51 protein-coding genes (1 of these 51 only partly in view) are annotated in these 57,333 nt (G+C 67.9%); 17 read left to right on the forward strand and 34 right to left on the reverse strand.

Going from position 1 to position 57,333, the window contains the following annotated elements; translation table 11 throughout:
• From KA419_00005 to KA419_00035, 7 genes are all read left to right on the forward strand, one after another.
• A partial coding sequence (locus tag KA419_00005) for a hypothetical protein (protein MBP7864299.1) occupies positions 1–402 on the forward strand: 402 nt, incomplete at its 5' end.
• 187 nt (positions 403–589) lie between these two features.
• Positions 590–1,375, forward strand: coding sequence for a bifunctional hydroxymethylpyrimidine kinase/phosphomethylpyrimidine kinase (thiD, locus tag KA419_00010; protein ID MBP7864300.1), 786 nt, complete (start codon positions 590–592; stop codon positions 1,373–1,375).
• Between the two features lie 263 nt (positions 1,376–1,638).
• On the forward strand, positions 1,639–2,580 hold the full coding sequence (locus KA419_00015) for a MoxR family ATPase (protein ID MBP7864301.1): 942 nt from the start codon (positions 1,639–1,641) through the stop codon (positions 2,578–2,580).
• A 247-nt stretch (positions 2,581–2,827) separates the two neighbouring features.
• Positions 2,828–4,618 (forward strand): PAS domain S-box protein, encoded by a 1,791-nt coding sequence (locus KA419_00020; protein ID MBP7864302.1) that lies wholly within the window; start codon positions 2,828–2,830, stop codon positions 4,616–4,618.
• Positions 4,615–6,222: a protein kinase gene (locus tag KA419_00025; GenBank protein ID MBP7864303.1), complete on the forward strand. Its 1,608-nt coding sequence runs from the start codon at positions 4,615–4,617 to the stop codon at positions 6,220–6,222. Before KA419_00020 ends, KA419_00025 begins: the two co-directional genes overlap by 4 nt.
• A gap of 13 nt (positions 6,223–6,235) precedes the next feature.
• On the forward strand, positions 6,236–6,976 hold the full coding sequence (locus KA419_00030) for an OmpA family protein (protein ID MBP7864304.1): 741 nt from the start codon (positions 6,236–6,238) through the stop codon (positions 6,974–6,976).
• A gap of 210 nt (positions 6,977–7,186) precedes the next feature.
• Entirely contained in the window at positions 7,187–8,326 is a 1,140-nt protein-coding gene (locus KA419_00035; GenBank protein MBP7864305.1) for a hypothetical protein, read from the forward strand.
• Positions 8,327–8,638: 312 nt separating this feature from the next.
• On the opposite strand, the gene KA419_00040 is transcribed toward KA419_00035, so the two are convergent.
• The 5 genes from KA419_00040 to mscL form a co-directional block, all read right to left on the reverse strand.
• Positions 8,639–9,508: a L,D-transpeptidase family protein gene (locus KA419_00040; protein MBP7864306.1), complete on the reverse strand. Its 870-nt coding sequence runs from the start codon at positions 9,506–9,508 to the stop codon at positions 8,639–8,641.
• A 128-nt stretch (positions 9,509–9,636) separates the two neighbouring features.
• Positions 9,637–11,781 carry a protein kinase gene (locus KA419_00045; protein ID MBP7864307.1) on the reverse strand — a complete coding sequence of 715 codons (2,145 nt, stop codon included), beginning with the start codon at positions 11,779–11,781 and terminating at the stop codon, positions 9,637–9,639.
• A 21-nt stretch (positions 11,782–11,802) separates the two neighbouring features.
• On the reverse strand, positions 11,803–13,254 hold the full coding sequence (locus KA419_00050) for an MFS transporter (GenBank protein ID MBP7864308.1): 1,452 nt from the start codon (positions 13,252–13,254) through the stop codon (positions 11,803–11,805).
• Position 13,255: 1 nt separating this feature from the next.
• A complete protein-coding gene (locus KA419_00055; protein ID MBP7864309.1) occupies positions 13,256–14,218 on the reverse strand; it encodes an MBL fold metallo-hydrolase in 963 nt (320 codons plus the stop codon).
• A gap of 123 nt (positions 14,219–14,341) precedes the next feature.
• On the reverse strand, positions 14,342–14,776 hold the full coding sequence (gene mscL, locus KA419_00060) for a large conductance mechanosensitive channel protein MscL (GenBank protein ID MBP7864310.1): 435 nt from the start codon (positions 14,774–14,776) through the stop codon (positions 14,342–14,344).
• Between the two features lie 448 nt (positions 14,777–15,224).
• Between mscL and KA419_00065 the strand changes: the two genes are divergently transcribed.
• Complete coding sequence (locus KA419_00065; GenBank protein ID MBP7864311.1) at positions 15,225–16,910, forward strand: peptidase; 1,686 nt, start codon at positions 15,225–15,227, stop codon at positions 16,908–16,910.
• Positions 16,911–17,004: 94 nt separating this feature from the next.
• The gene (locus KA419_00070; GenBank protein ID MBP7864312.1) at positions 17,005–18,939 is read left to right on the forward strand and encodes a glycosyltransferase family 39 protein; all 1,935 of its coding nucleotides are present in this window, start codon (positions 17,005–17,007) and stop codon (positions 18,937–18,939) included.
• A gap of 231 nt (positions 18,940–19,170) precedes the next feature.
• On the opposite strand, the gene KA419_00075 is transcribed toward KA419_00070, so the two are convergent.
• Genes KA419_00075 through KA419_00085 form a run of 3 tightly spaced genes read right to left on the reverse strand, consistent with a single transcriptional unit; the run spans position 19,171 to position 22,181 of the window.
• Positions 19,171–20,622 (reverse strand): glycosyltransferase family 39 protein, encoded by a 1,452-nt coding sequence (locus KA419_00075; GenBank protein ID MBP7864313.1) that lies wholly within the window; start codon positions 20,620–20,622, stop codon positions 19,171–19,173.
• A 10-nt stretch (positions 20,623–20,632) separates the two neighbouring features.
• The gene (locus KA419_00080) at positions 20,633–21,481 is read right to left on the reverse strand and encodes a DUF72 domain-containing protein (protein ID MBP7864314.1); all 849 of its coding nucleotides are present in this window, start codon (positions 21,479–21,481) and stop codon (positions 20,633–20,635) included.
• On the reverse strand, positions 21,462–22,181 hold the full coding sequence (locus KA419_00085; protein MBP7864315.1) for a hypothetical protein: 720 nt from the start codon (positions 22,179–22,181) through the stop codon (positions 21,462–21,464). The genes KA419_00080 and KA419_00085 overlap by 20 nt, the downstream gene beginning before the upstream one ends.
• 308 nt (positions 22,182–22,489) lie before the next feature.
• Here KA419_00085 and dnaK point away from each other — a divergent pair, with 308 nt between their 5' ends.
• Positions 22,490–24,427, forward strand: coding sequence for a molecular chaperone DnaK (dnaK, locus tag KA419_00090; GenBank protein MBP7864316.1), 1,938 nt, complete (start codon positions 22,490–22,492; stop codon positions 24,425–24,427).
• Positions 24,428–24,663: 236 nt separating this feature from the next.
• Here dnaK and KA419_00095 read toward each other — a convergent pair whose 3' ends face one another.
• The 6 genes from KA419_00095 to KA419_00120 form a co-directional block, all read right to left on the reverse strand.
• Positions 24,664–25,080, reverse strand: a complete 417-nt coding sequence (locus tag KA419_00095) for a PIN domain-containing protein (GenBank protein MBP7864317.1) — start codon at positions 25,078–25,080, stop codon at positions 24,664–24,666.
• The gene (locus KA419_00100) at positions 25,077–25,322 is read right to left on the reverse strand and encodes a hypothetical protein (protein ID MBP7864318.1); all 246 of its coding nucleotides are present in this window, start codon (positions 25,320–25,322) and stop codon (positions 25,077–25,079) included. The genes KA419_00095 and KA419_00100 overlap by 4 nt, the downstream gene beginning before the upstream one ends.
• Before the next feature lie 263 nt (positions 25,323–25,585).
• The gene (locus KA419_00105; protein ID MBP7864319.1) at positions 25,586–25,759 is read right to left on the reverse strand and encodes a hypothetical protein; all 174 of its coding nucleotides are present in this window, start codon (positions 25,757–25,759) and stop codon (positions 25,586–25,588) included.
• A 141-nt stretch (positions 25,760–25,900) separates the two neighbouring features.
• Positions 25,901–27,250, reverse strand: coding sequence for an amidohydrolase (locus KA419_00110; GenBank protein MBP7864320.1), 1,350 nt, complete (start codon positions 27,248–27,250; stop codon positions 25,901–25,903).
• A gap of 62 nt (positions 27,251–27,312) precedes the next feature.
• A complete protein-coding gene (locus KA419_00115) occupies positions 27,313–27,645 on the reverse strand; it encodes a DUF469 family protein (GenBank protein ID MBP7864321.1) in 333 nt (110 codons plus the stop codon).
• Between the two features lie 3 nt (positions 27,646–27,648).
• Entirely contained in the window at positions 27,649–27,879 is a 231-nt protein-coding gene (locus KA419_00120) for a hypothetical protein (protein ID MBP7864322.1), read from the reverse strand.
• Between the two features lie 639 nt (positions 27,880–28,518).
• Here KA419_00120 and KA419_00125 point away from each other — a divergent pair.
• Positions 28,519–29,640 carry an ATP-binding protein gene (locus tag KA419_00125; GenBank protein MBP7864323.1) on the forward strand — a complete coding sequence of 374 codons (1,122 nt, stop codon included), beginning with the start codon at positions 28,519–28,521 and terminating at the stop codon, positions 29,638–29,640.
• Positions 29,641–29,706: 66 nt separating this feature from the next.
• Here the strand turns inward: KA419_00125 and KA419_00130 are convergent, their stop codons facing one another.
• From KA419_00130 to KA419_00165, 8 genes are all read right to left on the reverse strand, one after another.
• Positions 29,707–30,909: a hypothetical protein gene (locus tag KA419_00130; GenBank protein MBP7864324.1), complete on the reverse strand. Its 1,203-nt coding sequence runs from the start codon at positions 30,907–30,909 to the stop codon at positions 29,707–29,709.
• Positions 30,910–31,082: 173 nt separating this feature from the next.
• Positions 31,083–31,514, reverse strand: coding sequence for a type II toxin-antitoxin system VapC family toxin (locus tag KA419_00135; protein ID MBP7864325.1), 432 nt, complete (start codon positions 31,512–31,514; stop codon positions 31,083–31,085).
• The gene (locus tag KA419_00140; GenBank protein ID MBP7864326.1) at positions 31,511–31,798 is read right to left on the reverse strand and encodes a type II toxin-antitoxin system prevent-host-death family antitoxin; all 288 of its coding nucleotides are present in this window, start codon (positions 31,796–31,798) and stop codon (positions 31,511–31,513) included. Before KA419_00140 ends, KA419_00135 begins: the two co-directional genes overlap by 4 nt.
• A 1,021-nt stretch (positions 31,799–32,819) precedes the next feature.
• Positions 32,820–34,358, reverse strand: coding sequence for a B12-binding domain-containing radical SAM protein (locus KA419_00145; GenBank protein MBP7864327.1), 1,539 nt, complete (start codon positions 34,356–34,358; stop codon positions 32,820–32,822).
• A complete protein-coding gene (locus KA419_00150) occupies positions 34,355–35,386 on the reverse strand; it encodes a radical SAM protein (GenBank protein ID MBP7864328.1) in 1,032 nt (343 codons plus the stop codon). The genes KA419_00145 and KA419_00150 overlap by 4 nt, the downstream gene beginning before the upstream one ends.
• Before the next feature lie 154 nt (positions 35,387–35,540).
• The gene (locus tag KA419_00155; GenBank protein MBP7864329.1) at positions 35,541–35,906 is read right to left on the reverse strand and encodes a DUF5615 family PIN-like protein; all 366 of its coding nucleotides are present in this window, start codon (positions 35,904–35,906) and stop codon (positions 35,541–35,543) included.
• The gene (locus KA419_00160) at positions 35,903–36,148 is read right to left on the reverse strand and encodes a DUF433 domain-containing protein (protein ID MBP7864330.1); all 246 of its coding nucleotides are present in this window, start codon (positions 36,146–36,148) and stop codon (positions 35,903–35,905) included. Before KA419_00160 ends, KA419_00155 begins: the two co-directional genes overlap by 4 nt.
• Positions 36,149–36,182: 34 nt before the next feature.
• The gene (locus KA419_00165; GenBank protein ID MBP7864331.1) at positions 36,183–37,631 is read right to left on the reverse strand and encodes a DUF2029 domain-containing protein; all 1,449 of its coding nucleotides are present in this window, start codon (positions 37,629–37,631) and stop codon (positions 36,183–36,185) included.
• Between the two features lie 280 nt (positions 37,632–37,911).
• Between KA419_00165 and KA419_00170 the strand changes: the two genes are divergently transcribed.
• Both KA419_00170 and KA419_00175 read left to right on the forward strand, forming a co-directional pair.
• Complete coding sequence (locus tag KA419_00170) at positions 37,912–39,213, forward strand: ABC transporter permease (protein MBP7864332.1); 1,302 nt, start codon at positions 37,912–37,914, stop codon at positions 39,211–39,213.
• 13 nt (positions 39,214–39,226) lie between these two features.
• On the forward strand, positions 39,227–40,489 hold the full coding sequence (locus KA419_00175; GenBank protein MBP7864333.1) for an ABC transporter permease: 1,263 nt from the start codon (positions 39,227–39,229) through the stop codon (positions 40,487–40,489).
• A gap of 512 nt (positions 40,490–41,001) precedes the next feature.
• Here KA419_00175 and KA419_00180 read toward each other — a convergent pair.
• Both KA419_00180 and KA419_00185 read right to left on the reverse strand, forming a co-directional pair.
• Entirely contained in the window at positions 41,002–41,748 is a 747-nt protein-coding gene (locus KA419_00180) for an ankyrin repeat domain-containing protein (GenBank protein MBP7864334.1), read from the reverse strand.
• A 183-nt stretch (positions 41,749–41,931) separates the two neighbouring features.
• Positions 41,932–43,635 (reverse strand): TolC family protein, encoded by a 1,704-nt coding sequence (locus KA419_00185; GenBank protein ID MBP7864335.1) that lies wholly within the window; start codon positions 43,633–43,635, stop codon positions 41,932–41,934.
• A gap of 227 nt (positions 43,636–43,862) precedes the next feature.
• Here KA419_00185 and KA419_00190 point away from each other — a divergent pair, with 227 nt between their 5' ends.
• Positions 43,863–44,795: a DUF1684 domain-containing protein gene (locus tag KA419_00190; GenBank protein ID MBP7864336.1), complete on the forward strand. Its 933-nt coding sequence runs from the start codon at positions 43,863–43,865 to the stop codon at positions 44,793–44,795.
• Between the two features lie 2 nt (positions 44,796–44,797).
• On the opposite strand, the gene KA419_00195 is transcribed toward KA419_00190, so the two are convergent.
• From KA419_00195 to KA419_00235, 9 genes are all read right to left on the reverse strand, one after another.
• Positions 44,798–46,546, reverse strand: a complete 1,749-nt coding sequence (locus tag KA419_00195; protein MBP7864337.1) for a phospholipid carrier-dependent glycosyltransferase — start codon at positions 46,544–46,546, stop codon at positions 44,798–44,800.
• Between the two features lie 155 nt (positions 46,547–46,701).
• Positions 46,702–47,457, reverse strand: coding sequence for a nickel pincer cofactor biosynthesis protein LarB (gene larB / locus KA419_00200; GenBank protein MBP7864338.1), 756 nt, complete (start codon positions 47,455–47,457; stop codon positions 46,702–46,704).
• Position 47,458: 1 nt separating this feature from the next.
• The gene (locus KA419_00205) at positions 47,459–48,997 is read right to left on the reverse strand and encodes an ABC transporter ATP-binding protein (GenBank protein ID MBP7864339.1); all 1,539 of its coding nucleotides are present in this window, start codon (positions 48,995–48,997) and stop codon (positions 47,459–47,461) included.
• Between the two features lie 7 nt (positions 48,998–49,004).
• Positions 49,005–49,562 (reverse strand): isoprenylcysteine carboxylmethyltransferase family protein, encoded by a 558-nt coding sequence (locus KA419_00210; GenBank protein MBP7864340.1) that lies wholly within the window; start codon positions 49,560–49,562, stop codon positions 49,005–49,007.
• Positions 49,563–49,571: 9 nt separating this feature from the next.
• The gene (locus KA419_00215) at positions 49,572–50,633 is read right to left on the reverse strand and encodes a glycosyltransferase family 9 protein (GenBank protein MBP7864341.1); all 1,062 of its coding nucleotides are present in this window, start codon (positions 50,631–50,633) and stop codon (positions 49,572–49,574) included.
• Complete coding sequence (locus KA419_00220; protein MBP7864342.1) at positions 50,617–51,105, reverse strand: adenylyltransferase/cytidyltransferase family protein; 489 nt, start codon at positions 51,103–51,105, stop codon at positions 50,617–50,619. Before KA419_00220 ends, KA419_00215 begins: the two co-directional genes overlap by 17 nt.
• A 7-nt stretch (positions 51,106–51,112) precedes the next feature.
• Entirely contained in the window at positions 51,113–52,135 is a 1,023-nt protein-coding gene (locus tag KA419_00225; protein MBP7864343.1) for a hypothetical protein, read from the reverse strand.
• Complete coding sequence (locus KA419_00230) at positions 52,132–52,698, reverse strand: HAD family hydrolase (protein ID MBP7864344.1); 567 nt, start codon at positions 52,696–52,698, stop codon at positions 52,132–52,134. The genes KA419_00225 and KA419_00230 overlap by 4 nt, the downstream gene beginning before the upstream one ends.
• 187 nt (positions 52,699–52,885) lie before the next feature.
• On the reverse strand, positions 52,886–53,134 hold the full coding sequence (locus KA419_00235; GenBank protein MBP7864345.1) for a hypothetical protein: 249 nt from the start codon (positions 53,132–53,134) through the stop codon (positions 52,886–52,888).
• Between the two features lie 133 nt (positions 53,135–53,267).
• On the opposite strand from KA419_00235, the gene recO reads away from it, so the two are divergent.
• Positions 53,268–54,140 (forward strand): DNA repair protein RecO, encoded by an 873-nt coding sequence (recO, locus tag KA419_00240; GenBank protein ID MBP7864346.1) that lies wholly within the window; start codon positions 53,268–53,270, stop codon positions 54,138–54,140.
• 192 nt (positions 54,141–54,332) lie between these two features.
• Here recO and KA419_00245 read toward each other — a convergent pair whose 3' ends face one another.
• Positions 54,333–55,301, reverse strand: a complete 969-nt coding sequence (locus tag KA419_00245; protein MBP7864347.1) for a hypothetical protein — start codon at positions 55,299–55,301, stop codon at positions 54,333–54,335.
• A gap of 115 nt (positions 55,302–55,416) precedes the next feature.
• On the opposite strand from KA419_00245, the gene KA419_00250 reads away from it, so the two are divergent.
• Together KA419_00250 and KA419_00255 are read left to right on the forward strand one after the other, a co-directional pair.
• Positions 55,417–56,451: a glycosyltransferase family 4 protein gene (locus tag KA419_00250; GenBank protein MBP7864348.1), complete on the forward strand. Its 1,035-nt coding sequence runs from the start codon at positions 55,417–55,419 to the stop codon at positions 56,449–56,451.
• Between the two features lie 10 nt (positions 56,452–56,461).
• Positions 56,462–57,333: the 5' portion of a hypothetical protein gene (locus KA419_00255; protein MBP7864349.1), read on the forward strand. It continues 19 nt past the right edge of the window; 872 of the gene's 891 nt are visible here — the first part of the coding sequence; its start codon is at positions 56,462–56,464; the stop codon falls past the right edge of the window.

Consider the following 57,333-nt stretch of genomic DNA (forward strand, 5'->3'; position numbering starts at 1 on the left):
CTGCTGGGGGCGTTCGAGCGGATCGTGGGTTTCGAGCTGGTGCTGTCGCGGGGGACGCCGTTCCGGTTCGACGGGTTGCGGGCGCTGGAGCAGGCGTACGGGCGGCAGGTGTTCCCGGTGGTTGAGCCCGGGGGCACGCACGTGCGGCTGATCAACAAGAGCGACGCGCCGATGGCGGCGACGGTGAAAGCGTACGGAGCGGACGGGCTGCTGCTGGGGACGTACCCGGTGGCGCTGGCGAAGAACGCGAAGGCGGACGTGGACGTGACGGCGGCGATCCCGACGGACGGGGTGATGGCGTGGCTGCTGGTGGAGGGGAACAACATCTTCACGGCGCACGCATTCATCGAGACGTCGGACGGGAAGCGGCTGGTGACCTACGCCGGGGTGCCGCTGTACTGACCCGGCGGCGAGGGCCGGCCCGCGACCCGGGGCCGGCCGACCGCACCCTCCCAGGGCGGGCCCCCCGGCCCGCCCTTTTTTCAAAGGATGAAGCGATACGATGCGCGCCCGAAAACGTGACGACCACGACCACCCCGAAGGCAAGAAATTCCGCGACCTGCTCAAACAGCGACCGTTCCGCTCCATCCTGGTCAAGCCGAAGGTCTTCAAGGCCCTGACCGTGGCCGGCTCGGACCCGTCCGGCGGGGCGGGCATCCAGGCCGACCTGAAGACCTTCACCAACTTCGAGGTCTACGGCTGCGCCGCGATCACCGCCCTGACGGCCCAGAACACCCGGGGGGTCGGCGGGATCTTCCCCGTGGAGCCGGACTTCATCCGCCGGCAGGTGGAGATGGTCCTGGACGACCTCGGTCCCATGCCGGTCAAGACCGGGATGCTGGCGGACGGGAAGGCGGTGGAGGCCGTCATCGACTGCATCGACCGCTTCCGGCTCGGCCAGGTGGTGGTGGACCCCGTCATGGTGGCCACCAGCCAGGATTCCCTCGTCCTGGAGGACACCCGGGACGCCCTTCGCCGGCTGATCGGGAAGGCGTTGCTGGTGACGCCCAACCTGGAGGAGGCCCGGGCCCTGACCGGGAAGGACGTCCACGACGCCGAGGGGATGCGGGAAGCCGCCCTGGAAATCCACCGGTGGGGAGTGAAGAACATCCTCATCAAGGGGGGGCACCTCACCGACGACGCCACCGACCTGTTCTTCGACGGCTCGGAGTTCACCCTGCTCACGGAGAAGCGCATCCCCGGAGGGGAGACCCACGGCACCGGGTGCAGTTACTCCGCGGCCATCACCTCGGGGCTGGCCAAGGGGATGACGCTTCTCGACGCCGTGATCAACGGGAAGATCTTCATCACCCGCGCCCTCAAGTTCGCCCTCGAGGTGGGCGGCGGGGCGAGGGTGCTGAATTTTTTCATCTGACCCCCTGTCTCTTCCCAAAGAACACATCGGGGTCGGTATCGGTATCGGAATCGCAGTCGCAATCGGTATCGGTATCGCAGTCGCAATCGCAGTCGCAATCGCTTTCGGTAGCGCAATTCGAACTCGACCCTTCCCGTGATGGCGACAGCGACCCCGATAGCGATTGCGATACCGATTGCGATACCGATAGCGATACCGATAGCGATACCGATTGCGATTCCGATGCATCGAAGAAACTTGTTACATGAGGACCGAGGGAGAAAGTGACTGAAACCGAACAGATTCGCAAACTCAAGGACAACATCGGCAAGGCCCTCTTCGGCAAGGACGACGTGGCGGAACTCGCCATCATCAGCCTCCTGTCGGGGGGACACTTGCTGATCGAAGACGTTCCCGGCGTGGGGAAGACCACCCTCGCCCACGCCCTGGCGCGCTCCATCGACGGCACCTTCAAGCGGATCCAGTTCACCAGCGACCTCCTGCCCTCCGACATAGTCGGGGTGTCGATCCTCGACGGCGACCAGAAGACCTTCCACTTCCGGCCGGGCCCCGTCTTCGCCAACATCGTCCTGGCCGACGAGATCAACCGGGCCACGCCGAAAACCCAGAGCGCCCTGCTGGAGGCCATGAACGAACGCCGGGTCACGCTGGACAACGAGACCCACTCCCTCCCGGCGCCTTTCCTGGTCCTGGCCACCGAGAACCCCGTGGAGTACCACGGCACCTTTCCCCTCCCGGAGTCCCAGATGGACCGGTTCTTCATGCGGATCCGGATCGGGTACCCCGGCGTGGAGGACGAAAAGCGCATCCTGACGGACTTGCGGGGCCAGGACGCCCTGAACGGCCTGGAGCCCGTGATGAAGGCCCAGGAGGTGATCGCCCTCTCCGAGGCGATCGAGCGGACCGCCATGGACGAGAGCATCCTGGATTACATCCTGGCCATCGTCACGGAGACCCGGAAACGGGAACCGTTCCACGTGGGGATCAGCCCCCGCGGGTCCCAGGCCCTGCACCGGGCGGCCAAGGCCCACGCCCTGCTGGAGGGGAGGACCTTCTGCATCCCGGACGACGTCAAGTCCATGGCGGTGCCCGTCCTGTCCCACCGCGTCATCCTCAAGCGGAGGTTCTCCCGCATCTACAACATGCGCGAGGAGGCCGAGACCGCCATCCTGGAACTGCTCGAGAGCCTCCCCGTCCCGGTCTGAGCAGGGCCGCGCTCTCCCCGGAAACAGACGCGGGAGGCGTGACCTTCCGGGAGCGGAAAAAGCCGAAGGATTTACCGCCGGCTCACGCGCGCGGCGCCGGCGGTTCCCGGGGCGCACGGACCGCGTGCCCCGCCGCCTCCCCGCGAAAGCTTCGTGACACCCCCTCCGTTTGATCGTCCATGCAACCCTGAATTGTGGTATGATTTATCCGGTTGTTTCCAAACGTCCGCGTTCACGGGTACCCCTCATGAAGAAACTGACACCGGTACGGATCGTCGCCTTTCAGGCCCTGGTCCTGGTCGCGCTCCTGGCCCTGGCCCAGGCGATCCTGAGGGCCCTCGGCCAGAGCCCCGACCTCGGGGGCCTGCCCGGCCTTGTTGCCGTTGCCCTGCCGATCGGGCTATCGGCCGGTTTTCTCCACGTCCTGATCGCGTGGCAGAACGCCGATCTGCACCGCACCCAGCTGCGGCTCCGGGAATCGCTCGAACTCTTCGACCTGACCCTCGGCGCCCTGGAGGAGGCGGTGCTGTTGCTCGACCCCGAGACCGGGGTGATCGTCCAGAGCAACGACGCGGTCCGGAAGATCTTCGGGTACGAGGAAACCGAGATTCACGGGCAGGACACGCGGAGGCTCCACACGGGCGACGACGCGTTCACCCGCTTCGAGGAGGAGATGAAGCGGACCACGGGGACCATGGGTTTCCTGCGGACCGAGTGCGAGATGAAACGCAAGAACGGCGAGTGTTTCCCCGCGGAACTCTTCATTCGCCCCAACCGGAAGCGCGGCGGACCGTTCCGGGTCATCTGCGTGATCCGGGACCTCACCGAGAAGAAGCGCATGGAAGCCGAGGCCGCGCGGGTGCAGCGACTGGAGTCCCTGGCGTTGATGGCCGGCGGGATCGCTCATGATTTCAACAACATGATCACTGCCATCCTCGGGAACCTCGACCTGGCCCGCATGCCCCTGCCCCCGGGCGGCGAGACCCACGCCCGGCTCACCGAAGCCGAGGCCGCCACGCTCAACGCGAAGGAACTGGCCCGCCAGCTGCTCACCTTCGCCAAGGGGGGAGACCCGGTCCGGAAGGTGACCCAGCTGGAACCGGTGATCCGTCAACTGGTCGGCCTGTCGGTCCGGGGATCGAACGTGAAGGCCGCCGTGTCCATCGCCCCGGGTTTGTGGCCCGTCGAGGCCGACGAGGGGCAGATCGGCCAGGTGATCGCCAACCTGGTGGTCAACGCGGTCCAGGCCATGCCCGAAGGCGGGGAGATCCGGGTCCGTGCGGAGAACTTCGTCGTGGAGTCCTCCCGGGTCCTTCCGCTGCGAGAGGGGCGGTACCTGAAGATCACCTTCCGCGACGAGGGCGTCGGGATCGCCCGGGAGCACCTGCCGCGGATCTTCGACCCGTACTTCACCACGAAACCCGACGGGAGCGGGCTCGGGCTCGCCACCTGCTACACCATCATCCTCAAGCACGACGGGTTCATCGACGTGGAGTCCTGGGTGGGGACCGGCTCCCTGTTCACCGTCTACCTCCCGGCCACCGGGGGCGTGGCCCGTCGCAGCCGGGAGGCGCGGGCCGTCCCGATTCGCGGGGCCGGCCGCGTCCTCGTCATGGACGACGAGATGGTGGTTCGCAGCGTCGTCGGCGAACTGGCCCGGACGCTCGGCTACCGTGTCGTCTGCGCCTCCGGCGGCGAGCAGGCCGTGGAACTCTTCCAGCGCTGGGCGGACGAGGGCGAGCCCTTCGACGCGGTGATCCTCGACCTGACCGTGCCGGGCGGCATGGGGGCCCGGGAGGCGGTCCGGAAGATCCTCGCGATCGACGGGGAAGCCCGGGTCATCGTCTCGAGCGGGTATTCCGACAACCCCGTCCTGCGGGACTTCAAGGCCCACGGTTTCTGCGATTCCATCACCAAACCCTACACCAGTCTCGAGTTGAGCCGGGTCCTGAACCGGGTGACGGGAAGCGGGGACGTCCCGGAAGACGGGGAACGGGACCCCGGTTCCGGGCCGGCCGGGGAGCAGGGCGACCCATGAAAGGCCGTGAGGACTACCGGCTGGCCCACCTGCGGGACCTGCTGGGCGGGCAGTACCGGTTCGAGGGAGTCCTCGGCGAGGGCGGTTCCGCCGTCGTCTACCGGGTCACCAACCTCCGCCTCGGCCGCTTCGAGGCGCTGAAGGTCCTCACCACGGGCCGCCCGGACGACCCGGGGTTCGGGGTGCGCTTCACCAACGAGGCGAAGCTGGCCGCCACCCTGGACCACCCCAACATCGTCAAGGTCTACGACTTCGGCATCGACGAGGGGATCTTCTGGTACACCATGCAGTACGTCGACGGGCCCACGCTGGACCGGGTCTACCGGTCCACCGGCCCCCTGATCGAGCGGGCGATCGCCCAGATCGCCGTGCCGCTCCTCGACGCCCTCGACTACATCCACCGGAACCGGATCGTGCACCGGGACATCAAGCCGGCCAACATCATCATCGACGAGGCCTGCCGCCCCTACCTGATGGACTTCGGGATCGCCCGTTCCGCGGACGCCATGAAGCTGACCCAGACGGGGATCCTCGTGGGGACCCCGGTCTACCTGTCCCCCGAGGTGGTGTCGGGCCTCGAGCCCGACGGCCAGTCGGACATCTACTCGCTCGGGGTGACCTTCTACGAGCTGCTGACCGGGGAGTTTCCCTTCCCGGCCGCCTCGACGGTCCAGGCGATCTTCTCCCGGATGCACGGCGACCCCGTGCCCCTGTCCGAACGGCGGCCGGAGATGGACCCCCGGCACGAGGCCATCATCATGCGCTCCCTGGAACGGGAGCGGGGAGACCGTTACCCGAACGCCGGGCGGATGCGGGACGATTACCTCGCCCTTCTCCGCGCGGTGGGGGAACCGCCGGGGCCTGCCCTGGAAGCCTCCTTCGGGACGAAACTGTGGCTGGGAAACGAGATCGTCCCGACGGAAGGCGCGCTCTACGACCCCACCCTGCGGGCCCGCATCGCCCCGGTACGCCGGTGGCGCAAACCGCCGGGGAAGCGCCTGCTGACCTGGGCCGTCGGCCTGACGGGCCTGGTGGCGGTGGCGATCGTCCTGCTGTGGGCCGCCTGGGACCGCTCGCCCTCGGGTCCGGCGGGCGGTGAGGCCCCTTCGGCGCCCGGGGCCGCGGGGAAATCCCCTTCCGTTTCCGGGACGCCGTCGGCTTCCGTGGTCATCCCCGCCGCCGACGGCCGCAACGCGTCCCGGCCCGCCGCGGAGGCCGGTGCAACAAGCCCGGCCCCGGCTCGGAAACCGGCGGCGAGCGGGCCGCCCGCGTCGGGGGATGCCCGGCGGGCCGGTCCTCTCCCCGGGGCTTCCGCACCGGAGCCCCTCGTCCGCCGGCCCGTCCGACCGCCGCAACTGCTGGACCGTGCCACGATCCGGCTGCCCGAGGGTATCCCGGAGGGTTGCCGGGGCCGGACCGTCAGCGTGTCCGTCATTGTCGGGGAGGACGGCCGGGTGAAGACGTCCCGGGTGCTGTCGGCGGTTGCCCCGGAGTGTGGCCGGGCCGCCCTCCAGGCCGTCGCGCGATACGTCTTCAAACCGGCGGTGGACGCCCGGGGCCAACCGGTCGAGGCCGCCACCGCCGTCTCCGTGGAACTGTTCTGAAAGGGAGGACCTCATGAGGCAGATCGTCTGGCCCGCGCTCGTGACCCTGACCCTGGCGGCCGCCCTGTCCGGCTGCTCGCCCGCGAAGAAGCCGGTGGAGGCGAAGCCCGCCCCGCAGGCGCCCCAGCCGCCGCCGCCCCCGCTGCAGCCGGTGGAGCCCGGCATCGAGGCGGAGGTGGTCTCGCTCCCGGAGAAGGCCGTGGTGATCTACCGGGAAAGGGAGTTCGGGGAAACCCCGGTGAACCTCCACCTGACCGACCTCGGGGACCTTTCCCGGGTGGTTGCCCGAAGAGACGGCAAGGACTACGTGGAGAAGCGGGTGCGGATCCTGTCCCCGGAACGCGTGCAGATCACCTTCCGTTTCGGCGAGCCCACCGGCAGCCTCAAGGCCCTGGGCTTTGCGAAGGCGGTGGTCTTCGACTACTCCGACCGGGCGGTCTTCGACGTGGACAAGGCGGACCTCAAGCCGGAGGTCCTCCCGGTCCTCGAACTGCAGGCGGCATTCCTGGTGCAACATTTCGGGGACGTCCCGGTCTACGTCTGCGGGCACACCGACAACACCGGGGGGAAGGCCCACAACCTCGCCCTGTCCCTCGACCGGGCCCAAGCCGTGGCCGCCTGTCTCGAACGGCACCAGGTGCCCAAAGACCGGATGCGCGTCCAGGGATACGGGCCCGACTACCCCCTGGACAGCAACGACACCCCCGAGGGTCGCGCCCTCAACCGGCGAACCGAGCTGGTCCTGCCGGAGTAAACCCGTCGCCGGCGGGGGGCGGCCGGCCAGGGCGAGGGAAAACCCCGGCGGGCGACGCGTGCAACGGCCCGCGTCCCCGGGGGATGAACGAGGCATCGCCGACCGTGGCGTCGCCTGGCCGGGCGGCGAGACGAACAAAGGTATTCAACCCTTTTCCTGTTCGTTTTCCGACTGTTGCGGGGATGTCAAATTTGAGCGGAGGAGGTGTGCATGGCTTTCGCGAAATTCCGGAAATTCAAGGCCGCGGTGAAAAAGAGCCTCCCGGTTTTCGGCAAAGGGGAAAGGATTCTCCCCGAGCAACTCGACCGGTTCACGGAACAACTCATGGCCGACCGGTCCTTCGACAGCGACGGCAAGGTTTACTGCCGGGACGGTTTCGCCTGCGTCAACCGGATCGGGCGGGGCCTCTACCAGGCCGTGGCCGTCCAGATCAACTCGTTCGGCAAGGGGGTGTTCTCCGATTCCATCACCCGCTTTGTGACCCCCATCCTGATGACGGTGCGCTTCCACAACCGGTTCTCGCTGCTGCGCGGGGATTTCCCGGACTGCGTCCTGTCCGTCGAGGAGTATTACCTCGGACGGCACTACTGCGGCAGCAAGGGCCCCCTGTGCAACCGGGATCACTTCCAGGACTACGCCCAGGAGTTGTTCAGGGTCCCCGACAACGCGCCCATGGCCATCCAGCAGCTCGTCTACCAGTTGATGAATGCCAACTACCTCTGCCATCACATCGCCGAGACCACCGCCTACGCCTTCGGCGCCTTCCACAACCACGCGCTCCACAAGGACCGGATGTGCTTCATGTCCTCCGGGTCCTCCTACGATGAAGCCCGGAGGCAGCTCCGGATCGACATCGTCTCGGACTTCTCCGGGCGGAAGGTCACCAGCCGCTTCACCGTCCCCCAGTACGGGAAAATCACCGAGGGGGAAACCGAGTTCGCCGAACCCTACGACGTCCTCGAGTGGGAGGTCGGCATCGAGGGCCAAAAGGAGCGCTTCCTGCTGCCGTCGGGGTACCAGAAGGCCCAGCTCCGGAAGTTCCAGGGGTGCAACGTGGTCACCAGCCAGCACATGATCGAGTACATCCTCCAGGACTTCTTCAAGCTGATCAACATCTTCGTCACGGCCGGCACCTACCAGACGCTGGAGTACATCTCCCGGGCCATGGTGGCCCGCCGGGAAAAACACATCGACGCCTTCTCCGCCTACATGAAGACGGCCACGTTCTGCCAGGGGTACTACCCCGACCGCGACCTCGACGGGGTGATCAACCGGAAGACCGACCAGTTCCCGGAGTTCAAGAAGGAGTTCTTCTACTCCATGTTCTTCCGCCCGCCGGTGCTGAAGTAGCCTGCGCGCGTGCGGCCGGGGAATCGTCCTGGGGAGTGCGGCGCGAAGGCTGCCGGAGCGCCGCTTTGAAACAGACCCGAAAAGCAAGGCGCGCAGGCTGCCGGAGCGCCGTCTTCAGGGAGCGGCTGCGGACTTGGCGGGCCGCGCCGCTCCGGCAGCCTGCGCGCCGCACTCCGCAAGGCGACCCGCGCGCTGCCGGCGATCGAGGGGGAGGTGAGGGTGTATTGGCGGCTCCCTCAGCAAAAGCACCTTGGAAATCCCGCTTTGGTTTGAGGGTAGCTGGCCCCTTCCGCTTCATCGTTTCCCGCTCGCCTATTGCCCGGCTTTCCCCGACGCCGGGGCCCTGGGCAGACGAAGGGTCTCCAGTTCCGCCCTTGATCCCATCAGGATGACGGGGCAGGCGGCCTGGTCGAGCCAGGCCAGGAGGGCGGCGACCTCGGCGGGGAGCATCGCCACGCAGCCGGCGGTGCCGACGCGGTCGGTGCGCCGGATGTGGAGGAAGATGGCGCTCCCCTTGCCGGGGACGATCGGGTCCTCGTTGTAGCGGATGACCAGCCCCAGGCGGTAGAGGTCGTCGGCGCGGCGCATCTTCTCGTGCGACACGCCCGCGGGGGGCGGTTTGCTCACCCACCGGTTGTAGTCCGGGGAGCGGGGGTCGTCCACCCAGCAGTCCCTGGCCGTGGCCGGACGGTAGTCGAGTTTCGTGACGGCGGAGGGTGCGTAGCCGAAGGCCGTCCCCAGCGGGAAGAGCCCGGAGGGGGTCTTCCGGTCCCCCGCCACCTTCTTCCCGAAGGGGGCGAAGCCGCGCTTGCCGACGTGGACGTCCAGGGGCCCCGTCACGATCTTCCAGGGTTGGCCCGGGGCCGGCCGCTCGAAGGTGAAGAAGCGCGCCCAGGGGCACTCGGGCTGCAGGTTCACCGCCAGGAGGAGCTGCCGGGATTCCGCGAGCGGCGGGCACCCCGGGTTGTCGGCCTCGAAGCGGGCCAGGAGGGCCGCGGCGGCGGCGCGGTCCAGCGCCTGGTGGGCCGCCGGCGGGGCCGGTTTCGCCGGTACGGCCGGTTTCCCCGCGGGTGGGGCGGCGGCCTTGCCCGACGCCTTCGGGTCGGGCGGCGGGGTCGCGGCGGCCGTGACGGCGGCGAGGAGGAGCGCGGTGAAGACCAGGGCGGAGGGGAAAGTGATCATGGTCGATGGCCTCGGGAAAAGTTGCAGAGATTGGCGTTCCCTTGTTTGTTCCGCCGCCTTCGAAGGCGGCACCACGCCTTTTCGTCCACTCGCGCAAGCTGAAGCTCGCGCCACGGCTTGCGAGGGGGTCACTCCCCCACGGGGCCGCGCCGGAGGCTGTCCTCCACGCCCAGGATGATCCGGGGCGAGCGCCGGGGGTCCAGCCAGCGGAGGAGGCGCTCCATGTCGGGGCGGTCGAGGGTGACGCAGCCGGATACCCGGGCGCCGGGCCTCGGCGACAGGCAGAGGAAGATCGCGCTGCCCAACCCGGCCCGGACCGGGTGCATGTTGTACTGCACCACCAGGGCCAGGGCGTACTGCTCGTCGGCCCGGCGGAGCTTCTCCAGTTCGCGGCGGCTCTGGAGGGGGCGGGGCGAACGGAGCGGGCGGTTGTATCGCGGCGAGACGGGGTTGACCACCCAGTAGTCCTGGTCGGTGACGGCGATGTACTCCATGGCGGTGTCGGCCCGGGGCGCGTACCCGAAGGCGGGCCCCAGGGCGTAGGAACCCGAGGGGACGCGCTGGTCGCCCTCGCGCTTGAGGCCCGGCGGGGCGAGCCCGACCTTGCCCACGCCGGCGCGGATAGAGTCCACGGCCCGCCAGCGGCCGCCGTCCTTTTGCATCAGGTGGATCGCCCCATCGGGGATCCCGAGCGCCGGGGCGACCAGGAGCAGGGCCTGGGTGCCCGGCACGGCGCCGGGGGAGTGAGCCTCGATGGCCGCCATCAGGTCCGCCGTGGGGGAGGGCGGGGGGCCCGTGTCGCCGCCGGGTGTCCCGCCGGGAAGGCCCGTGCCCGGCCCGGTGCCCGGGACGCTCCCGCCGGCGCCGGTGGCCCCGTCTCCGCCGGGGGGCGTGACGGACCCCCCCGGCGGGGCGACCGTCCCGCCCGGGAGCGAGGGGGTTCCCCCCGAAGGGATGACGGTCCCGGGCGGAGGCCCGGAACCCGGCGACCCGGGATCGGCGGGGGGGGTGGGACCAGTCCCGCCGAAGGGGTTGAAGAAGAGGATGACGGCCCCGGCGGCCAGCCCGACCCCCAGCAGGCCCAGGAGGACCCACGGCCAGGGGCTGCGGCGGGGCGCGCGGGCGCGGGGCGAGGACGCCCGCGCCGGGGCCGGGGGGCGGACGCCGGCGGGGGCCGGGACGGGGCCCGACGGGGGCCCGAACCCTGCCGGGGGAGGGTAGGCTCCCGGGGGGGCGGCGGGCGGCGGGAGGTACGGCGGCGGCGTGGTCCAGGGGCCGGGTGCGGGCGGCGGGGCGATGGCGTAGGTTCGCGTGGCCGAGGACGCGTCGAGGCGGGTCGGCCCCCCCGGCGGCATCGGGACCGTCCGGGCCCCGCGGGCCTGTTCGGTCTGGGCCTGGGTGGCGACCCGGGCCGTGTCACCGGCCAGGAGCGTCGGGAAGGGCGTCGCGGGGCCCCGCTGCGCCAGGGACAGGGAGGCGCGGAAAGCGTCGGCGAAGGCCGTGACGCTGGCGAAGCGGCGCTCGGGGAACTTGTCCAGGGCCCGCATCACCGTGGCGGCCATCTCGGCGGAACAGCGGTCCTGGCCGGGGGTGAGGGGCGGCGGCGGCTCGGTGATGATCTTCATGAGGACGCCGGTCAGCGTCTCGGCCTTGAAGGGGACCTCCCCCCGGAGCAACTCGTAGGCGATGACGCCCAGGGAGAACTGGTCCGAGGGCGCTTCGACCCGCTCCCCCCGGGCCTGTTCGGGGCTCATGTAGGTGGCCGTCCCCACCGCGACGCCGGCGCGGGTCTGGGCCAGCCCCTGGAGGAGCCGGGCCACGCCGAAGTCCACGAGCTTCACCGTCCCGTCGGCGGTCACGAAGAGATTGGCGGGCTTGACGTCACGGTGGACGATGCCGTGCTTGTGGGCGCACTCCAGCCCGGAAGCCGCCTGGGCGACGAGGTCGACGACCTGCTCGTGGGGGAGGCGCCCGGACGCCGTCATCAACTGCTTGAGGTCCTGGCCCTCCAGGAGTTCCATGACGATGTAGGGCGACCCGTTTTCCTCGTCCATGTCGTGGATGGCGACGATGTTGGGGTGGTGGAGCCGGGCGAGGGCCTGGGCCTCCTTGAGGAAGCGCTCGTAGGCGTCCCGGTCCTCGGTGAGGTGGCCGAACATGGTCTTGATGGCCACCCCCCGGTCCAGGCGGCGGTCGTAGCCTTTGTAGACCACCCCCATGGCGCCCTTGCCCAGGGTCTCGACGATCTCGTATTTCCCGATGCGCTGGACCATGACGCCTTCCCGGCCCGCCGTCTAGCCGTCCAGGAGGACGGGGCCCGGCTCCGCGGCCCCGGGGGCCGGGCGACGGGTGATGGACACCGCGGAGAGCACCGCCACGAGGAGGCACAGACCGACGGCCGCCAGCCAGCACCAGCGGAACGCTCCCAGGAGGGACGGGGGAAGGGTGGCCCCCTTCGCCAGCAGGTGGATGTCCCCGGGGAACAGGGTGGTGAAGATGCTTTCGAAGAGGCAGACACCCAGGATCATGCCCAGGCGGCTGAAGAGGTTGAACACCCCCGAGGTGGAACCCTGTTCCCCCGCCGGGGCGAGGCGCATGACGTGGTTGGCGTTGGGCGAGAGGAACAGGGCCAGGGAAGCCCCCTGCCAGGCCAGGAAGACCAGTGCCGACCCCAGCCCGGGCGTCTGCAGGTCGAGGGCGAAAAAGAGGCAGGCCCCGGATGCGGAAGCCATGCCCAGGGTGCAGAGGACGGTGGGGGGGAGGCGGTCCGAGAGCCGGCCGGCCAGGGGGCCCACGAGCATGAGGGCGACGGAGTAGATCATCAGCACGAAGCCCGTCTGCTGGGGGGGCAACCCCTTGCCGTACTCCAGGAAGAAGGGCATGAGGAAGTTGTTCCCGGCGATGACCATGGTGGCGGCCATGAAGGCGATCAGCGCCACGTCCAGGCGCCGGATGGCGAAGAGGGACAGCTTGAGCAGGGGGGCGGGGCAGCGGGTCTCCCGTCGGAGGAAGAGGAACAGGAAGACCAGAGCGATGCCGAAGGCCGTCAGGATGGGGGGCGAGCCCCAGCCGTGTTCCGTCCCGTTGTTCAGGGCGTAGACGAGGCCCAGGATCGCCAGGAAGCTGAAGAGGGCCCCGGGGTAGTCGAAGGGCTCCCGCTCCCTCGCCGTCGCCTCCCGGGAGTCGTCCGGGAGGAAGCGGCGCCCGGCGAGGATGGCCATGCCCCCGATGGGGATGTTGATGAGGAAGATCCAGTGCCAGGAGAGATACCCGGTGACCACGCCCCCCAGCGGGGCGCCCACGGCGACGCCGAGGGCGGCCGACGTGGAGACGAGGCCGAACGCCCAACCGCGCAGGGTCTCGGGCAGGAACTTCGAGAGGGCCGCATAACCGGAGATGATGATCATGGCGGCCCCGAAGCCCTGGACGAACCGGGCGCCGATCAGGCTGAGCAGGGTGGGCGCGATGCCGCAGAGCAGGGACGCCCCCCCGAAAACCGCGAAACCCAGGAGCAGGAGCCGCCGTGCGCCGAGCCGGTCGGAGAGCTTGCCGAAAACCAGGGTGGTGCTGCTCAGGGAGAGCATGTAGCAGAGGATCACCCGGGAAACGTCGCTCATGGAAGCCCTGAAACCCTGGGCGATGGCGGGGAGGGAAACGTTGACGATGTAGGCGTCCAGGGTGGCCATGAAGGAGGCGAAGCAGACCATGACGATGGTGGGGAGGTGCTCGCTGCGCTGCGGGTCCATTTCAGACCCTCACCTTCAACCCGTCGTACGCCATGACCACCTTCGGCGGCTTCCCCTCGGCGTGGAGTTCCGCGTAACGGCGGGTCTGTTTCAGGAAACGGTCGAGGAGGTAGTCGTTGCAGGTGTGTTCGCTGTGGTAGAGGCAGAGGCGGGGTATCTCCGCCTTCACCGCCAGTTCCACCGCCGTGATGTTATTGGAGTGGCCCCAGTTCTCCCGGACCGTGAAGGCGTCCTTGAGGGAGTACTGGGCGTCCATGATGATCAGGTCGGCGCCCCGGCAGAAATCGACGAAGGGGTAGTAGTCGGCGTCGAGGTTGTCCTTGTGCTCGGCGTCGGTGGTGTAGACGACGCTGCGCCCGCCCAGTTCGAAACGGTACCCGTAGGAGTCGCCCGGGTGGTTCTGCCGGATGAGCCGGACCGTCACCCCCCCGATGACGTGGGCCCGTTCGGTCTGCAGGGTGTTGAAGCTCAGGTCGGCCTCCATGGCTTCGAGGGAGACCGGGAAAAAGGGCGGCGACATCTGCCGGGCGAAAGGGGTGCGCATATCCGCGTGGCCACCGTAGACGAGAACCCGGTTGCCGGGGATGTAGGCGGGGGTGAAGAAGGGGAAGCCCTGGATGTGGTCCCAGTGGAAGTGGGAGACGAAGAGGTGGAAGGTGGCGGGGAAAGAGGCCTTTCCCCGGTGGACGAGGTCCATGACGTGCTGGCCGAAGTCCCGCAGGCCGCTTCCGGCGTCGCAGAGGATGTAGGCGTCCCCGCCCGTGACCTCCACGCAGGAGGTGTTGCAGCCGTAGGCGCCGCGCACCGCGAAGGGGAGCGCCCGGAACATCCGGTTGAGGCGGCAGGGTGTGCTGGCCCGCGCCCGCGCCGCGGCCTTCATGGCCTTGCGGATCTTGGAATGGACCGCGGCCGAGGTCAGCGACGCCGGGAGCGAGCCTCGCGTTCCCCAGAAACAGACGTGCATGGCCGGCCCTCCTCGTGAATGTCGCTCGACGGAACCCTTCCCCGAGTATACGTTAGCCGGGCACAAAATACCACACTCAAAGTCGCCGCCCCCCCAAGAAGGCGGGGGGCGGCGGGGTCAGGTTCAGGCGCCGATGTCGGCGGTGCAATGCGGGCACTTCACGGCCTTGACGGGGATGGCGGTGGCGCAGAGGGGGCAGTCCCGGGTGTCGGGCGGGGCGGGGGGCGGTTCCCGGCGCATGCGGTTGATCTGCTTGATGACGATGAAGATGGCGAAGGCGATGAGGATGAAGTCCAGGATCGTGTTGAGGAACGCCCCGTAACCGATCACCGGCGCCCCCGCGTCACGGGCCGCCTTCAGCGTCTGGTAGTGAACCTCGGAGAGGTTGATGAACAGGTTGTTGAAGTCGATCTTGCCCAGGAGCAGTCCCAGGGGGGGCATCAGGACCTCGTTGACGAACGAGGTCACGATCTTGCCGAACGCGGCGCCGATGATGACACCGACGGCCAGGTCGACGACGCTCCCTTTCATGGCGAACTCGCGGAATTCCTTCATCATGCCCATGGTAACCTCCAGCGGGATTTGGGTCGATCAAACGGAAACCCGGAGCCGGTAGTCAGGAGCCGGGAGTCGGAAGGCCCGCCGGTGACGTGGAGGGGCCCCGGCTTTCCGTGCGACCGGTAGGTTTGACCCCCACGCCCCGCAGCCGGGGGTCGAAGGTGCCGGGCGTGCATCCCGATGCTGAAATCCAACAAGGACAAAACGTTCTGAACTCCTCCTCCTGGCTCCCCGCTCCGGACTTCTGAACGATTATACCCCGACTTTTTTCCGCCACGGCAAGAAAACGTGGACATCCACCCAGGCGGGCGATACAATCCCCCTCTCGCGCGGGAGGCCGGGAGAGCCCGGTGTCACGCCCGGGCGGGGCGCCGGGGCATGACGTCCCGACGACGGGATCGGGGGAACGCGCCGTCCTCCGTCTCCCAGCGCTACCGGAGGAGACCCGATGAAAAGAGCCCTGTTGCCTGCCTGCCTGATCACCCTCGCCGTCCCCGCCCTCCTGGCCGGAGACCGGGCGGAGGGAACCCCCAAACCCGTCAAGGGGACCACCATGAACGAGACGACCTACGACATCCGCCCGACCCTGGCCGCCTTCGCCCCCGTCGAACTCCGCGTGGACACCTCCTTCCTGAGCGAGGCGGAGAAAAAGGTCCTCCGGAAGCTCTCGGAAGCCGCCGGCCTGATGGACGAGATCTTCCTGCGGCAGGTGTACCGCCGCAATGTCGAGATCCGCGAGGAACTCGCCCGTCGCCGTGACGCGCGGGGGAAGGCGCTGCTCGACTTCTTCCTGCTGAACTTCGGGCCCTGGGACACCCTCCGGCACGACGCCCCCTTCGTCGGGACGGCGGGGCGGCCCAAGGGCGCCGGTTTCTACCCCGAGGACATGACCCGGGAGGAATTCGAGGGCTGGGTCAAGGACCACTCCGCCGACGAAAAGGCGTTCAAGAGCAACTTCACGGTGATCCGGCGGCAGGCGGGGCGGCTGACGGCCGTCCCCTACTCCCGGGAGTACCGCGAGTTCCTGGGGCCCGCGGCGAAGTTGCTCCGCGAAGCCGCCGAACTCGCCGAGAGCCCCACGTTGAAGCGTTACCTGCAACTGCGCGCCCGGGACTTCCTCACCGACGACTACTTCGAGAGCGACACCGCCTGGATGGACGTGACGGGCACCCCCATCGAGGTGGTCATCGGCCCGTACGAGGTCTACACCGACGCCCTGTTCGGTCTCAAGGCTGCCTTCGAGGCCTTCGTCTGCGTCCGCAACCCCGGGGAAAGCGCCAAGCTGGAGAAGTACAAGCGTTACCTCACCGACCTGGAGCGCAACCTGCCCCTGGCCCCCGAGCACCAGAACTTCAGCCGCGGCAAGGAGTCGCCCCTGCTGGTGGTGGACGAGGTCCGCGTGGGCGGGGACGCCCGGCCGGGTGTCCAGACCGCCGCCTTCAACCTCCCCAACGACGAGCGGGTCCGGGAGGCGAAGGGGAGCAAGAAAGTCATGCTCCGCAACGTCATGCAGGCCAAGTTCGACCAGTGCCTGGTCCCCATCTCCGAGCGCGTCCTGGCGCCCGCCGACCGGCCCCGGGTCAACTTCGGGTCCTACTTCGACGAGATCCTCCTCCACGAGATCTGCCACGGGCTGGGACCCGGCAGGATCACGGTGGACGGCCGGTCCACGACGGTCGGCGCCGAACTGAAGGACCTCTATGCCGCCGTCGAGGAGTGCAAGGCCGACATCACCGGCATCTGGAGCCTCCTGTACCTCATGGACCACGACGTCATCCCCCGGCGGGAGACCGACCTGGCCGTCACCTACCTGGCCGGCCTGTTCCGTTCGGTCCGTTTCGGGGTCGGGGAGGCGCATGGCCTGGGGGTGATGATGCAGTACAACTTCCTGAAACAGGCGGGCGTGATCCGCTACGACCCGGCGAGCCGGCACTACGCCGTCGACCCGGCCCGCTTCCGCGAGGGGGTCCGCGCGCTGGCCGCCGCGGTGCTCACCGTGGAGGCGAAGGGCGACTACGCGGGCGCGCGGAAGCTGATCGAAACCTACGGGACGATGCCGGACGAAGTGAAGGCCACCCTGGAGGGCCTGAAGGACATCCCCACCGACATCCGGCCCACGTTCCCGACGTTCTGACCACGGGCGCGTCCCGCGTGAGGCCTGGCGGCGCTGCGCCTCCGCATGAGACCGAGGAAGGCCGCTCCCGCTGGATTCCCGAGGGAGGCGAACCTTGCAGCCGGATGCCCCGATCGAAACCTTCCCGTCCGGGGGAAAGACCGACAAGGCCGGTGAACCCGCCGCGGGATGCGCCGGCAATTCCGCCGGTTCCGCCCGCCGCCGGGAGTGGCTCGCCGTCTGGTGCCTCTGGGCGATCTTTCTCCTCCGGGCCCTGACCTACGTCAGCATCACCCCCCTCTGGGAAGGGTTCGACGAGCCCTTTCACTTCGCCTACATCCAGCACATCGTGGAGCAGGGGCGCCTCCCCGTGCAGAAGCAGGACACCGTCTCACGGGAGATCCACCACAGCCTTCGGCACCTGCCCCTGCCGCGTGAACCGGGGGGATTCAGGGTCGGGAAAGTCCACGACGACTGGTGGCGGATGCCCGAGGCCGAGCGGCGGGAGGCGGTCCGGAGGGCGATGGCGTCGCCGCCGTCCTGGAGCGGGGTCGCCTCGGACACCGGGTCAAACCCGCTCTACATCTACCAGGCCCAGCACGGGCCGCTCTACTACGCCCTCGCGGCGATCCCCTACCTGGTTTTCCGAAACGGCGACCTGGCGGAGCGGGTGTTCGCGGTGCGGCTATTCTCCATTCTCCTCGCCTCGGTGGTGGTCCTGGCCGGTTACGCCATCTTCCGGAGGGTCTTCGGGGACCCGTCGCTGGCCCGGGTGCTGACGGCGGTCGTCGCCTTCATGCCCGGCCTGATGACCGACACCTGCCGGGTGGGGAACGACTCCCTGTCGGTGGCGATCCTCTCCCTCGCCATCGCCCTGGTCGTCCGCGAGTCCCCCTGGACCTGGCGGAGGACGGTGCTGCTCGGCCTGCTGGCGGCGGCGGGCCTGCTGACCAAGCTGTATTTCATGGCCGTGCTCCCCGCCTTCGTCGTCGTCCTGGGGGCAAGGTTCCTCCGCCGGCCCCGGAACGTGGGGGCCTTCCTCGCGCACACCGCGGTGTTCCTCGCCCTCGCGGTTTCCGTCAGCGCCTGGTGGTATGCGCGGAACCACCGCCTCTACGGCGCCGTGACCGGGCTGCAACTGGTGGTGGGGGACCAGCGCGTCACCCCCGTGGACGTCCTGTGCCACATCCCCGGCCTGGACTGGCCGGACACCGTCAAGACCACCCTTTTCTCGCACATCTGGTTCGGCAACTGGAGTTTCCTGGTGCTGCGCCTGTGGATCTACCAGCTCTTCGCCCTGCTCTACCTGGCTGCCGCCGTGGGGGCCGTGATTCGCCTCTGCGTGCGATACGGGCCCGTGCGGAGACTCCTGGAGCGAGGGGGACGCTCCCTCGCGCGCCGGCTCGCCCCGGGGGCGGCGGACGCTTCCCGCGGCGGCCTTCGGGCACGAATCGCGGCGGCGGCGGGGCGGAGGGCCCCCGGGCCCCCCCCGGCCGCAACCGGCGGGACGGATACGATCTTCCCCCCCCACTCCCTGACCCTGCTCAGCTTCTACTTCTGGTTCAACGCGGGGATCCTTTACCTGGCGTCCCTCCTCGACCTGCTCTACGGGGCGTCGGGGGTCCCCGGCTGGTACGTCTACACCGCCGTGATCCCCGAAACCGCCTGGCTCTTCCTGGGGCTGTGGCTGTGGTATCCCCCTGCCTGGAAGCGCAGGGTGGCCGGGTTCCTCCTGGCCTGCTTCAGCCTCCTCGACGTTTACGGCCTGTTCTTCATCCTGGTGCCCTACTACACCGGGCTGACGTCCCACGATGCGACCGGGAAGATGGATGCCTTCAAACCGTTTGGCGTCCACGCCGGCGCGCTGCACGAGATCCCCTCCCGCCTGGCCACCGCCAAGCCGGCCTTCATGGGGGAGGGGTATTTCGTCGTTCTGGCCGTCTGCTTCTTCGCCCTGACGGCCGTGGCGCTCGTGCTGGCCTTTCGCTGGATGATCCGCCGGCCGCCCCGGGCCGCCGCGCCCGGATGGCGGGACCCGCGGGACGGGTGAGCGGGGCGGCCGCAGGCGGGTAAACCGGAAAAGGAAGCACGAAATACACCGAATACACGGAAACTGAACCACGAACCACGCCAACCACACGAACGAAGAATTCAGAACTCAGAATCCAGAATCCAGAAGGCAGAGGGGGAGACAGCCGTCAGGAGCTTGTCTTCGGGAGACAGGAGAAAGAAGACGGCGCCTGGCAACCTTCAGCCTAACAGTCTTCAGCCTGTCCGCCTCTCACGGCCTCGCGTAGACCCTCAGCGCGAGGCCCCGGAACGGAATGGGACGGCCCGACCAGCCGGCTTCCTCCAGCGCCTGCTCGATGCCGGCGGTTTCCCGGCGGTCCTCGAAGTCCAGGACCGCCACCCGGGACTTGGCGGCGGGCCGGGGGACGGAGCCGTCCCAATCCCGGCGGGCGCGGTCAAGCGCCGGTTGGTAGAATGCCAGGAGGTAACCGGCCCGGGGGGCGTAGAGCACATCCGTTGGTCCGAGCGTGCGGGAGAGGTACGCGGCGGCGCCCCGGAGATCGTCCCGGCGGTCGGGGTAGTGCAGGCCGACGACGACGAGCGAGACCGCCGCCAGAAGGCCGGCGAGGACGGTGACCCGCACGGCTCTCCACCGGGGGCCCCAGCGTCGGGCGGCTTCGAAGATGCCGTCGGCGGCCAGGAGGTAGAGGGCGGGGGTCACGAACAGCAGCTGCCGGGTGGCGAAGAAGTAGCTTCGAGCCCACAGGGCGGCCAGGATCAATGGCAGGGGGACGAGCACCCAGGCGAGGAGAAGACGCCGCACGCCCGACGTTCCCGGCCTTCCGAGGGAGACCACCCCCAGCGCGGCGAACCCGAAGATGAGGGCGGCGAGCGGGTAGCTGCCCGCCCCGAGCCCCTTGACCACCTCCTCCACGAGGTCCGGGGAGAGGGCCGGCGGGCTGCCGCCCCGGGCGAAGGCGTACCCGTAAACCAGCCAGGGGAGGTAGGCGACGGCGGAGAGGGCGCCGGCCCCCGCCACGGCCGCGGGGCGGCCCCACCCCGGCCGTCCGTCGCCCCGGTGCGAGGTCCCGGGGCCGGGGAGGGTCGCCACGAACTGGGCGGCGAGGACGAACATCATGTAGGGGTGGGTGTAGACGCCCAGGACCGCCGTCCCGGCGAACGCCAGCCACCGGGGCGCGGTGGGGTGCCGGTCCCAGCGCTCCAGGGCCAGGAAGGAAAGAAGCACCGCCGCGGTGAAGAGCGCGTAGAACCGGCCCTCCTGGGAGTAGTGCTGGTGCAGCGGGTAGACCGCGAAGAGGAGGGCGGCCAGGCGGCCGGCCCGGGGGCCGAGGAGCCGCCGCCCCAGGGCGTCCAGCAGCAGGACCCCGGCGATCCCGAAAAGGGCGGCGTGGAGGCGGGCCGCCCACTCCAGGGGGAGCGGCAGGTTCCGGAGGGTGAAGTGCTGGACCAGGTAGTCGAGGGGGGCGGAACCGCAGTCGATGCGGGCCGCCTCGAGGACCCCGGCCAGGGTGTCCGGGATGGCGTGAAGGGCCTGGATGATCTCGTCCACCCAGAGTTGCTTGTGCCCGAGACCGATGAGCCGGGCCGCGGAGGCCACCCCCAGCAGGATCGCCCAGCCCCGGGGGCCCGCCCACCCGGGCACGGCAGGGCTGGCGGCAGCCGGGTCGCCGGTGGCAAAGGTCTTCCCGTCGGGGCCTTGCATGCGGGCGGCCTCAGGGAACCGTCGGGAAGAGGGTGCCGGGAGCGGCGCCCCCCAGCTCGAGGCGCTCGGACAGTTCCCCGGCGTTGACGATGGCCTTTCCCCGGTAGTGGTTGTTGGTGACGACGTACACTTCCTCCGCCCCCGCCGCCATCTCCCGGGCGACGGCGGCGAAGCGGGCGATGTCGTCGGGCCCGTAGAGCCAGTCGAAGCGCTCGTCCCGCCCGGCCCCGGGGTCCAGCCAGGCGTCGCGGTTGCGCCCGTGGAGCCTCAGGTAGGCCCTGGGGGCGGTGACCCGGGCCCCCAGCGGGACGTGGTCGATGGTGTCGGGCTGGTCGATGTTGCAAAAGGCCACGTTCCGGCTTCGTAGGTAGTCGTGAAACGCCGGGATGTCCCACCCCCGGTGGCGGACCTCCACGGCGGCCGGGTACCCCTCGAAAGCGTCCAGGGCCCGTTTCAGGCGGACCTTCTCCTTCTTTTCGCAGCGGAAGGAGGCGGGGAACTGGAGGAGCACCGCCCCGAGGACGCCGCCGTCCCGGAGGGTGTCGAGAATGTCCCGAAACGGCTGCACGACGTGCGCGTCCAGTTGGCCCTCGTGGGTCAGGGCCCCGGGGGCCTTCACGGTGAAGCGGAACGGGGCGCCCGTCGCCGCCGCCGTCCGGGCCCAGCGCTCGGCGTGGGCCCGGGGCGGGACCCGGTAGAAGGTGGCGTCGATCTCGACGAGGTTGAACCGCCGGAGGATGAACTCCAGCCGCTTCCCCGACCGGGTCACCCCGGGCGGGTAGACCGTCCCCTCCCAGTCGGCGTAGCACCAGCCGGCCGGCCCGACGAAAAAGCGGCCGTCAGTTGTTTTTCCGGGCACGTTTTCTGAGGAACCGGTGGACTTCGTCCGGGATGTCGCCGCCCTTGGACCAGAAACGGACCGTGGTCACCTTTCCCGGCGCCGAGTGGCCGTACTTGTAGAAGGTCAGGGTGAACTCGTCGGGATCGACCCGGTCGTACGCCCTCAGGTCGCTCCAGGTGTGAATGAAGGCCCGGTTGGAGCAGTCCACCGCGCCGGTTTCGAAGATGATCTTGTCCTCGCGAAGCACCAGGTAGCCGTTGCAGTTGTTGCCGTTGAGGTCGAGTTCGACGCCCAGCCGGTAAGGCAGTTCGATGTGCCCCTCGTCGTCGGTGTCCTGCATGGGGGCTTCCACGCGGTCGCCCGCGTGTTCCCGGATGTACTTCAGGGCCTTCCGGTTGTCTTCGTCGTCCGCGGCGAACTTCAGGACGTACTTCTGCCCCTTGCCGTGCTGCTGGTCGGAAAAGTACAGGTGGAACTCGTAGGCGCTGCGCACGTCCACCCGGTCGATGGCGCCGTACTCGATGATCCGGTCGCAGCCCGGGGAGGTCCGGGATTCGAAGAGGACCTTGTCGTCGCGGACGACCAGGTAGCCCCGACACTCGCCGCTGCGGTGGTTGTGCTCCACCTCGATCCGGTAGAGGGTTTCCGCCTGTGACCACGTCCCGACGGCCAGCAGGGTGGCCGCCAGCAACAGGATCCGTCGCGCGTTGACGTCCATGTTTGCCTCCTGGGGAATGCGCCGGCCGGGGGGAAAGGGGTGCGGCCGGCGTGGGAACACTCTACCACAACCCCCCCCGTTGACTCAATGGGTTTGCTTTTGAAGCTCCCGGTGCAATTTTCTCCAGATGGGACTTTTTGTATCCCGCCGCCACCCCCCGGCCGGCCGTCTGAAAAGCGCGGAGGTTGCGGAGGATCGCGGGGAGGGAGCCGTGTTCTCTTTGCGCGTGCCCTGTTGCGGTCGTCCAGTGCTTTGGCAATTGTTTTGCTAAATAATCATGTTCGAGTTTTCAAACGAGGAGAACGACCATGGGAAAAATAATCGGGATCGACCTGGGAACCACCAACTCCGTGGTGGCCGTCATGGAAGCGGGGAACCCGATGGTCATCATCAACGCGGAAGGCTCGCGGCTGACGCCCTCGGTGGTGGGCTTCACCAAGGAAGGGGAGCGCCACGTGGGGCAGATCGCGAAGCGGCAGGCCATCACCAACCCCGTGAACACCATTTTCTCCATCAAGCGCTTCATGGGGAGGAAGTACGCGGAGGTCGGCCAGGAGATCAAGCTGGTGCCCTGCAAAGTCCTGCCGGGCCCCAACGGTGACGCCCGCGTCGACATCGATGGGAAGCTCTACTCGCCGCCGGAGATCTCGGCCATGATACTGCAGAAGCTGAAACAGGCCGCCGAGGACTACCTGGGCGAGAAGGTCACCGACGCCGTCATCACCGTCCCCGCCTACTTCAACGACTCCCAGCGCCAGGCCACCAAGGAGGCCGGGCAGATCGCGGGGCTCAACGTCCAGCGCATCATCAACGAGCCGACGGCCGCCGCCCTGGCCTACGGCCTGGACAAGAAGAAAGACCAGCTCATCGCCGTCTTCGACTTCGGCGGCGGCACCTTCGACATCAGCATCCTGGAAGTGGGCGAGGGCGTGGTGGAAGTGAAGGCCACCAACGGGGACACCCACCTGGGCGGCGACAATATCGACCAGCGCATCATGGAGTGGCTCATCGACGAGTTCAAGCGCGAACAGGGGATCGACCTCTCCGCGGACAAGATGGCCCTCCAGCGCCTTCGGGAAGCGGCGGAGAAGGCCAAGATCGACCTCTCCACCACCCTGGACACCGAGATCAACCTCCCCTTCATCACGGCGGATGCCTCCGGCCCCAAGCACATGAACGTCAAGCTGACCCGCGCCCGCCTGGAACAGATGATCATGGACATCCTCAAGCGCACCATGGAGCCCTGCAAGCAGGCCCTGTCCGACGCGGGCAAGCGGCCTTCCGACATCGACGAGGTGGTGCTGGTGGGCGGTTCCATCCGCATCCCGAAAGTGCAGCAGATGGTCCAGGAGTTCTTCGGCAAGGAGCCGTGCAAGAGCGTCAACCCCGACGAGGTGGTGGCGGTGGGCGCGGCCATCCAGGGCGGCGTCCTGGGCGGCGAAGTCAAGGACGTGCTCCTGCTGGACGTCACCCCCCTCTCCCTGGGGATCGAGACCCTGGGCGGCGTGTTCACCCGGCTGATCGAGCGCAACACCACCATCCCCACCCGGAAGTCCGAGCTGTTCACCACGGCGGCCGACGGCCAGGACCAGGTGGAAGTTCACGTCCTGCAGGGCGAGCGCGCCATGGCGGGCGACAACAAGAGCCTGGGCAAGTTCCAGTTGGTGGGGATCCCGCCGGCGCCCCGGGGCATCCCCCAGATCGAGGTCACCTTCGACATCGACGCCAACGGGATCATGAACGTGTCCGCGAAGGACAAGGCCACGGGCAAGGAGCAGAAGATCACCATCGCGTCCTCCAGCGGCCTGGCCAAGGACGAGATCGAGCGGATGGTGCGCGAGGCCCAGAGCCACGAGAGCGAGGACAAGCAGAAACGGGAACTCATCGAACTGCGCAACGGCGTGGACAGCCTCAGCTGCAGCCTCGAACGCCTGATCCGCGAGCATCGAGACAAGATCCCCGCCCACCAGGTGACGGAGGCCGAGGCCCTGATCAAGGAGACCCGGGAGAAGCTGGGTTCCCTCGACAAGGCGGTCCTCGAGAAGCTGCGGGACCGGATCGGCACCCTGACCCAGACCATCGCCACCCAGATGTACCAGCAGGGTGCGCAGGCGGGCCCCGGTGCGGGTGCGGCGGGCGGCCCCGGCGCCGGCGGGCCTTCCGCGGGCGGGCCCTCCGAGGGCGGGGGCAAGACCAACGGCGGCGGCGACAACGTGGTGGACGCCGAGTACTCGGAGGTCAACTGAGGGGTGAACTGACCGGCCCGGGCGGCCGACGATCGCTCAAGCCCCCCGGGGAGGCCCGGGGGATATCATAAAAGGGGGCGGCCCATCGGCCGCCCCCAAGTTCATTTCCAGAGGTTCCTTTCCCGGCTTATCCGGTGTGGTCTTACCCTCCTTCAAGGAAAGATTTATGATAATCTTTCCCTCATCCAGGGAAAGAACATCATCAGTCGGGGAATATGGGCAGGATTTTTCCCCGATCAGGCTGAGTTCAGAGTGAGATCTTCGGGGGTGACGACGGGGAGGCGGGCGCCGCGGTAGCCCTTCACGTTCCGGGTGACGATCCGCTCCGCGCCGCCCGCCAGGGCCGTCTCGTGCTGGATGGCGTCCTCGAAATCGGCGAAGTCTCCCTCGAGGGCCTTCCGGATCACCCCCTCGTCCACCGGGAGGATGGAAACCAGCCTCAGGAGCTTGCGGAGGACCTCCAGCGCACCGGGGGCGGAGAGTTCCTTCCGCAGGATGTAGAACAGGTGGGAGAAGCAGAGCGCGGAAACGGACAGATGAAGCAGACCCCGTTCCGCCTGGGAAAACAGCCGGGCGGCGGCTGGGTAGAAAGGCTCCCGGCGGGCCAGGAGGTCCAGCACCACGTCGGTATCGACGAATAAGTGGGGAGTCATCGGTATTTCCGCACGAGATGGTCGGAGTAGTCTCGTTCGCCCGCGTCGGCGGATTCCCGGGAGATTACGCCTGACAACTCGGCAACGATCGGGGTGGTTCCCGCCGAGGGTGAATCCGCCGACACCGAGACCCTCAGGAAGTCCTCGATCACTCGCGAGAGGCTCTTTTTCCTTCTCCTCGCGTATTCCTTGGCCTTGGCTATTACGGTGTCATCAAGGCTGAGCGTGAGCTTGGTCAACATGCTTGCCTCCAATACGTATAATATCTCACGGGAATACGTATGACAAGCCCGAAAATCTCCTTCAACCCAACCGGGATCAATCAGAAAAAGAATCACGAAAATGCACGGCGGTACGCGCGGGGGCGTTTCAGCCCGGGGCAAGCGGATCGACGCCCCGGGAATTCCGTTCCCGTCCGCGGAATTCCCCCGCCCCGAAGGCGGCGGGGCCAACGGATGCCCCGCATCATGCCGTGTTGGAAGGTGTCGTCACGTCTACGAATTCTTCAGTCGTCGTAGAGGTTCTCCTCCATGGCCACCCAGGTGGGGAGGTCCATGCCCAGGTCGTTGCCGCCCCCGCCGCCGCCCGGGGGGGGCGGCGGCCCGCCCGATCCCCGGCAGAAGGCCCAGGCCAGGAAGAGGGCGATCACCACGACCAGGATGATCAGGAAGGTTGTCACGGCATCTCCTCCGGGGATCTTCCGCTGCTGATGAGAAAGTCCCCCGATCCGGGGGCGGCGCCATAGGGAAGGTCGCCTTGGACACGCCGGCCGGGGAGCGTGTTTCGCCGGCGCCTCCGGGCGCATGCAGCGGTCGGCGGATCAAAATCCGCTTTTTCCCGATCCGTGTCCATCCGCGTTCATCCGTGGTTTCCCCGCCCCCGGTCCCAGGACCTCCAAAGCGGCGGCGGTCATGGCCGTCACCCCGGTGCGGATGGCGGAAGGGTCGGGCCTGAAACGGGGGGAGTGCAGGCCGGGCGGCGGCCCCGACGCCCCCGGGGGCGGGACGGTCGCCGTTGCGGTGCCGAGTCGGAACATGCAGATGGGGACCGGCGGCTCGGTTCTACCGTAGAAGGCGAAGTCTTCCCCGATCATCTCGGGTTTCTGGGGCCGGATGGCGTCCGGGCCGAAGGCGCCCAGGAACGCCTTCACCACGCGGCGCACCAGGGCGGGGTCGTTGTGGAGGGAGGGGAGGGTGTTGTCAAGGAAAATCACCCGGGGGAGCCGGTCGTCGGGGACCCCGCCCGCCAGCGCGATCCCCCTGCAGATCCTGCGGATGGACTCCATGGCCCGGGTGCGGGCCTCGGGGGCGTAGGTGCGCAGGGTCAGCCGGAGCAGCACCTCGTCGGGGATGATGTTGTGGGCGGTGCCGCCCTGGATGGAACCTACGGTGAGGACCACCGGTTCCACGGGGTCCCGCTCACGGCTGACGACGGTCTGGAACGCGAGGACCACCTGGGCGGCCAGGACAACGGGATCGACGGCGGTGTGCGGGGCGGCGCCGTGACCGCCCCGGCCGAAGAGGCGGACGTCCGCCGAGTCCACTCCGGCGAAGACGTAACCGCCCGCCACCGACACCGTCCCCACGGGGCTTTCCGGGCACACGTGCAGGGCCAGGGCGGCGTCCGGGCGGGGGAAGCGGGTGAAGAGACCGGCGCCCAGCATCGCCCGGGCCCCCCGGCCCACTTCCTCGGCGGGCTGGGCCACCAGGAGCAGCGTGCCCTTCCACCGGTCCCGAAGCCCCGACAGGGCCCGGGCGGTACCGACGAACACCGTCATGTGGAGGTCGTGGCCGCAGGCGTGGTTGACGCACACGTCCCGCCCGGCGTCGTCCCTGGCCTTGACGGCGCTGGCGAAGGGGAGCCCCGTCTCGTCGGGCACCGGGAGGGCGTCCATGTCGGTTCTCAGCATCAGGACGGGGCCTTCGCCGTTGCGCAGGACGCCCACGACGCCGTGCCCGCCCACGCCCCGGGTCACCGCGAAACCGGCCGTCTCCAGTTCGGAGGCCATCCGGGCGGCCGTCTTCACCTCCTGCCCGGACAGTTCGGGCGCAGCGTGGAGTTCCCGGTACAGATTCAGGAGGTAGGGGTAATCCGCCTCGGCCCGCCCCGCCAGGTCGGAGAGGCTCCCGGCCGACGGTACGGACGGTGCCGGAGGGGTCTCCGCCGGCAATAACCCGGTTGAAGCCAGCAGAAGTGCCGTGGCCAGGAAGGTGGTGACGCGGGTGCGACCGTCTAGGCCCACTTGCCGTACCAGGCGTCCACCAGGGGCCCGAGTTCACAGGCGGCGACCAGGGCGTTGGCCTGGGCCCACTGCTGCACCGCGTCGCGCTGGGCGTCGGTGATGGGTGTCCGGGCGGTGTCGGAGATCAGGAAGCAGGCCCACTGCTCGCCCATGCCGCCCTCCACGTAGAGGAGGTTGTTGGCTTCCACGGCCTCGTTGAGGAAAGCCACCAGGAAATCCTCGAACTCGGCCGGGGGGATTTCGTCCTTGAACTTCAGGCTCACCCGGAAGCCGAACTCCTGGAACTCGCCCACCCTCAACTTTTTGCGCAAGCGTTTCTTCATGGGTTATTGCTCCTTGGCAAAGAATTTTTCAAACAGAGTTTTCGCGCTCTCCAGGCCTTCCACTGTGAAGACCACCGATTGGGTCTTGTTCCGGGGGTTTTCGATGAAACCCTTCTCATGGAGGCGGTCCATGACGTGGAAGTCGAACCTCTTCCAGGCCCGGAACTCGTCGTGAAGCGTGAGGTAAAGCATAGCCAGCGCGCACTCGTCGACCTTGTCCTTGTCGTATTCCATGCCGTACCTCCAGCCGGTCTTCCGCCATGATAACACAGAATGACTGCGGGATTGAGATCGGACTCATCGGACGGATCGGACCGGTCCGACTGATCCGACCGAGGGCCCCGGTTCTTTGGCGCTCCTGGCGGACCTGCTGCCGCCCCGGGCCGGCTCGGTCCTTTCCGAGAACGCCCTGACGGAGGACCTCCTGGGTGAAGTTCCCTTCGAACCGTTCGAAGTAGCCGAGGAGGTTCCCGGCGGGGTCGCGGACCGGGGTGACGCAGACCCGCTCGTTGCGGGAGTTGATCTTGAGGAGGACCGCATCAGCCGCAGCTTCCGCTCCCGGCCGACGGCGGCGAGACGGGAGTCCAGGACACCTGCTCCCGTCCGTCGGGGCGTGGTCGGCCCACTCCAGGGCCCAGAGGAGGTCGCCGCGCGCGTCGCTCACGGGTTGGGGGGGGGAGAAGCATGGGTCCAGGTCGAATTTCGGTGCCCGGGCCACGCCCCGTCGGACCAACTCGGCGGACCACGTCGATGCCTGTATTTTGCATGTTCATACAAAACACTTGACAGTATTTTGTAGTGATATACAATTGACCCATGAACCTGAAGCCGCGATATCTCCTTTGTGATGTTTTGTCTGATCTATCGGACAAGATGGTTTTCGTTGGTGGGCCTCGGCAGGTCGGCAAGACGGTGTTCGCCCGAGACGTGGTCGGAGGCCGGTTCTCCTCCGTTGCCTTTTACAACTGGGACCGCCTCGCGGACCGCCGGAATGCCCTTCGGTGCGTCTGGCCGGGGGAGGCCCGGCTCATCGTCCTGGACGAGTACCACAAGTACCCGAAGTGGAAAAACTGGCTCAAGGGTGAGTTCGACACGGCGGGGCCTGAACGGCGGTTCCTCCTGACGGGGAGCGCCCGCCTGAACGTCTATCGAAAGGGTGGCGATTCCCTGCAGGGCCGGTACCACTACCATACCCTGTTCCCCTTTTCCGTGGCCGAACTCTCCGGGAAGCGGTTTTCCGGCATCCCGGGGCAACCGTTGACGATCGGGGGTGAATCGAGTGAACACGGGGAACTGGGAGAGTTGCTGAAGTTCGGCGGGTTTCCCGAACCCTTCCTCCGGGGAGAGGACCGTTTCTGGCGTCGGTGGAACCGGGAGCGGCTGGAGCGGTTCTTCCAGGAAGACATCCGGGACCTGACCCGGATCCGGGACCTCGGTTCCCTGGCCCTGCTGGCGGACCTGCTGCCGCCCCGGGCCGGCTCGGTCCTCTCGCTGAATTCGCTGGCGGAAGACCTCCAGGTCAACTTCCGGACCGTTTCGCATTGGGTGGAGGTTTTCGAAAACCTTTACCACTGCTTCCGGGTCTCGCCGTACCAGACACGGCAGGTGGCGGCGGTCCGGAAGGCGAAGAAGCTTTACCTGTGGGACTGGTCGGAGATTTCCGACCCCGGACACCGGCTGGAGAACCTGGTGGCGGTCCACCTATCGAAGTTCAGTACATGCCTGCAGGAGAGCGAAGGATACGATGTCCGGCTGCATTTCCTCCGTGACCAGACGGGACGGGAAGTGGATTTTCTGCTCACCGCCGACGGGAAGCCGTGGATCGCCGTTGAGGTGAAAGCGTCGGACGAGGCCCCGTCGCGCAACCTTCTTTACTTCAAGCAATGTCTGGCCATTCCCCACGCATTCCAGGTCTGCCCGAAAACCGGCCTCGACCTCGAGCAGCAGGGGGTCCGCCGCCTCTCCCTCGACCGCTTCCTGGCCGCGCTGGTGTGAAAGGGGACGCCCCCGGCGGGGCTTGGGACACTCTGCCTGTTGTTTCTGGAGAGCATGACGTCTCTCTCAGCGGGCCCCCCTGGCCGGAGGAGCGGGTTGTGACGCCTCCTGCATGTCCTCGAGGCGGAAGAGATCGAAGGAAAGGACGATCAGCTTATGGCGACAAGGGCCCGAATCCTCGGTAATTTCACCGAGGACGTAGCGCTTGCCGTCATCGATCCGCTTCGGCTCGTCGAACCACTCGAGACCGTACTGGCCCGAATCGCATTCCAGCCGGAGGTTCATGTTGTCGTTGCAGACGTCCAGGCGGACCATCCCGCTGGAGGTTCCGTTGTCCTGTTTCAACCAGAAACGGTAGACGCTGTGTGATCCCTCGGCCGGCATGAAGGTGATCCGGGCCCGCCGCGTCCTGTCCATCCACTCGTCCCTTCCTTGCTCCACTACCTGGTATTTCCGGAAGGGGATGACGTTGAAACTCCAATGGTAGCGGGTATCCTTCGGCATCGGGACTTCCCACTGGCGGACCTCGAGCAGCTCGACCAGGTCCTCGTGGGAAATGATCTTCCGTCGGGGCTTGTTCTTCTTCTCCACCTTCGCGTCGGCGGGTGCATCCTGCCCCCTTTCTGTTTTTCCCGTGGCGGGGTCCTCTTTCGCGTCGGGGCCCTGGGTGTCCACGGCGGCCTCCCCGAGGTAGTCGTAAGAAAGGACGAGCTTGACGAAATCCGGCCGGGCGGCGTCGAAGAAGGGGACGCTTTTCGCTGACAGGACCAGGGCCACGACGACCCGCTTTTCATCAAACCAGGCAACGCTCTCGACCGCGCCGTCGTTTCCGCCCACGAATTGCTTCACCAGGGCCGCTTTCCCCGATGTGAGCCGGATCGGCTCCTCGTCGCCGACCTTCAGCGCGGGGAAGGTTTTCCGGTAATTGCGGATGTCCTCCTCGACGATTTCCTTCAGGCCCTTGCCCTCTTTTTGCCAGACCTGGACGTACATCCGGATCTCCGTTTTCTCCCAGGATTCGCCTTTGGGATAGAAGACGGCATCCAGGCCCATCGTCCTGCCGGACTGGTTGTCCAGGACCCAGCCGTCGGGGGCGGTGATCCGGAAAAGGTAATTCTCCCCGAAGAGCAGGCCGGACCCTGGACCGGGTATTGCAGGGTCCGACGGTCGGGCAAGGCCCGGGAAGAAAACGGCCGCGAAGAGGACGGCGAGCCAGATCCGAAAGGAGAAGATCCCCGGACCGGATCGATGATGACGAAGGAACAACAAGGCACACCTCCGCATGTCAAGAGATGGGTTGGTTTCGGGCGGCATGACCCCGGGAAGAGGTGACGGTCTGCTGATCATTCCCGCCGGGTTTCCTTGTCCGGTGTGTCCTGGATGCAAGTCCCCTTTCGACCCCGACGGGAACCCCTCCGGACCTACAGCCCACAGCCTACAGCCTATAACCCACCGGGAAGCACCGTGAACCCTTCGCCCCGGGCCGCGGCGGCGAGGCGGGTGTCCAGGCACACCAGTTCCCGGTCGAAGGGGCGGTGGTCGGACCACACCAGCGCCGCTGCGAGTTGGAGGGCGTCCGCGGCCCGGAGGGGGTGACGCCGGAACAGCGTGCAGGCGGTTCGGCGAAGCGTGGTGGTCGGCAGGATCTCGAGTGCGGCGGAAAGGAGCCGGTCCGCGGAGGATTCCAGCCGGGAGCGGACGGTCTCGTCGAAGACGCCTTCCCGGTTCAGGCGGGAGAAGGCGGAGGCGATTTCCACCTGGCTGCCCCACCAGACCACCAACCCTGGATCGACCGACAGGATTTCCCGTGCCCGGGGGGAATCCGCCTGCTCGGTCAGCAGGGGGATGAGCGCGGAGGTGTCCCAGAATTTCATCGTTCGCCCCGCTCTTCCTCCAGGGCCCCGAGAAGGGCCCCGCGAGGGTCGGCCACGGGCTGGGGGGAAAGGAAGCACGGGTCCAGGGCGCTTTTCGGGGCTCTGGCCAGGCCCTGCCGGACCAGTTCGGAAGACCGGTCGTCCGGGTACCGTCCGGGCGCCATGGGGAGGATCCGGGCGACGGGGCGGCCCCGCTCCGTGATGACCAGTTCCTCGCCGGCCTTGACCCGGTCCAGTTGCTCGCTGAGCGTGGCTTTCAGGTGCGTGATCGTCGTGGTTGCCATGCCCTCTCCTCTCTGGCGCATCTCTGATGACTATTCTAGTCAGAAAGATTTGTGCTGTCAAGACTGATAACGGAGAGTGCGGGTGACCGGGAGGGCATCTCCTGATCCGGAGTCGGCGGCGCGCGGCCACTCCAGACACGCCGCCGGACGCGAAACCGATGCCGCATCGGCGATGCCGGCTGCGACGGCGATACCGATACCGATTCCAACCCCGACGGGACCCCCTCCGGACCTACAGCCTACAGCCCACAGCCTACAGCCTATAACCCACCGGGAAGCACCGTAAACCCCTCGCCCCGGGTGGCGGTGGCAAGGCGGGTGTTCAGGCACACCCTCTCTTCGTCACTCCGCCTCCAGCAGAAATTCCGCCGGGGTGATGACGGGGAGCCGGGTGCCGCGGTAATCCTTCACGTTTCGGGTTGTGTCGCATGCCCCGTCAGTGTCCTCTGCCGCGTCGGCTCGGCCTGTCCCTTTGGTCCCTTGGGCCCTTTGGGTCCCTTTGTCCCTTCGCGCCCCGGTTCAGCGCGGCGCCTTCATGCCTGCGAGAGGTTCGGCACCCTCCGCCTTGTGCCTGAGTTCGATCTTCCGGAAGAAGCGCCGGTTTCGCTGGGGCCGCGCCGCTCCGGCGGCCTGCGCGGCGCGATCAAAGCGGCGCTCCGGCAGCCTTCGCGCCGCACTCCTCAGGGAAGGGAGAAGATCGAGGGCTGCGGGCTGCCGTCGCCAAGGGGGCCGCCGATCCCGGCTGCGAGCGCGAATGCGAGTGCGAGTTCGGCTGCGCTTGCGAGTGCGATTGCGACTGCGGCTGCGATTGCGAGTGCGATTGCGAGTGCGCTTGCGACTGGGATTGCGACTGGGATTGCGAGTGCGACTGCGACTGCGATTGCGACTGCGATTGCGACTGCGACTGCGACTGCGATTGCGACTACGATTGCGACTGCGATTGCGACTGCGATACCGATACCGATACCGATACCGACCCCGACGGGAATCCCTCCGGACCTACAGCCTAAACCCCTACAGCCTAAACCCCTCTTCCCAGCATCTTCCGGTGCAGCCGGTTCACGTAGGCGCGCTGGAGGCGGTTGACCAGGGCCACCTCGGGCATGAAGCCGAGGCGGCGGTGCTTGAGCCGCCACGCGATGAGGGCGTGGTAGAGGCCGTAGAAGGCCATGACGGGGAGGCGCATCCATCGGCCGCCGAAGCGCTCGAAGGCCTTGCGGTCGAAGAAGCGGCTCATGACGTTCAGGCGGTTGAGGTGCTTGATCCGGCGCTTGTCCAGGAAGGAGTGGCGGGCCTCGACCCAGTCGTAGTCGGCCCACTCGTCGAGGGTGGAAGGGAAGTTGGAGAGCCCTTTCTCCAGGCAGAGGTCGAAGAGGGGCGTGCCGGGGTAGGGGGTGTAGATGGAGAGGGGGGTGGTGCTGACGTTGGGGTTGTCGCGGAGGAGGCGCCGCATGAGGTCCACGGTGTCGAACAGCTGGTCGTCGGTCTCGCCGGGGAAGCCGGCCATGAAGCTGTACTTGACGTTGAGCCCCGCGGGGCCGATCTTGCGGTTGGCCCGCTCCACCTCCGCCACGGTGAAGCGCTTGCCGATCACGCGGAGGACCTCGTCGTTGCCCGACTCCACGCCGACGAGCAGTTCCTGGAAGCCGTTGGTGCGCAAGCGGCGGAGGAGGGCCTCGTCGGCTCGGTCCAGAAAGTCCACCCGGCAGCTCACCTCGAAGAGGAACTTCTCGTCGCCCGCTTCCAGTTGGTCCAGGATGTCCAGCACACGCCGGCGGTCGGCGAAGAAGTAGTCGTCGTAGAGGAAGAGGGAGCGGACCCCGAAGCGCTCCGCGATGCGCTTCAGTTCGGCGTGGACGCGCCCCGCGCTTTGGGCCCGGTACTTCCCCCTGTTGAAGAGAAGGTTGTAGCAGAAGCCGCAGCGGTGGGTGCAGCCGCGGGAGGTGACGAACTGGAGCTGGGGCTCCCGCAGGATGTGGCCGATGGTGCGGTACCGGGCGGCGTCCACCAGGTCGTAGTCCACCGGGGGGAGGGTGTCCAGGTCGGCGATCAGGGGGCGTTCGGGGCCGGCGCTCACCCCGTCCCCCGCCTTCACCCAGACGCCGGGGGTGCCCTCGAGGGAACGTCCCGCGGCCAAGGCATCGGCGAGGTCGGCGACGGTCTCCTCGCCCTCGCCGGCGCACACGGCGTCCACCAGGGGGTGCCGCACGGTCCCCTCGGGGACGAGGCTGGGGTGCACGCCTCCCCAGACCACGGGCAGGTCCGGGTCGCGCTCCCGGGCCAGCCGGGCCGCCGTCAGCCCCCCGCGGATCTGGAAGCCGGTCATGCTGGAGACGCCCAGGAAGAGGACATCGCCACCCGCCAGTTCCCGCCGGACGGCCCCCTCGAAATCGGCCTCCGTGCGCTGGTCCACGATGACGGGGTCGTAGCCCTTCTGCTTGAGGACCGTCCCCACCATCATCAGCCCCAGGGGCAGCCCGGTGTTGATGCCGTAGACGTCCTGCCCCGTGGACGGGTAAACCAGCACGACGCGCTTTCCGGGGCGGGGCCGCGCCTTCATCGCCGGTCCTCGAAGAGGGAGATGCCGTAGCGCAGGGAGAGGCGCTCCATGACGGGGATGAGCTTGCGCACGTGCAGGGCGCTGGCCAGGTAGCTCCCCACGATGAGGGGGAAGCGCGGCCGGGGCGCCAGGCAGTTCGCGCACTCGGGGAAGGCCTCCGGGCGCCCCTCGAGGTGGGCCCGGCGCATGGCCTGCATCGTCTCGTTGTTCCAGATCTCGGCCAGGGGCTTCTTGGCCACGTTGCCGACAGGCTGGGCGGTCCAGGCGTGGCAGCACGGGAAGACGTCGCCATTCTCCTCGATGTAGACCGGGCCCTGCCAGAGGAAGTAGCAGGGGTTCTTGCGCTTGGCCGGCTGGTGCTTGCGCTCCTCGAGGCCGACGCCCTCCACGCAGATCTCGTCCTCCTTGATCCGGACGGCGTCCACGCCGGGGAGGCGCCACATCCTCCGGTAATCCGCCACCTGGTGGCGGTTGGCCGGCAGGCGGACCATCTGGAGGGCCACCCCCGTCCGGCTCTTCCGCTCCACCTTCCGCTTCAGGAAGTGGAGGATGTTGGCGCGGACCTTGGCGAAGTCGGCCCCGACCCGGTACTGCTCGTACACCTCGGGGGTCGTCCCGTCGAAGGCGATGATGAGGTAGTCCAGGCCGCTGTCCAGCAGAGCCTCGGTGCGGTCGGCGTCCAGCAGGGTGGCGTTGGTGGAGAGGAGGGTGTAGATCCGCTTTTCGCGGCAGTAGCGGACCATCTCGAAGATCCGCGGGTTGAGCAGCGGCTCGCCGCCGCCGTAGGGGATGACGCACTCGAAGTATGGGGCGCCCTCGTCCACGATCTTCGTGAAGAGGTCAAAGTCGATGTCCCGGTTGCCGAACTCGGAGATGGCCCGGGGGCACATGGGGCAGCGCAGGTTGCAGCGGGACGTGCTGGAGATGGCGGCCCACAGGGGCAGGCCGGGGCAAACCGTCTTCCGGCGCAGGTAGCTGAGCAGGAGGCGGAGGCGGTGGGCGGACTTGGTCTTGGGGCGGACGTTCAACGCTGATTTCCTGTAGGGGACGGTTCGGAACCCCGAACCACACGAACCACACGAACGCACAAGGGCGGATCATACCACGAACGGCCCGGGATTCCCACCTTTGGAGAAAAGAGTTCGTATGGAAGGCAGGTGAGTTGAAAGTGACGCCAATGGGTCAGAGAGGGAGGGACCGAATCCGTATTCGCTTCTCTTCAAGCACCACGATGCTCCCTTTGACCAAGTGTTCAGTGATCGAAGGCAGGTTGCGGGTAAGAAGGGCCAGTTGATTCTCTGGCCGTCGATCGGATTCTCGTCGAAAGAGGATGATCGAAGGCATTGTCGATCTCAATACGGCGAGAATGGTACCGAAATCGGTATCAGCTGAAACAAGAATCCGTCCTTCCAGTGCGGCCAGGTCGAAGATGGTCTGGTCTGCAGAGTTCTGAAGGTTCAGATCCCGGACATGTACGGAATCGTGCCCAGCTTCACTCAACAACAGGGCCAGGCGGGGAGACAGCGCATTGTCTATCAGGAATCTCATGAGGTGGCCAGAACGGGAATCGCCTTCTCCGCAACCGCCATGGATGCAAAGTGAAGGGCTTCCTGAATATCCTCGATCTGAAGGTCAGGATAGGCTGCAAGAATCTCTTCAGAGGTCATTGCATCCGCTACCATCCCAACTACCGTGGCGACAGGAATCCTGAGCCCCCGGATACAGGGTACCCCTCCCATCTGGCCAGGGTTGACAGTGATTCGAGTGAATTCCACAAGAACCTCCCTCATTACTCTGCAACTATCATATCATGCTCCGCGATTTTTAGTTTTCCGAGGTTTGAGATTCGATGGCGGGGAGAGGTTCTCGAGACGGTTGCGGAGGGGTTTCGAGGAGCAGTTTCAGGGCGGCGGCCCAGAGGGCGAGGGTGGCCAGCGGGAGGACCCCGAATTCCCGGAGGAACTTCAGGCCCGGGAGCTGTTCCACCGCCATGACCACGGCGTAGCACAGGAGGAGGAGGTTCAGCCCGGGACCGGTGCGGGGCGCGCCCCGGCGCTCCCACGCCCAGGCGATCAGACCGGTCACCAGGGGGAGGGCCAGGGCGTAGTAGTGTGGCTTGCAGGTGGGCATGGCCGGGACCGCGACGGCGAGCAGGGCGCCGATCGCCAGCAGGTCGCGCGCCGGGCGGGGGCCGCCGGGCGGTTCCCGCCACCCCCAGGCCCACAGGGTCGTGACGGCGAGGGCCGCCGCCAGGGCGGCGCCGAACCACCGGTAGCCGTCCGGCATCACCGGCGGGCGGGCGGCGGGGTCGGGGTGGAGCGCCTTGAACAGCGACACCCCGTAGGAGGGGAAGTTGCCGGGGACCACGTCCAGCTCGAGGCGGATCTCGGGGACCATCTCCCCGGTGAGCAGCCCCTTCAGGCGAAGTTCGTAGAAGTCGCGGGTCAGCTCGACGGCTCGGGAAGGACCCACCAGCACGGCGGGAATCACGACCAGCCCCAGGGCCAGCCCCGCCAGGAAACCGCCCGCCGCTCGCCACCGGCGTTTCCAGAGCGCGGCCAGGAGCACGGCCCCCAGGTAGGGCTTGACGCAGGCGCCCAGCCCCAGCCAGAGGCCCGCCCACGCGAAACGCCCCGAGAGCCAGCCGGCGGCGAAACCCGCCATGCCCAGCAGCAGGAGGGTGTTGGGCTGCCCCCGGACCAGGCTGAAGCCGACCGGCACGACGCACGCCAGCAGGGGGAAGAGCCGCAGCCGCCACCAGGGCCGGCCGGAGGGCGGCGGGTCGTGCAGGCGCGGGACCCCCCATGCCCGCTCGAGACCCCTGGCGGCCAGGTGGAGGGCGAAAACCAGGGCCGCCAGGCCGAGAGCGTACCAGACCGCCACCGCCACCGGGTAGGTGACCCAGCCGTCCGCGCGGGTGGCGCCGGCGGCGTCGGGGGGGACCGCCAGGGGCGCCAGGAGGATGGCCATCAGCGGCGGGTAGTGATAGTGCCAGCTGTTGGTGTCCTTCACGAGGTAGGGGTTGTCCCCGGCGCGCACGGCCCAGGCGGCCCGGAAGTAGACGTCGGCGTCGGTGCGGCGGGTTTTCAGGTAAGCGGACCGGAGTACGGTGAGCGCCCCGAAAGCGAGGCTGACCAGCAGGACCAGGACCAGCCCGGTCTTTTCCCAGCCGTTGAGCCGGTCCACGGAAGGGAGGGCAGAGCGGGCGCCCGGCCTTCTCAGAGGGGCTGGCTGAGGACAGTCGGGCTCTGCTGTGCGTTTCGCGTTACCCATGGCTCTCTCCGGCCGACAGGGTAGCACTAAAGGGGGGAGAGAATCCAGAAGACAGGAGAAGGGAGTCCGACGAGTCTGACAAGTCTGACAAGTCCGACAAGTCCGACAAGTCGGACAAGTCGGACACCCCTGCTTCAGCGGCCCTTCCCGCTTCTCTCCCCGCTCCCTGGCTCCGGTCTCCTTTCCCGTCCTGCGGCCTTCAGCCCACAGCCTTCAGGCTTCTGGAACATTCTTCCCCCCTCCGCCGTATAAAGCGCTTGAATCGGGTGAAGGAGCGTTCATGGCATCCACGGACATGGTCATCCCCAACGGGCGCGTGCGTCGGTTCCACCGGGTCCCGGTCCTCAGCGCCTTCCCCGTCTTCTGGGAGGCGCTGAAAATCGCCCTCTTCTCCATCTTCAGCAACAAGCTCCGGTCCTTCCTCACCCTCATCGGCATCATCATCGGGGTGGCGTCGGTGGTGGTGGTCGGGGCGTTCATCAGCGGCATGGAACTCTACGTCACCGAGAACATCACCAGCATCCTGGGGAGTCACTCCTTCATCGTCGCGAAGGTGGCGGGGATGAACATGAGCCGGGAGGAGTGGGAGCGCCGCATGCGAACCCACCGGGACATCCTGGGGAGCGACTACGAGGAGGTCCTCCGGAAGTCGAGGCTGGCCAAGGCGGTGGCCGTGGACACGGGCACCAGCGCCAGCATACACCTCAAGGGCAAGGACCTCTGGGATGTCCGTTTCATCGGGGCCACGGCCAACATCCACGAGATCAGCAATATCTCGGTCGAGGCGGGGCGGTTCTTCCAGCCGTTCGAGGTGGAACGCGCACGCCCCGTCTGCGTGGTGGGGTGGAACCTGGTCAACGAGTTCTTCCAGAACGTGGACCCCATCGGGAAGACCCTGAAGGTGAGGGAAGTGGAGTTCACCATTGTCGGGGTGCTCACGAAGCGGGGGAGTTTCCTCGGGATGAACATGGACAACCTGATGTACATCCCCTACACGGTGTTCCAGAAGATCTTCGGCCTGCGGCGCGGGCTGACCCTGCGCGTCAAGACGACGCCCGAGAACTTCGAGGACTGCCAGGAGGAGGTGCGCCGGATCCTCCGGGCCAAGCGCCACCTCGCGTTCACCCGCGCCGACGACTTCGACATCATGTCCACCGACGAGATCAACCAGCAGGTGGAGGGCTTCGCCGGGGTGGTGGCCATGGTGGTCACCCCTGTGACCCTCATCGCCCTCCTGGTGGGGGGGATCGTCATCATGAACATCATGCTGGTCTCCGTCACCGAGCGGACCCGGGAGATCGGCATCCGGAAAGCCATCGGGGCGAGGCGGCGCGACGTGCTCCTCCAGTTCCTCCTGGAGGCGGGGATCCTGGGCATGTGCGGGGGCGGCCTCGGCATCCTGGGCGCCTGGACCCTCTGCGCGGCCATGACGGCGGCCCTGGGATTCGCGTTGAGCATCACCAGCGGCTACATCATCCTGGCCCTGACGGTGTCGGGCGGGATCGGGATCCTGGCGGGGTTGTACCCCGCCGCCAAGGCCTCCAAGCTGGACCCCATCCGGGCCTTGTCGTACGAAACCTGAGAGGTGACCGCCCATGATGATGACCCCTGCCCAACGCCGACGCATCTGGCTCGAAAACGTCAGCCAGGCCTTCCAGACCATCCGTTCCCACAAGTTCCGGTCCTTCCTGACGGTCCTGGGCGTCTTCATCGGGATCGTGACCGTGGTCCTGGTGGCCTCCATCCTGACCGGGATGCGGGGGAACCTGGTCAAGATGATCGAGCAGTACGGCACCAGCAACATTTACGCCTTCCACCTCGAGACCGGCATCCGCACCGGGCCCCCGTCCCGCCGCGAGTGGCAGCGCAAGCCCCTCCGGGTGGAATTCGGGGAAACCATACGCCGCCGCTGCCCCGCCGTGGACTCCGTGGGCTATTTCCTCATCCCGCGCAATTTCAGCGGCCCCGTCAAGTACCAGGGGAACGAGTACAAGGACGGGGAGTTCCGCGGGGTCTCCCCGGGGTACTTCGACACCACCAGCATCGAGATCGCCCTTGGGCGCCCCCTCAACGAAGCCGACGACGACCACCGGATCCAGAACTGTGTCCTGGGGCCCGAGGTGGCCAAGGCCCTTTTCCCCTTCTCCACCCCGGTGGGGAAGGAGGTCCTGATCGCCGGCAAGGCCTTCATCGTGGTGGGCGTGGCGGCGAAGCAGAAGACCACCTTCTTCGGCGAGAACGAGGAAGACAACATGATCTACTTCCCCTTCAAGACGCTGCAGCGGGTTTCCCCCCAGGACGACTGGGTGATGCTGGTCATCAAGGCGAAAGAGGGGATGCTCCAGAAAGCCCTCGACCAGTCGGAGCAGGTCCTCCGCTCCGAGCGTAAGCTCAAGGCGGCGGACGAGAACGACTTCTCCATGTCCACCTCCGAGTCCATCATCTCCCAGTTCGACAACATCACCGCCGGCGTCGGGTTGGTGACCATCGCCATCTCCGCCGTAGGCCTGATGGTGGGCGGGATCGGGGTGATGAACATCCTCCTGGTCTCGGTGAAGGAGCGGACGCGGGAAATCGGGGTGCGGAAGGCCATCGGGGCCCGTCGGAAGGACATCACCATCCAGTTCCTCATCGAGGCCATGACCCTGACGGGGATGGGGGGGCTGGCGGGGATCCTGGCGGCCACCACGCTCGGGATGCTCATCAGTGCGCTCTTCCCGGCGATCCCGGCGGTGATCCCCCTCTGGGCGGTCACCACCGCACTGGTCCTGTCCGTCCTCATCGGGCTGGCGTTCGGCGTGTGGCCCGCCACCCGGGCGGCGCGCCTCGACCCCATCGAGTGTCTGCATTACGAGTAGGCTGTAGGCTATAGGCTATAGGCTGTAGGGCGGAGGTCTTCTCATCGGTATCGGTATCGGGGTCGCAATCGCAGTTGCCATCGCCATCGCAATCGCCATCGCCATCGGTATCGCCATCGGTATCGCCATCGGTATCGCCATCGCAATCGCCATCGGTATCGCAACCGCAACCGCAACCGACAACGACCTCTCCGTACCTGCCGCCTCCCCCGGGGGTAAAACACCGCGTCGCACGGGTAACCCCGCCCCGAAGGCGGCGGGAGCCCGGTGTTGCCTTCGATCCATATCTCAATAGGAACAAGAAGATGTGGTATCCGGGGTATTGAGTGAAGAGGGCGAGGGCGGACCCGACTGCGATTGAGACTGCGATGGCGAATACGAGATGGCGATGGCGATGGCGATGGCGATGGCGATGGCGATACCGATACCGATACCGATACCGATACCGATTCCGATACCGATAGGAGCCCCTCCGGACCTACAGCCTACAGCCCTACAGCCCCCCACAGAGCCTACTTCCCATGGGCTTCCAGGACCTTCACGACTTCCGTGTGCCCGATGTCGGTGGCCAGCGAGAGGGCGGTCTTGCCGTTGTCGTCCGTGGCCTTGGGGTCGGCCCCGTTGGCGAGGAGGAATTCCACCATGGCCGTCTGGCCGTTGGCGGCGGCCAGGATCAGGGCGGTTTTCCCGTCGTTGCTCCGCGTATCGACCTTGGCCCCCTTGGCGAGGAGCAGCTTGACCACCTCGATGAAACCGTCGTTGGCCGCGGACATCAGGGCGGTCCACCCCATGTTGGTGCGCGCGTCGGCCCTCGCGCCTTTTTCCAGGAGAACCTGGACAACCCCCGCCTGGCCGTTGGCGGCGGCGATGATCAGGGCGGTGAACTGGTTCCGGTTCCGGGCTTCCAGGTCGGCGCCGTTTTCCGCCAGGAGCTTCACGAAGTCGGCGTGACCGTTCCCCGCGCCGTACATGAGGGCCGTGAAGCCGTCCTTGTTGGCGGCGTTGACCTTGACGCCCTTGGAGAGGAGCGCCCGGGCAACCTCCACGCTGCCGCCCACCCCCGTGAACATGAGGATGGTCGATCCGTCCTGCAGGGCCAGGTTGGGGTTCCCGTCCTTCTCGAGCCACTCGGACACCCACGCCGCATTGCCCGACTGGACGTTCTTGAAAGGGTCGTCCTGGTTCGCGGCCGGGTCCTGGGCCGGGGAAAAGGGCACGAGCAACGCAAGGAACCCGAAGAAAAGAACAACGTTTTTCATCCTCTATCTCCCTTCATCCTCGTTGAACCGCTCATGCATCACCCCCCCGACGTTCCCCCGTTTCCCCCTCTCGTCGGTCTGGAGTGCAAACCCGGAACCTTGGCCACGCGCAAATCACTGGCAGAAATTTGTCTATATCACACTTCCCGGCAGGGAGCAATCGATTTTACGGCGTGAACGGGCTCAGTTACGCTCCAGGGAAGGGGCCACCTGGATGCCGTGCTTGTCCAGCAACTGGGCGGTGGCGAAGTAATAGTCGAGGAGTGACTTCCGGTAGGCGATCCGGGCCAGCACCTCCTGGGAGCGGGCCTGCGCGAGGTTGCGCTGCGACTCCAGCAGGTCCCGGATCACCGACACGCCGGCTTCGAACTTCGCCTGCTCCCCCTCGAGATCTTTCTCCGCCTGGACACGCCCCTCGCGGGACGCCGCGATCAGGCCGCGGTCGCGTTCCAGGTTGTTGTAGACCGTCTGAAGGGTGAGGACGACCTGCTGACGGGCCTGGTCGAGGAGCGCACCCTGGTAGTCACGGTCGATGGTGGCCCGGGCGTAGGCGGCCCGGGCGTCCAGGTTCCCGATGGGGATCACCAGGGAGAGCTGGAGGGCGAAGCCGTTGTAGCGCCCCCGCATCATCTGGCCGAGGGACTCCCACCCGTTCCCGGAGAACTCGTTGTTCAAGGCGGCGATCAGGTCGGGGTTGACACCCGGGAGGTCCTTGAGGCCGCCCTTGAGGCCGTGCTGGGTGTAGGAGGCACTGAAATCGAGGGCGGGGAGCAGGCGGTTCTTCGCCTGCTTGAGGGCGATCTCGGAACTCTCCAGGCCGATCTTCGCTCTCCGGACGTCCCCCCGTCGCTCCACGGCGCGATCGGCGGCCTCGGCGAAGGAGAGGGGTTCCTCCTCGATGTGCGGGTCCAGGGCTTCCAGTTCCACGGCCAGGGCCGGTCCGACGATCGGGGGGCCCGCCGGGGTCAGGGTGCCCAGGAGCTTCTGCTGGAGGTTTCGCAGCGTCGTCTCGGCGGCGATGACTTCCTGAAGGCGTCGCGCCGTCTCGGCCCTGGCCTTGTAGAGGTTGAGTTCCGGCTGGGTCCCGGCCTCGACCTGGGCGAAGGTGTCGTCCCGGGTCTTTTCGGACAGGCGCAGGGACTCCTGCTTCACCTCGAGGTCGGTCCGGGCGTAGAGGACGTCCCAGTACTGCTTTTCCACGTCGAGGACCAACTGTTCCAGCTTGTGCCGGAAATCGGACTCCGCGATCTTCCAGGCGTTCCGGGCGATGAGAACGGGAGCGCGGTTCACCTCGCGGCCCCGGCCGCGGAGAAGGTGCTGGTTGAAGCTGAACGTCAGGGTGCCGATGTAGCTGGGGGAGAACAGGACCTGGTTCTGGTTGCTCTCGAAGCGCTGGAAGCTGATGTCGGCGGCGAGGGTGGCGCCCGTGGGGAAGTACTTGGAGACGACCTGGTTCGTGGAGATCGACCGGGTCCAGTTGTGGAAGATGCCGGTGACGGTGGAGGGGGAGGGGTCCTTGTCCTGGGCGTAGGCGAAATTCTGCGACCAGACGGGCTCGAAGGGGGCTTCGGACTGGTAGTACGCCTGGTGGCGGTCCCGGATCTCCAGGCGCTGAAGGTGGACATCCAGGTTGTTCCGAACCGCCAGCCGGATCGCGTCCTCCAGCCTCAGCCGAAGTTTCCCGTCCCGGATCAGCCCTTGCAGCTCCCCGGCCTCGGGCCCGTTCACCGGATCGGCTTCGGGGGGAGCGAACTGGTGGTGGAAGAGGTCCGGCACGTAGGGCGATTGCAGCCCCGCCGGCCGTTTCGCGTCGTCGTCCGGGGGGAGCGCGAGGCTTGGCGCGAACGCGAACAAGGCCAGGGCGAAGAGGATTCCCGTCACTCTCATGGGTGGCTCCTTTCGATGATCCCGTGCGAAAACGGGCCGTCCGTGGGGCATGCCCGGGGGGCTGCCCCCCCCCCGTGTCACACCACCCGGGAATTGTCAACCAACCGGCCCCGGAAGTCAACCGTCCGATGCCGGGAGCAGAGAAGACGGGGTGAAAGGGGGGCGGGCCGGCGGGGAACGGTGTATAATGCCCCTCGGCAGCCGTGAGGGCGGCCGGGGAGGTTGCGATGCGAAGAACGTTCAGCCGTCCGGCAGGTTCCGCTGTTTTCCTGGGGTTGGCGGCCCTGGTGGCCTTCGGGGCTTCGCTTGCCCCGGGGGACGGGCCCCCGTCGCCCGCCGAGCGGCGGAAAGCCGTGCTGGCGGATCGCACGAAGAAGGACGCGGAGTTCCGCTCCGCTCCCACGTCGCCCATGGCCGCCGCGGACCGGCGGTCGGTGGCGCCCGGGGAAACCGCCTGGCTCGGGACGTACCCCGACGTGTTCTCCCTGGGAGAACAGGCCCCGCCGGGGGCCCTCTTCGGGCTCCGGTTCAGCGAGGGGCGCTGGGCCTGGACGGCCGTGAACGGCCCGTCCCGGCCCCGGGGCGCAACCCCGGGCACCCGGTCCGGGGAAATCCTCCCCGGACAGGAGTTCCCCGTGGGGCGGCAGACGGTGGCGGCCTACCCGTCGCCGTCCGGGTTGGTGCTCATCCGCTTCGACCCGGATCGCGAGGCGGTCACCTCGTTCAAGGGACTCGCCTACTTTCCCTACCGCCCGGAGTTCGCCGTGAGGGCCCGGCTCGTCCGCTTCGAAAGACCCGAAACCGTGACGCTCCTCACCAGCCGGAATCTCCGGAAGGAGTTCTTCCGCTACGCCGAAATCCGTTTTCTCCACGGCGGGAAAGCGCAGCGCCTGACCGCTTTCACCACGTCGCCCGAAGGGCCGGGGACGGAGACCCTCTTCATCCCCTTCCGGGATGCCACCACGGGAAAGGGAACCTACCCCGCGGGGCGGTTCCTGGAAGTTCCACACCCCGCCGGGGAGGACCTGGTTCTGGACTTCAACACCGCCTTCAACCCCCTCTGCAACTATGCCGACACCTACAATTGCCCGCGACCGCCCGAGGAGAACCGCCTGGATTTCCCTGTCCGGGCGGGGGAGAAGACCTACGGCGCGGAGTGAGTTCAGGGCCAGGGCGTGGAGAAGCTTTCGAGGGGGGGGGCTTCAGGCCCCGCTGCGCTCCCCGGCCCCCGCTTCTCAAAGAGGACGACGGCCCACCCCTCCCGGCGTCCGGTGTAGAGGACCCGCCCCTGTCGGTACAGCGCCTTCCAGAGATCCCGGGATTCTTCCAGGTCCGCGGCGGTGTGTTTCTTGTAACAGTACTTGTTGTCCCAGAGGAAGAGGGTGCCGGGTGGGGCGGCTTCCCACCGGGCCCGGGCGTCCGGGTTCGAGTAGGCGTAAACCGTTCCGTTCCGCCGGATGTAGACGGCGGCCACGTGCTGGGTGAGGAGGGCTCGGCCCGAAAGCCGGGGGGTGACCGCCACCCGGGACCCGTCCCGGATCAGCGAGCTCAGGGGGCTGTCCCCCAGGTTGAGGGGGCGCACCATGAGCGCTGACTGAAACAGGGCCAGCCCCGCGCAGGCGACGGTGAAGGCGCGGGTCAGCCGCCTCCGGAAGGGCAGGGCCGCCCAAGCCGCCCAGAGACCGTAGGCCAGGCTCAGCGCCGCCAGCGCGACCAGGGCCGCGGGGTGGGCCAGGGGGCGGACGAGGGCCGTGGCGACGACCAGCGCCGCCAGCGCGGCCGGTCCCAGGATCGCCCGGGCGCGGCCGGGGGCTGCGCCGAGGCCCGCGGCGAGACCGGCGGACGCCAGGGCGCCCACGAGGCCGGCCAGGGTCACCATGAAACGGGCGTAGCCCCCGGAGGCGAAGATTCCCAGGGCGAAGAGGAGCGACTGGAGGGCGAGAAAGGCGCCCGCCGGGATGGAGGCGAGCAGCCCCCGCCGGCCCGCGGCGAAGGCTCCCGTCACCGCCAGTGCGGCGAGGCCGTAGGAGGCGGCTTCGGGCCACACCCCGAGGAAATGCCAGGCGGGCCCGCTGCCGTACTCCGAGGAGTAGGGGCGGCTGAAGAGGTGGAGCACGGAACTGCCGGGGTCGAGCCTCAGTGCCGCGGAGGCCAGGCACCAGGCCACGGGCGCCCACATCAGCACGGCGCCGCAGGCCCAGTTCCGGGGCGCTCCCAGCAGGCTGCGCACGAGGGCCCCCGGCCGGGGAAACGCCGCGCCCGGGGGAAATTCCGTGGCCGGGCCCTTGCCGGGTCGGCGTCCCGCCCGCCCGGCCGGCTCCGCCGCGTCCACGAGGGCGAAGAGCAGCAGGGGCAGGGGCGCCAGGGCCAGGGTTTCCAGGCGCGTGACGAAGAGGAGGCTCAGCACCCCGCACCCGGCGACCCGGTTCCCGCGCAGGAAGAGCCAGGTCCCGGCCGTGAGGTAGAGGGCGGCGGGGGTCTCGGTCAGGGTGGTAAAACTGAGGGTCAGGGCAAGGGGTTGGAGCCACACCAGGGCGGGCGCCAGGGCGGCCGCGCGCCGGTCGTCGACGAGACGACGGGCGATCAGCCAGGCGAGCCAGGCGACGGCGGCGGTCATGAGGCCGCTCAGGATCCGGCAGCCCGCCAACCCGAAGAACCGGGCCGCCAGCGCGGCCGGGAAGTTGTAACCGGGGCGGGCCCACCAGTGGAGCAGGGCGTTGGGGTCCGTCCAGGCGTCCCGGGCGAAAAGGTAGTGGCAGATGTCGTCGTCGTGGTAGGCCCCGTCACTGGCGTACGCCAGCGCCAGGGAGACCGCCAGCCCGCCGAGGGTCGCCGCCGCGGCCAGGGTTGCGGGGCGAAGGCCGGGTGCTGAGTGTCTTTCACCGGGTTTGGGGTTTTTCTTGCCGTTCACGTCTTCACGCCCGTCGCGCCGGCTCGGACCTGTCTGACCTGTCTGACCTGTCTGACTTGTCTGACTTGTCTGACCTGTCGGACTTGTCAGACCCGTCGGCCTTTGGGTTTTTTTCGTCCCATCGCGCTCCAAAGTCATCCAGCGAGCCCTGCCGCCTAAACAGCTCTCCTCCGGTTGATCAGGGCCGCGGTGTAACCGGCGCCGAAGCCGTTGTCGATGTTCACCACCACCACGTTGGACGCACAGGAGTTGAGCATGCCCAGGAGGGCGGCGACCCCGCCGAAGGAAGCGCCGTAGCCCACGCTGGTGGGGACGGCGATCACGGGGCAGGAGGCCAGGCCCCCGACGACGCTGGGGAGGGCCCCCTCCATCCCGGCCACCGCCACGATGGCGCGGGCGCCGAAGATCTTGTCCCGGACGTCCAGAAGCCGGTGGATGCCGGCCACGCCCACGTCGGTGACGAAGTCCACCCGGTTTCCCATGATCTTGGCCGTGAGCCGGGCCTCCTCCGCCACGGGGATGTCGGCGGTCCCGGCGGTGATGACGAGGACGACCCCCTCCCCGTAGTCCGTGAAGTCGGTCTGCCGGGTGATGCAGCGGGAGTCGGGGTGGTACTCCAGCCCGGTGAACCGGGCTGTCAACCGCTCGTAAACCCCCGGTCCGGCGTGGGTCACGAGGAGGTTGGCCGACCGGTCCAGGATCCGCCCGGCGATGGCCTCCACCTGCTCCGCGGACTTGCCGCGGCCGAAGATCACCTCGGGGAAACCGTTCCGGAGCGACCGGTGATGGTCCACGCGGGCACAGCCGATGTCCTCGAAGGGGAGGTGGCGCAGTCGGTCGAGGGCCGCCTCGACGTCCGTGCCGCCGCCGGCGACGGACTCGAGAAGTTTGCGAAGGTCGGTGGCGTCCATGTCAGGGTTCTCCGGCTTCGGTCTCGAGGCGGCCGCTCGCGGCCGTCGCGGTGTTGGTCATGGCGGGCACGGGGTGGCGCCCGGCGACGTGCTCGATCACCCGGCGGCCCCGGTCCAGCACGTAGCGGTACCGGTGGGGGGTCCAGAGCACGCCCTCGTCCCGCCGGGAGGCCATGACCTGCAGCGGGTAGAGCCGATCGTGAAAATCGTAGGGGTGGATGTCGTCCGGGCAGAAGATCGCTACCGAAACCTCGTACTCGCCGCTCATCAGGGTGCAGTCGTCCAGAATGAAGTCGAGGTACCCCTCCGGCGGGAGTTCGGGGAGGCTGGCCCCGTCCTTGGCGGAGGAGGTGCCGTAGGCCAGGATCCCGTCGTTGCGCCAGATGGACACCCCCATGTTGGGGTTGGGGACCCGGCCGTTCGACCGGAAATGCAGGCGGACGACGAGGGGCTCCCCGTGTTCGAAAGCCGTCCGGACCTTCCCCTCGGCGTCCAGGAACTCCACTTTCCAGATCTCGCCCTCCCGGGTCCCCGTGCGGGGGCAGGGCACCGGCCGCCCTTCGGCCCGTTCCGACGCGCGCTCCGTCCCGGACGTGGAAAGGGAAGGGGCCGCCTCCGGGGCGGGTTGCGGCTCCGGGAGGGGCTCGCTGCGGGTGTCGCGCGGCGCCTCGGCCGGAGGTTCGGCGGCCGCCCCGGGGGCGGGGGCCCCGGGCCCGGGTGCCTCGGCCGTTTCCGTCTCGCCGGGGCCGGGAAGATCCTCCCGCAGGTACTCGACGGCGGCCCCGTCCAGGATCATGCGCTCGCCGATGCGGCGGCGCTGGAAGTTGAGGTACCGGTTGGTGACGTCCACGCTGTCGCCGTCGGCCACGACCCGTCCGCCGTCCAGCCAGAGGGCCCGGCGGCAGAGCCCGCGCACGGAGTTGATGGAGTGGGACACGAAGAGGATGGTCTTCCCCTTGTCCCTGAACTCCCGGATCTTGCGGAAACACTTGCTCTGGAAGTACTCGTCGCCCACGGCGAGGATCTCGTCGATGATGAGGATGTCGGGCTCGGTGAAGACCGCCACGGAGAACCCGAGCCGCATGAACATCCCGGTGGAGTAGATCCGGATGGGGCGGTCGATGAACTCGCCCAGCTCGGAGAACGCGATGATGTCGTCGAGGCGTTCGTCGATCTCTTTCCGGCTCATCCCCAGGATCGAGCAGTTCATGTAGATGTTCTCTCGGCCGGTGAACTCCGTGTGAAAGCCGGCCCCCAGTTCCATGAGGGCGGAGATCCGGCCCCGCACGGTGATGTCGCCCTCGGAGGGGCGGGAAATCCCCGTGATGAGCTTGAGCAGGGTGCTCTTCCCGGCCCCGTTGCTCCCGACGAAGCCGAGGGTCTCCCCGGGCGTCACGCTCAGGCTGACCCCTCGCAGGGCCCACAGTTCCTGGTGACGGTGGAGCCGGCCAAGGCAGGCCATCTCCTTGAGCCGGTCGGTGGGGCGCTTGTACACGTTGTACTTCTTGCCGGCGTCGCGGATTTCGATGACAGGTTTCATGGGTCACTCACCGGAAGAGATGGACGGAGGGCCAGGCGGCCTTGGCGAGGAGGGCGCCCTCGGCGGCCAGCGTCCCCAGGAGGGCGTTGTACTCGCGGTTTTTCCAGGCCCGGGTGATGGAGAAGGCGCCCTCTGCGGGCGGCAGTGCCCGGCCCGGCCGGGGGAGGAAGAGGGGGACGCGGCCGCGGTAGTCCCGGAAGCGTTCCCCGAAGTGGTTTTCGAGGTCCTTCTCCTCCTGCTTCATCACGGCGAGGTAAACCAGCAGGAAGAGGGGGAGGAAGGCCGGGGCCAGCCACCAGATCCCGCTCTGGATGCCGAGCCCCACGCCCATCAGGAGGCTGCCGAGGTAGAGGGGGTTGCGGGTGAACCGGTAGGGGCCGCTGCGGGCGAGGTCTTCGTTCTTGCGGATGTGCCCCGCGGCCCACAGGCGCAGGGAAACCCCGGCCAGGAGAGGGGACAGCCCGGCCGCCAACCAGGCGGCGTCGGGGCGGGCGAAGCAGAAATAGAACACGGCGGCGAGCGTCCCCAGGGGGACCCGAATCCGTTGCAGCAGGCGCCGTTTCATGTCCGTTCCTCATCCTTTCGCCGCGTGACCCGGCGGCGGGCCGAGGCAGGCGAGCAGGCCATTGTAAACGTCCTCGACGGGAATGTCCATACACCGGCCGTCGGAGCATTTCCGATGGTGGCAGCCCTGGCAGGGGAGCCCGCGCGAAACCACGACGGCGCGCTCCCCGAAGGGGCCGTTGCGGCGGGGGTCCGTCGGGCCAAAAATCCCCACCACGGGGGCCCCCGCGGCGGAAGCGAGGTGCATGGGCCCCGTGTCGCCCGCCACCACGGCCGCGGCCTTCCCGCAAAGCAGCGCGAACTCGGGCAGGCCCGGCGCCAGGACCCGGGTCGACGGGGCCGTTCGCCGGACGGCTTCCGCCAAGGGTTCCTCCCCCGGCCCGAGGGTGACCACGGGGGTCAAGCCCAGTTCGCGATCCACCCGGAGGGCCAGGGCCCCGAAGCGCTCCGGGGCCCACCGTTTCGTGGGCCAGCCCCCGCCCGGGTTGAGGATCACGAAGGGGCGGGGCCCCAGGGCCCCGAGCATCTCGCCCGCCCGGCGGGAAGCCTCCCCGGGGAAGCGGAAGGGGAACCGCCGGGGGGCCGTGTCGATGCCCAGGGGCGAGAGGAGCCGGGAGCAGATCTCGATGACGTGGGTGTGCGGGGGGACCTCGCCCACGCGGTGGTTGTAGCCGGCCACGGCGGCTTTCTCCCTCAGGAGGGGCCGTGCCCATCCGATGCGCAGCGGGGCCCCGGACAGCCGGGTCACCGCCGCCGACTTGAGGAGGCCCTGGAAGTCGAAGGCCACGTCGGCGCGGGTGGCGCGCAAGTCCCGGAGGAAGGGGACGAGCCCCCCCTCGCCCCGGAGCTTACGGCCCCGGCGCCAGGACCGCGTGTCCAGTTCCAGCACCCGGTCCACGCACGCCAGGCACCGAACCAGGGTCGCGCAGCGCTTCTCGACGCACCAGGTGATCGTCGCGGCGGGGAAGGCTTCCCGCAGGGCGGCCACGGCGGGCACGGCGTGGAGGGTGTCCCCGATGGCGCTCAGCTTCACGATGAGGATGGACCGCGGTGTTTCAGTCGGAAGGGGCATGGATCGTCCGGATCCGGGCGATGAGGTCCCGGGTGGCGTGGTCCTTGGGGTCGCCGGCGATGCAGACGCGGCCGCCGTAAGAGCGGACCACCTCCCGCTCCGGGACCGTCTCGGGCGTGTAGTCGGTCCCCTTGGCGTGGATGTCGGGCCGGAGTTCCAGGAGGATGGCCTTCACGTCCGGTTCGTCGAAGAGGGTCACCCAGTCCACCGATTCGATGGCGGCCACGATTTCGGCCCGCTCGTCGCCGGGCATGAGGGGGCGGTCGGCGCCCTTGATGGCCCGGACGCTCGCGTCCCCGTTGATGCCCACCACCAGGAGGTCGCCGAGGGCCTTCGCGGCGGCGAGGTAACGGATGTGGCCGACGTGGAGCAGGTCGAAGCAGCCGTTGGCGAAGACCACGACCCGCCCGGCCGCCTGCTCCCGGCGGACGATCCCGGCGAGTTCTTCACGGGTGCGCAGTTTTCCCTCCATGGGGACGCTACCTCCGCTTCTCCAGGTGGTCGGCCTTGATGGCGCTCAGGAGTTCCTTGGACGAGACGGTGGCGGTCCCGCGCTTCATGACCACGAGGCCGCCGGCGTAGTTGGCCATGCGGGCGGCGGTCTCGTACGAGGCCCCGCAGGAGAGGGCCAGGGTGTACACGGCGATGACGGTGTCGCCGGCGCCCGTGACGTCCGCCACCTCGTCCGACCCGAACACGGAAATGTGGACGGGTTTCGTTCCCCGCTTGTAAAGGGACATGCCCAGCCGCCCGCGGGTGATGAGGATCGCGTCGAGGCCGAGTTCCTCGATGGCCTGCTCGGCGGCGGCGTCCATGCGGGCGAGGTTGTCGCCGATGGCGGTGTGGAAAGCGGACTCGACCTCCGAGATGTTGGGCGTCATGCTGGACACCTCGTGGAACCGTCGCATGGAGAAACGGCTGTCCACGACGATGGGGATGTTCCGGCGACGCCGGACGTCCGAGAGGTACGCGATCACCTTCTCCTGGATGAACAGGTAGCCGTAGTCGGAGACCACGATGCCGTCCACGTCGGGGAGGACCGCCTCGATTCGCTCGATGATCTCGTCCTCGGTGCAGGCGGGCGCGTCCAGCCGGCCCTCGTGGTCGATCCGGAGCATCTGCTGCATGGAGGAGTGAAACGAGCCGGCCAGGATGCGGGTCTTGACGGGCGTGGTGTGCTCCTTCCGCCGGAAGACGCCGGAGAGGTCGACCCCCGCGTCGCGGAAGAAGCCGGTGAGCCACTCCCCCGCCTCGTCCTCGCCCAGGACGCCCACGGGAAGGACCCGGGCCCCGAGGGACAGGAGGTTGTTGACGGCGTTGGCGCCGCCCCCGGGGATCTTGATGGTTTCATGGTACTTCAGGATGAGCACGGGGGCCTCCCGCGAGATGCGCGAGATCTCCCCGAAGAGGAACTGGTCGAGCACGAGGTCGCCGACGTGAAGGACCGTGGCTTTCTTGAATTTGTCGATGACCCGGGCGTATTCCTGGTATGTGGGTTTCATTCGTCCTCCTGGGACAGGATCCACCGGGCGGCGCTTTCCCAGGACGCCGCCTCGAAGTCGGGGGCCGGTGGCGCCCCCGTCGCCTCCCCCTTCCCGCTGCCGGAGAGGTCGAGCCGCACGGTCCGGCACCCCGCCCGCTTCCCGGCCTCGACGTCGTGTCCCTGGTCGCCCACCATGAAGGAGCGCCGCAGGTCGATGCCGAGGTCCTCGGCTGCCTGCAGGAGAAGGCCGGGCGAGGGTTTGCGGCAGTCGCACCCGATGCTGTACTCTGCCACGGCCCCCCCGGGCAGGTGGGGGCAGACGTAGATCGCCTCGAAACGCACCCCCCGCTCGCCGAAGATCCGGTGGAGTTCCCGGTGCACCGCTTCCAGGGACCCGGGCGGGATCAGGCCGCGTGCCACCCCGGACTGGTTGGTCACCACGACCAGTCGAAAACCGCCCCGCTGAAGGGATTCGAGGGCGGGGAAAACGCCGGGGAGGGGTTCGAGGCCCTGCGGGTCCGACAGGTAGACCTTGTCCGCGCAAAGGGTCCCGTCCCGGTCCAGGAAAACGGCTTTCGACATCGGGCGCCATCCTCTTCGACGGACCAGATTACCAGAATTCGGCAGGGCGGGCAAGCGTCTTCGTGTGGGGCGGTTTCGGGAGGGGAAGCTCCCGGGGGCGGGATGCGGCTTGCGGCGACACCCCCGGCCGGGAGAGCGTGCCGGGGCTTGCGTTGCACGGCTCAAGGGGCGCAGGGGGGGCGGGGGATCAGAACTCCGCCACGTGTTCCGCCAGGGGGTGGAGGTTGCCCAGAAGGATGGAAGCGGACCGCTGGAGCGATTCCCGCACGTCGTTGACGGCGAGGCCCAGGGAGAGGGCGATCCGCTGTTCGTCCCAGCCGCGGTAGTGCTTCTTCATGAAGATGTCCCGGTCCGCCTCCGGCATGGACCGGAGGGTTTTCAGGATGCAGGCTACAATCAACTGGTCGCGGCTCATCTTCGTGCTCCATTCCGACATTCCCGCCTCCCTGGATTGGACACGGGACACCTGAAAAAGGTTCATGTTGATGTCCATTCCGTGTTACCCTCACGGAACGGTGCGGCGTTTCACCGCTCAACCCTAGTACGACGGACGGCCCGGGAAGGTTCCGATGGCGGTGAGTCCGGTCCAGGACGAGGCGGTTGTCCTGAAGATCTACGATTACGGGGAGGCCGACGGCATCGCCGTGCTCCTCTCCCGTGCCCACGGCAAGGTGCGGGCGCTCGCGAGGGGGTTCCGGAAACCGAAGTTTCGCTCCGTCTCCCCCTTCACCCCCTTCTCCACCCTGGAAGTCAAGCTGAGGCCCGCGGCCCCGGAACGGCTCTGGTCCATCCTGGAGGTCACGGTGCTCGACGGGGGAGGGGCCGGGACGATGGATCTCGAAGCTTTCGCCCTCCGGTCCTACGCCGCCGAAATCCTCCTCCACACCGAGATGGACACCGCGTCCGGCGAGCGCTTCTTCCGGCTTTTCCGGGCGGTTTCCGCGGTGTGCGACGCCCGGCCCCCGCTCCTGCTGCCGTTGCTCTACTTCCAGGTCTGGGCCCTCAAGCTCGAGGGCATCCTGCCGGACCCCTCCGCCTGCGGCTCCTGCGGCGCGGTTTTTTCGCCCGATTACCCGCCGGCCGGGTACCTTCCCTCCGCCGCGAGCTTCGTCTGCCCGGCCTGCCGGGAGGCGCCCCGCCCGGCCGGCGCCGGTTGTTCCCCGGTGTCCGGGTCCGTTCGCGGGGAGGGACGGCGGCCGGCGACGGGGCCCGCGGCTTCCCCGGAAGACGCCCGGGAGTGGTTCGCCCTGTTGGCCGAAATCCTGGTTTCCCACCCGGCAAACCTCCGTGGAACCTTCCCCTGCGCCGCCCTGGGCAAGGCGGCGGCGGAGGGGTTCAACGAGGTGCTGAGCGAGTTCCTCGGGCGAAAGGCGCGGAGTTTTCCTTACCTCCTCGGGTTTCTCGGGGACCCTTGTCTTCCCGGGGACTTCCGGAGTTCTTAACAGAAAATGTGGAAAACCCCCGGGGATTCCCCGGGAACCTCCCCCCTATCGTGCACAGATTCAACCGGTTTTCCGCAATGCTCATTCTTTGTGCAGGACGGGGTTGGGACGACGGCAAACAAATGAAACAAAACATGATAACAGTTGGCAGCTTCCGGGGATGCCCGGGTTCGGGAGGGGGGGGCGCCCCCGTCAGGCGCCCAGCCGGGCCAGGAAATTTTCCAGGCGGATGCGTTCCCCCTCGGTGAGGTAGCCGGGGACCGCGCACTCCAGGAAGAGCGCGGGAAGGTCGAAGCGGGACAGTTCCCGGCCCCAGGAAGCCCGGTTGTGGGAAAAGGGTGCGTGGACGAAGATCAGGCAGCCGGCGCCGAGGGCCCGGAGTGCACGGCCATAGGCCCGGGTTTTCTCCCGGAAGGGCCGGGCGGCGAACGGAAGAAGGCCGGGTTTCGCCCGTTTTCGGAGGACGTCGAAGATCGCCTGGATGAACACCGGGCGGGCCCCGTGGCTCTCGAGTCGATCCAGGAGCCCCGGCCCCAGGAGCCAGTCGCCGAAGAGGGCCGGACGCGGGCCCGCGGGGGCGGCGGCAAGCCGGCCGGGGCCGCCGGCCCGGGGGGAGGGCGCGGGCCCGGGTTCCCGGGGCGGGGGCTCCCCCCGACCGGGATGGCGGGGCAGGCCGATCCCCGCCGCCAGGACTTCCTCGTAGGCCGCCGCCAGGGGGAGTAATATGTCGTTAAGTGCCGAATTGACGAATTGACAGGAGGGCCATCGCCGGCGCCGCGAAGAAGGCGGGGTGAGGCCTGCACCCGGGCGGTCGGCCGACGGCCCGCTCTCCCCCGGCCGCTCCGCCGGCGGGCCGGTCCCCGGGCCGAATGCCACGTGCCGGGGAAAGCCGAAGAGGGACCGGGCGGTCTCGTAGAGGGCGAGGTACTCGCGGGGGTCCGCCGGGGGGCAGTAGATCACCGTGTCGGGTTCGTTCTCGAGGAGGCTGTCCGCCAGGAGACGGAGGTGGACCGTCACGTTGCGGGGGAGCCCGAAACGGCGCTCGGCGGCCCGCTCCCTCCGGCGGATCTCCTCCAGCGGGCGGAAGGCGGCGAAGGGGTGAACCCGGCCTTCAGCCGGGACCGTGTCACCGAACGTGGTGGTGGTGAGGGCCCCTCGCATGGCGCCTATTATCCGGAAGGTCCCCTGTGGGAAGTCAAGCGGTTTTTCCCCACTTTTTCTTGTCTCTTCCCTCCGGGTTCGTTAAAATGCCCTTTTATCGGCCCGTGAGGTTGACATGAAGATACTGCTCGTCTATTCCCATATCCCGCATCATTCGTCCCACTCCGGGTACGACATGCTGGCCCGGCACATCCCCTTCTCGTCCCAGTACCAACCGGGGAAGATCTTCCGGTGGCTGTCGTCGAAGAACCCCGACAAGTTCAAGCGCTTCAAGGCGATCCACTCCAACTGGTACCATTTCAACCACTTCTCGATGGAGATGGAACTCTCGTTCCGCATCAACCTGGTCAACCGGACCATCGTGCACTTCCTTTACGGCGAGAACAATTTCCGGTACATGGCCCGCTTCCCCATCCTCCGCGGGAACCGGACCGTGGTCTCCTTCCACCAGCCGCCCGGGAAGTTCCTGGAGGTGATCCCCGATCACAAGGGCATCTTCCGGGCCGACGCCATCGTGGCGGTGGGAAGCAGCCAGATGGACTTCTTCCGGAAGCTCTCGAAGCGGGACAACATTTTCCTGGTGCCCCACGGCATCGACACCGACTACTTCACCCCGCCCGCACAGCGCGAAGACGACGGGGTCCTCCGGTGCATCTCGGTGGGGTGGTGGCTCCGGGACGTGGACAAGATCCGCTCGGTCATCAAGACCCTCGGCCAGATCCGGAACAGCCGGGTGGAGTTTCACATCGTGACCTTCCCGTGGTGCCACGAGTTCTACGCGGGCCTCGAGAACGTCCATCTGCACTCGGACATCTCGGACGACGCGCTGCGTGACCTCTACCGGAAGAGTCACCTCCTTTTCCTCCCGCTCAAGGATTGCACGGCGAACAACGCCGTCCTGGAAGCCATGGCGTGCGCTTTGCCGGTGCTGACCACCGACGTGGGGTCCATCCGGGATTACGTCGGCGAGGACAACGCGGTGATCGCTCCGGCCGACACCGAGGAGCCCCTCCTCGACGCCCTGCTGGAGTTCCAGAAGGACCCCGCGCGGCTCAAGGCGATGGGCGAGGCCTCCCGGGTGCGCGCGGAGAAGTTCGCCTGGCCCGTGGTGGGGCGGCAGATGATGGACGTCTACCGGAAGATCGGCTGAGGCGCGGGGCATGCTGGCGCTCTGCCCCCACTGCGGGAAACCCATCCGGGTGGACGAGCCGGGATGGGTGCAGTGTCGGCACTGCGACCGGAAGGGGTGGGTCCCCGACCCGATGAATCCCGATGCCGGCCCGCCCCCGGAGGAGCCCCCCCCGGACCCGTTGCCGGCGGAGCCGGCGGCGGCGGTGGGCGAAGCGGGCACGGAGGTCGTGGCTGACGGGGAGGCGGCACCGCATCCCAGCGAGGATCGGGCGCCGATCCCGTGGGAAGACGGGCCGGCGGGGGGCGGTCTTGCCCGTTTCTTCCGGACCCTGGGCGCCGTGCTTTTCCACCCGAGGGCCTTTTTCACCGCGTTGCCCGGAAGCCGGCCGTCACGACGCGTGCGGGGTTTCGGGTTCATCGTGATCGTGACGGGCCTGGTGGGGCATTTCGCGTCCCAGTACCTGTCCCTGAAGTTCTTCGAGTACGCCCTGTCCGCCCGGCTTTTGGACCCCCCCATGGACGAGGTGGCCCGGTCGATGCTCGACACCCTCCGCACCCTCCGGATCGACGGCGGTTTCTTCCTCGTCTCCAGTGTCCTCTCGCCCCTCTGCGCGTGGGTCGTCCTCTGGTTCACCACCAACCTCCTGGCCCTCTCCTGCGCCCTCCGGGCCGCCCAGACGCCGAACGAGGCCATGGCCTCCCGGATCGTCCGGCTGACCGGCTACGTTTACGCGCCCTGGGTCTTCCTCGTGGTCTTCCCCCTGGGGGTCCTGTGGGGCTTTTTACTCTTCGCCGCCGCGGCGCGCTTCGCCCTGGGGTTCACCTGGCCCCGGGCCCTGCTCACGTCCCTGGCCAACCTGCTCTTCCTCAGCTTCTTCTACGAGACCTGGGTCCGCCTCCA

It is taken from the genome of Acidobacteriota bacterium, assembly GCA_018001935.1.
In the GTDB taxonomy this organism is placed as follows: Bacteria; Acidobacteriota; JAAYUB01; order JAAYUB01; family JAAYUB01; genus JAGNHB01.

Bases quoted from the DNA above. Each gene is read 5' to 3' on its own strand.
- KA419_00020 (MBP7864302.1), top strand. From the start codon at position 2,828: ATGAAGAAACTGACACCGGTACGGATCGTCGCCTTTCAGGCCCTGGTC.
- KA419_00025 (MBP7864303.1), top strand. From the start codon at position 4,615: ATGAAAGGCCGTGAGGACTACCGGCTGGCCCACCTGCGGGACCTGCTG.
- KA419_00030 (MBP7864304.1), top strand. From the start codon at position 6,236: ATGAGGCAGATCGTCTGGCCCGCGCTCGTGACCCTGACCCTGGCGGCC.
- KA419_00035 (MBP7864305.1), top strand. From the start codon at position 7,187: ATGGCTTTCGCGAAATTCCGGAAATTCAAGGCCGCGGTGAAAAAGAGC.
- KA419_00040 (MBP7864306.1), bottom strand. From the start codon at position 9,508: ATGATCACTTTCCCCTCCGCCCTGGTCTTCACCGCGCTCCTCCTCGCC.
- KA419_00045 (MBP7864307.1), bottom strand. From the start codon at position 11,781: ATGGTCCAGCGCATCGGGAAATACGAGATCGTCGAGACCCTGGGCAAG.
- KA419_00050 (MBP7864308.1), bottom strand. From the start codon at position 13,254: ATGGACCCGCAGCGCAGCGAGCACCTCCCCACCATCGTCATGGTCTGC.
- KA419_00055 (MBP7864309.1), bottom strand. From the start codon at position 14,218: ATGCACGTCTGTTTCTGGGGAACGCGAGGCTCGCTCCCGGCGTCGCTG.
- mscL (MBP7864310.1), bottom strand. From the start codon at position 14,776: ATGATGAAGGAATTCCGCGAGTTCGCCATGAAAGGGAGCGTCGTCGAC.
- KA419_00065 (MBP7864311.1), top strand. From the start codon at position 15,225: ATGAAAAGAGCCCTGTTGCCTGCCTGCCTGATCACCCTCGCCGTCCCC.
- KA419_00075 (MBP7864313.1), bottom strand. From the start codon at position 20,622: ATGCAAGGCCCCGACGGGAAGACCTTTGCCACCGGCGACCCGGCTGCC.
- KA419_00085 (MBP7864315.1), bottom strand. From the start codon at position 22,181: ATGGACGTCAACGCGCGACGGATCCTGTTGCTGGCGGCCACCCTGCTG.
- dnaK (MBP7864316.1), top strand. From the start codon at position 22,490: ATGGGAAAAATAATCGGGATCGACCTGGGAACCACCAACTCCGTGGTG.
- KA419_00095 (MBP7864317.1), bottom strand. From the start codon at position 25,080: ATGACTCCCCACTTATTCGTCGATACCGACGTGGTGCTGGACCTCCTG.
- KA419_00100 (MBP7864318.1), bottom strand. From the start codon at position 25,322: ATGTTGACCAAGCTCACGCTCAGCCTTGATGACACCGTAATAGCCAAG.
- KA419_00115 (MBP7864321.1), bottom strand. From the start codon at position 27,645: ATGAAGAAACGCTTGCGCAAAAAGTTGAGGGTGGGCGAGTTCCAGGAG.
- KA419_00120 (MBP7864322.1), bottom strand. From the start codon at position 27,879: ATGGAATACGACAAGGACAAGGTCGACGAGTGCGCGCTGGCTATGCTT.
- KA419_00125 (MBP7864323.1), top strand. From the start codon at position 28,519: ATGGTTTTCGTTGGTGGGCCTCGGCAGGTCGGCAAGACGGTGTTCGCC.
- KA419_00135 (MBP7864325.1), bottom strand. From the start codon at position 31,514: ATGAAATTCTGGGACACCTCCGCGCTCATCCCCCTGCTGACCGAGCAG.
- KA419_00140 (MBP7864326.1), bottom strand. From the start codon at position 31,798: ATGGCAACCACGACGATCACGCACCTGAAAGCCACGCTCAGCGAGCAA.
- KA419_00145 (MBP7864327.1), bottom strand. From the start codon at position 34,358: ATGAAGGCGCGGCCCCGCCCCGGAAAGCGCGTCGTGCTGGTTTACCCG.
- KA419_00155 (MBP7864329.1), bottom strand. From the start codon at position 35,906: ATGAGATTCCTGATAGACAATGCGCTGTCTCCCCGCCTGGCCCTGTTG.
- KA419_00160 (MBP7864330.1), bottom strand. From the start codon at position 36,148: ATGAGGGAGGTTCTTGTGGAATTCACTCGAATCACTGTCAACCCTGGC.
- KA419_00165 (MBP7864331.1), bottom strand. From the start codon at position 37,631: ATGGGTAACGCGAAACGCACAGCAGAGCCCGACTGTCCTCAGCCAGCC.
- KA419_00170 (MBP7864332.1), top strand. From the start codon at position 37,912: ATGGCATCCACGGACATGGTCATCCCCAACGGGCGCGTGCGTCGGTTC.
- KA419_00175 (MBP7864333.1), top strand. From the start codon at position 39,227: ATGATGATGACCCCTGCCCAACGCCGACGCATCTGGCTCGAAAACGTC.
- KA419_00180 (MBP7864334.1), bottom strand. From the start codon at position 41,748: ATGAAAAACGTTGTTCTTTTCTTCGGGTTCCTTGCGTTGCTCGTGCCC.
- KA419_00185 (MBP7864335.1), bottom strand. From the start codon at position 43,635: ATGAGAGTGACGGGAATCCTCTTCGCCCTGGCCTTGTTCGCGTTCGCG.
- KA419_00190 (MBP7864336.1), top strand. From the start codon at position 43,863: ATGCGAAGAACGTTCAGCCGTCCGGCAGGTTCCGCTGTTTTCCTGGGG.
- larB (MBP7864338.1), bottom strand. From the start codon at position 47,457: ATGGACGCCACCGACCTTCGCAAACTTCTCGAGTCCGTCGCCGGCGGC.
- KA419_00205 (MBP7864339.1), bottom strand. From the start codon at position 48,997: ATGAAACCTGTCATCGAAATCCGCGACGCCGGCAAGAAGTACAACGTG.
- KA419_00210 (MBP7864340.1), bottom strand. From the start codon at position 49,562: ATGAAACGGCGCCTGCTGCAACGGATTCGGGTCCCCCTGGGGACGCTC.
- KA419_00215 (MBP7864341.1), bottom strand. From the start codon at position 50,633: ATGCCCCTTCCGACTGAAACACCGCGGTCCATCCTCATCGTGAAGCTG.
- KA419_00220 (MBP7864342.1), bottom strand. From the start codon at position 51,105: ATGGAGGGAAAACTGCGCACCCGTGAAGAACTCGCCGGGATCGTCCGC.
- KA419_00225 (MBP7864343.1), bottom strand. From the start codon at position 52,135: ATGAAACCCACATACCAGGAATACGCCCGGGTCATCGACAAATTCAAG.
- KA419_00230 (MBP7864344.1), bottom strand. From the start codon at position 52,698: ATGTCGAAAGCCGTTTTCCTGGACCGGGACGGGACCCTTTGCGCGGAC.
- KA419_00235 (MBP7864345.1), bottom strand. From the start codon at position 53,134: ATGTCGGAATGGAGCACGAAGATGAGCCGCGACCAGTTGATTGTAGCC.
- recO (MBP7864346.1), top strand. From the start codon at position 53,268: ATGGCGGTGAGTCCGGTCCAGGACGAGGCGGTTGTCCTGAAGATCTAC.
- KA419_00245 (MBP7864347.1), bottom strand. From the start codon at position 55,301: ATGCGAGGGGCCCTCACCACCACCACGTTCGGTGACACGGTCCCGGCT.
- KA419_00250 (MBP7864348.1), top strand. From the start codon at position 55,417: ATGAAGATACTGCTCGTCTATTCCCATATCCCGCATCATTCGTCCCAC.